The following is a 57671-nucleotide window of genomic DNA, read 5'->3' on the forward strand; positions in this document are numbered from 1 at the left end:
CTAAACAGCACCAAACCGTGCTGATCCTCTTGGTGATGTTGCCCTCCTGGACCTCGTTTCTTATCCGTGTTTATGCCTGGATGGGGATACTGAGTAACAATGGGGTGATCAATAATGTGCTGATGTGGCTTGGGGTGATCTCTGAGCCGATTCAGATGCTGAACACTAACTTTGCCGTCTATGTGGGTATTATCTATACCTATCTGCCCTTTATGATCTTGCCCCTGTACGCCAACTTGTCTCAGCTTGATGGTAGCCTGCTAGAGGCTGCAGCGGATCTGGGCTCACGTAGCCTGAATACCTTCTGGAAGGTCACTTTGCCTTTGTCTAAGGGCGGGGTGATAGCCGGTTCCATGTTGGTGTTTATTCCTGTGGTCGGGGAGTTTGTTATCCCTGAACTGTTGGGCGGTCCTGACTCGCTCATGATAGGTAAGGTGCTTTGGCAGGAGTTCTTCAACAATCGTGATTGGCCGGTTGCTTCGTCGCTCGCCATCGTGATGTTAGCGCTCTTGATCATTCCTATTACCTTATTCCATCGTTATCAGTCCAGAAGTATGGAGAAGACGATATGAGCAACAGATTACGTAAGATGAGTTTCTCCACTCTGATGCTGTGGGGTGGCATGGCTTTCCTCTATGCGCCCATGTTTATTCTGGTCTTCTACTCTTTTAACGAGTCTAAGCTGGTAACGGTATGGGGTGGTTTTTCGGCTAAATGGTATGGCGAACTGTTTCGTGACGAGCAGATCCTCGATGCGGTGGCAACCAGTTTGAAGGTGGCGTTTTTCGCTTCGACCATGGCCGTGATTTTGGGCACCATGGCGGCATTTGTGATGACACGTTTTGCTCGCTCCTGGGGCAAGATGACACTGTCAAACATGATCACCGCGCCGCTGGTAATGCCAGAAGTGATCACGGGTCTCTCTCTGTTGCTGCTGTTTGTGCATATGGCCGACCTACTGGGTTGGCCGGCAGAGCGAGGGATGTTGACCGTGTGGATTGCCCACTCCACCTTCTGTGCGGCTTATGTTGCCGTGGTGGTGTCATCTAGGCTACGCGAGCTGGACCTCTCTATCGAAGAGGCGGCGCAAGATCTGGGGGCTACGCCTCTCAAGACCTTCTTCCATATCACAGTGCCTATGATATCGCCTGCGCTGATCGCAGGGTGGCTGCTGTCATTTAGCTTATCGCTCGATGACTTAGTGATCGCCAGCTTTGCCTCTGGGCCGGGCGCGACGACACTGCCTATGGTGGTTTTCTCCTCGGTACGTATGGGGGTTTCGCCAAAAATCAACGCACTAGCGACCTTGATCATATTGATCGTTTCGCTTATCGCCTTTATCTCTTGGTATATGGCAAGACGCGCCGATAAACGCAGTCGTATGGCTAGCGACTAGGCTCGCCACTTTCGTGTTTCGCTCAAGATAACAGGTCGCCGCGCCGCGGCGCCTGTCAAATGCAACCCATTAATTATAACGATTCAGGGTGAATGATATGACCTGTACACCTCACGCAAATTCCTATTATGCGGCGTCAGCCAATAACAAACAGTTGCGGGACAAACTCAGCGACAACATAGAGACGGATGTCTGTATTATCGGCGCCGGTTACACCGGGCTTTCCTCGGCGATACATCTACTGGAGGCGGGCTTTAAGGTCACAGTACTGGAGGCCGCCAGAGTCGGTTTTGGCGCCTCTGGACGAAACGGTGGCCAGATAGTTAACAGCTTCAGTCGCGATATCGACACCATAGAAAAGGTGGTTGGGACTGAACAAGCCAAGCTGTTTGGTCAGATGGCCTTTGAAGGGGGGCGTATCCTCAAAGGGCTGGTAGCAAAATATAATATCCAGTGCGATCTGAAAGATGGCGGCGTGTTTGCGGCGCTGAACAAGAAGCAGATGGGCCACCTCGAGGCTCAAAAAGCCCTGTGGGAGAAGCATGGACACCTTGGTCACCTGGAGATGCTCGATGCTAACGCTATTCGCGGTGTGGTGGATACCGAGCGTTACGTGGGTGGCCTGCTAGACAAGAGTGGCGGCCACATTCACCCGCTTAATCTGGCGCTGGGTGAGGCCGATGCGGTGGAATCCTTAGGTGGTCAGATTTTTGAAGACTCAGCGGTTATTCGCGTCGATCAGGGCGATAGTCCTGTGGTGCATACTCAAGAGGGCTCTGTGAAGTGCAAGTTTGTTATCGTTGCCGGTAACGCCTATCTCAAGGGGCTGCTGCCAGAGTTACAAGCTAAGTCAATGCCTTGCGGTACTCAGGTGATCACCACTGAACCTTTGGGTGATGAGCTGGCGCATTCGCTTTTACCACAAGATTACTGTGTGGAAGATTGTAATTATCTGCTGGATTATTTTAGGCTTTCTGGCGACAAACGTCTCATCTATGGCGGTGGTGTGGTTTATGGTGCCCGGGATCCTGCCGATATCGAGGCGATTATCCGCCCTAAGATGCTGGCAACCTTCCCACAGCTTAAAGATGTGAAGATAGATTTTACCTGGACGGGTAACTTCCTGCTGACACTGTCGCGCCTGCCACAGGTTGGGCGTATCGGCGGTAATATCTATTACTCTCAGGGCTGCAGTGGCCATGGGGTGACTTATACCCATCTGGCGGGGCAGATTCTAGCAGAGACCATCAATGGTCAGGCTAAGCGTTTCGATGCCTTTGCGCAGCTACCTCACTATCCTTTCCCAGGTGGTCACTTGTTGCAGGTGCCCTTCTCGGCTATTGGTGCCTGGTACTACACTATGCGCGATAAATTAGGCGTTTAGCCTGAGTAATAAAAAGCCCGCATCTAGCGGGCTTTTTGTTGTCAGGTTAACCCTTTTCACGGGATTAGAGTGAAGGGCTGTCATTAATGTGAGCGGCACGGCGTGTGGTTTTCGGAGGACCTAATGCGCTTGGGGAGTCAGTATTTGCTTTAGATTGATGATGAAAGGGCATGTACCTGTGGGGTCAAGCTTGTGACAGCTGCTGGTATGCTTATCATAGTAAGCTATTGAACTCATCGAGGGGCAGCGGCTTACTAAACAGATAACCCTGTCCTTGCTCGCATTCCAGTTCGATCAGTTTCTCCAGCTGTTTGCTATTCTCTATGCCTTCGGCGATCAGTTTAAGCTTGAGGGACTTACCCAGACGAATTACGGCTCTGACGATATCCAGGCTCTGATCGTCTTCAAACATATCTTTGACGAAGGACTGATCTATCTTCAAGGTGTTGACTGGGAAAAACTTAAGGTAGCTTAGGCTTGAATAGCCTGTGCCAAAATCATCGATGGCGATAGTTAATCCTAAGGCGGAGAGAGTATTGAGTACGCTAAGGGCCTCGTCAAAATCATACATTAAGGCGCTTTCTGTCACCTCCAGTTCCAAGTAGCGACTTAATAGCCCTGTCTCTTCCAACACTTTGGCGACTTCATCACAGAAGTTGGGATTGGTAAATTGCTTAGCGGCAATATTTACTGCTACTTGCATAGGTCTCCCTCTGTCTTGCCAAGCTTTCGCGGCAACACAACTCTTTTTTAAGATGATCTCACCGAGCTGGTTGATAAGCCCGGTCTCTTCAGCCAGTGGGATAAAGTCGAGAGGGGAGATGAGCTTGCCGCTAGGATCGCGCAATCTGGCTAGGGCTTCGGCGCCAATGATCTCTTGGGTCTGTAAATCGACCTTAGGCTGTAAGTAGACCTCTATCGATTCAGTGTCGATGGCATTTCGCACTAGGGTGATCAGTTTGTGGCGCTTGAGTAGTTCACGCTCCAAATCTTCAGAAAAATAACAGAAGCGATTGCGGCCCAGATCTTTGGCGCGGTACATGGCGGCATCGACATGGGTCATTAATTCCTCAGGCCTGAGGGCATCTGAGGGGTAGATGCTAATACCGACACTGGCCGAGAGGGTATATTCCTGGCCCTCGATTCGAAATGGCGTATTGAGGCTATGGACAATGTCGGTGGCGATGGAATCGACCTGGCTGGTGGAGGTCAGAGAGGGCAGTAGCAGGATAAACTCATCCCCGCCTATTCTGCCTAAGGTGGCATTGGGATCGATTAAGGATTGCAGGCGTTTGGCCACCTGCTTTATCACCTGATCGCCATAGCTATGACCCAGCGAATCGTTAAGGTATTTAAAGTGGTCAATATCGATAAGCAGCAGCGCCACACTCATATTGTAGGAGTCGGCTACCGCACAGGCGTGATTTACCCTGTCATGGAGCAAGATACGATTGGGAAGATCCGTTAACTGGTCATGGTTGGCCAGATGGCTCATCTTGAGTGACATGGCCACAGATTCGCTACAGTCGTGAAACACCATGATACCGCCAGTGACATTGCCTTCGCTATCTGTGATAGGGGCGGCGGAATCCTCAATATGGAAGGTCGTGCCATCTAAGCTTGTTAGCTGGCAGTTGAGTGCCATGGCGACATTGCGTTTTTCTTTGATGGCTATGGTCACAGGGTTGGCGCCACGATACTTGGTCTTAGCGTCACACTGGTCCATCACCTGATCTATGTGCAGGCCAATAGCATCGCGACATACCCAGCCCGTTAGCCGCTCGGCGATGGGGTTCATAAAGGTGATTATTGAATCGCAGTCTGTAGCAATGACGGCATCACCAATGGCGTTAAGCATGATCTTAAAACGACGGTTTTCTATGTCGAGTTGGTTTTTGGCGCGTTTAATGGAACTGATGTCTGTCAGGGTCAAGAGTAGGCCAACAAGCTGCCCCTCATGCTTTCGTATCGTAAGATGTGCTTGGGCATCGGTGATCTCATGCTGGTTGTTTGGGAGGCTGACCTCAAATTGATGTTTCAGTTTGCCGCTGTTGATGCACGAGAGCATCTTCTCATAGAGGTTTTTGGGCAGCAGGCTTGAGGCGGGTTTGCCCAGAGCGTCATGAGGGGTAATTTCAAACCATTTGCCATTGTAGTCATTATGAAAACGATTATGCAGATCCTTTGACCAGTAGGAGATAAAGGAAGGGATCTGATTCACCAGTGCCTGCATATCCTGGCGTGCCTCTATGATGGCTTGTTCCTGGCGTTTTAGTAACAAGTGGTTTTTGATTCGTAATCGACAGTTATCGAGATTGATAGGCTTACTGATAAAGTCGATACCACCTAAACTGAGCGATTTATATTCGAAACTGCTCTCACTATGGGCGGTGACAAAGATCACCGCGCTATTGCAGGTTTTAGGATTGTTTTTGAGCCGCTTACACATCTCAAAGCCGTTTATCTGCGGCATTTCGATATCTAATAGTATGATGGCAGGCTGGTGTTGCTCGGCTTTGTCCAGCGCGTCCTGGCCGCCAGTACTGCAGATGATTTCGGCAAGATCGGTGAGGGCTTGCTCTAGGAGATGTAGATTTGGCCCCTCATCATCAACAACTAATATTTTTTGTCGGGTTGCTATGTCGGTGCCGAAAAGCATAGAAGAATTCCTTTTCAAATCTGCCGCCTATATCTATATTAGCTGACTATAATCAATTTACTTAGGAAATTTACCGCACAGCAGCAAAACGAGTATAAATACTACCTTAGGCTGATTTATAGACAGGGAGATGCCTATTATCTCACTGATTATATGCGGTATCTTTTAGCCCTTTAACTGGGACAAAAGTTAGCCTCATTATAGTAGCCCTCGGCTGAAGCATTGGATGATTAAAAGGAGTTAGTTCCATGGTGCGACAGATCTCTCGAATATCATCCCTGTTTGGCGCCCGTTCACTGCTCCCCCTCTCTTTAGTCGCCGTCTTAATGGTGGCGCTGATCATCATTGTCTTGTTTGAGTCCCGGTTAAATAGCAATGTCATCGGTGGTGTGCGCGCCAACTTGTCGGATATTAGCGAGCAGGTCAATAATCAAGCGCAAGGTAGGCTGACAAGTTATATCAATAGTTTACGGTTTTTATTTGAGACGCCGCCCATCTCAGGCCTGTCCAGGGCAAAGGCAAATCAAGGTGTCGATCCTGTGGATGGCACTCAATACGGCCAGTGGCGTCGCCGCCTCGAGACAATCTTTGTCGCCTTCTTACAAAATAATCGTGAATATGAGCAGTTGAGGGTGCTAAATGCCGAGGGGATGGAGCTGGTGAGGGTCGACAGGCACGCAGGAGGGGTACATGTGATACCTGATGCAAGCCTTCAGAATAAGCGCGATAGAGACTATTTTAAGGCGAGTCAGACACTGCAAAAAGGCGAGATCTATACGTCTCCTATCACCCTAAATAGAGAGTTTGGCAAGATTGATTACCCCTATCGACCTATGCTGCGTCTGGCAAAACCGATATTTGACGATGCGGGGCAGCGCTTTGGTTTCTTAATCGTCAATATAAACGCCTATAACCTGCTGGAAACGTTTGAAGCATTTGTGCCAACACCCTATGAACTGATTTTGACCGACAGCCAAGGGTATTTTTTACTACATCCCGATAGTGAGATGCGCTTTAGCCGTGACCTTAACCCCGAGCAGGTTTGGTCTAAGCATTATCAAGTGGCTAAGGCGTTATCACGTCAATTTGAACTCGTGGTAGACACTTATCATGAGGATAAGCTCTACTATGCTTTTAACCGAACCATTAGTTTATCAAATGATGCCCTGAGTGGGCGCCTAACGGCCACTTTGATGGCCCCTCGGAGCTATGTAAAGGAGCTGGCTATTGGCCGGCGCGTCAGTGTCTATTCTTTCATGTTGATCATCGGGGTGCTGTTTCTTTTTGTGGTGTCTATCTTGGGACGCAGTGCGCGAAACAGTATGGCGCTGGCTAAAGAGAAGGCGCAGTCCGCGGCGATTATTCATGGCTCTCAAGATGCCATCATAGGGGTGAGTAATAGTGGTCATATCAACAACTGGAACCGAGCGGCGGAGTTACTGTTTGGCTATGATGTTGATTATGCTAAAAGGCACTCTATCAACGAGTTGACGTTAGTGCCTGAGCATGATTTGAAGGACTTAGTTGCCAAGGCTAATCACGGCAATAACACCCTAACCTTTGATGCTAAATTGCCCATGAGTGAGGGGGAAAGTCGGGAGTTGTTTGTCTCTGTTTCGCCAATCATAGGGGAGAATAAGCAGGCGCTGGGGGTCGCGTTTATTTTTCGTGATGTCTCCATTGAGAAGCAGGCGGCCAGGAAGATCCGACAGGCCAATGCCGAGTTGGAAAAGAAAGTTGCCATTCGCACCCAAGAGTTGCAAAAGGCTAGCCATGTGAAGAGTACCTTTATCTCTAACATTAGTCATGAGATGAGAACACCGCTTAACGGTATTGTCGGCACCTTAAACTTGATGAGAAAGGAGCCGCTGAGCGAGCGTCAGAAGCGTTATCTGGAGATGGCTGAGGTTAGTGTTAATGGCCTCTCTAGCTTAATTAACGATGTTTTGGACCTCTCCAAGATTGAGGCTGGCAAACTTGATTTGGATATCAGTAGCTTTAACCCCATAAATTTGGTTGAAAGTATCTGTAGCAGTATGGCGGTAAAGGTTCAAGAGAAGGGCGTAGAGTTCATCATAGATGTGATTGACCTGCGCTGCCAGAGTGTAGTGAGCGATCCTCATAGGCTCTCGCAGATATTAACCAATCTGGTTAATAACGCGATCAAGTTTACTGACCGTGGCTATATCAAGGTAAAGGCCTATAGCCGACTCAAAGAGACGGGCGAGCTTGAGTTTATCTGTGAGGTGTCAGATACAGGTATAGGGATTGCCAAAGAGAATCAAGCTAAGCTCTTTAGTGCTTTTTCCCAGGCAACTTCCAGTATCGCCGCTCAGTACGGTGGCAGCGGACTCGGTTTATCTATCTGTAAGGAGTTGAGTGAACTCTTACATGGCAAAATGAGTTTCGAGTCGACGGTGGGGAAGGGAAGTTGCTTTACCTTTTCCATGCTACTTGGGCAGCAGGACTACCAGCTGATGGCCACGGAACCCGTGCTCCAAGATGTACCCTGCTGCGTGCTATTGGAGCATCCTGAGCAGCAGGCTTGTGTCGAGGCTGCAATCTCGCGGCTTGGCGGCACGCTGGTCTCCCAGGAGATCTTTAAAGAAAGCCTTAACCAACAGGGCACAGAGACGCACAACTTGCCTCAGGTGCTTATTCTTGAACAGTGCCACGCTTTGTTGATGGAACTCGATAGCCGATGGCCTGAGCTCGCCGAAAATCATGAAAGTCTCCCCCGGGTGTTGGCATTTCAAAAGAGTGCTGAGCAAAATAAGTCGCTGGATAATATCGTGCTCGAATACCTCAATAATCCGCTGCTTTTTTCCGAGTTAATGCAGAAATTTGGCGGTGGGAAAAGCTTGGTATTGATTGAGAAATATCAAAATGTGGATGAGCAGCGTAGCTTAGGCGAAGAGGAGATGAAGCGTCTTCAAGGCGCACGGGTGTTAGTGGTCGACGATAATGAGATCAATATCGAAGTGGCCATCGGGATCCTGTCTGACTTACCGCTTGAGTTTATTAAAGCCACCAATGGTCAGGAGGCCCTTGAGCAGCTCGCTCAATGCGGTGAGGGGCATCAGGTGGATTGCATCTTAATGGATTGTCAGATGCCGGTACTCAATGGCTATGACTGCACCAGGGCTATCCGCGCAGGAAAGGCCGGCGATCTGTTTATCAATATCCCCATCATCGCCATGACTGCCAGCGCCATGATGGGAGAGCGCGACAAGTGTATCAAGGCGGGGATGAATGATTACATCACTAAGCCTATTGAGGCTCAGCGCCTGTTTGAAAAGGTGTGTGACTGGCTTTTGTCCACCACAGGTGGGGAGGGGAAACCTCCTAAGCTGGTGGCATCTGAATTGCCAGATAAGGTGTCCAATAAGGATGAAGAGTATGTCTGGAATCGCAAGCAGGCGCTCAATCGCCTAATGAATAACGAAGTGCTGTTTGGCGAGATCTGTCAGATGTATTGTGAGAGTACACCGACACAATTGGATGAACTGGAAGCTGCCATTGATGCCAAGGCTTTTGAGCAGGTGAGACAGTTGAGTCACAGTCTTAAGGGGCTATCGAGTAGCATAGGCGCGATACAGTTGCAGGAGTTGTTTCTTAGCCTTGAAACGGAGGCGAAAATGAAAAACAGTGACAAGCTAAATCAACTGTTTAAGGGAGTGAACCCCTGTTATCAAGCCTTAATAAGCCGCTTGCAAGATGAACCTATATCCAACAACGAGGCGAAGAATGCGTCATTGTAGGCATCTGTACAATTTGGGAGTAAAGGATTTCGATGGAGTTAAATAATGATTTGTACCCATTAGTTTTTTCTCGAAAGGGACGCATACTGATCGTCGATGATATGCAGGTTAATATCATCATTTTACGGCAGCTGCTGAGCCAGACCAATGAAATTGCCACAGCGTTAAATGGCGAGGAGGCGTTAAGCCTGTGCCAAAGCTTTAAGCCGGATCTGATTCTGTTAGATATTGAGATGCCCGGAATGTCGGGCTTTGAGGTGTGCCAGCGCTTAAAAGCCGATCCCAATACTCAAGGAATTGCCGTAGTGTTTGTTTCGGCCCATCACGATGAAGAGCAGGAGATGCGCGGTTTTGAGTTAGGGGGCGTTGATTTTATTCACAAGCCGATCAATGGGGTGATCACCCAGGCGAGAGTGAATAATCAGCTGATGTTGAAACGCCAATCTGAGCTGTTGAAGTCTATGTTACAGCCGGAGAAGAGTGCTAAGGATCCGGATTAAAAAAGAGTGGCAAAAATGGGAAACAAAAAAGCCTGCATAGGATGCAGGCTTTTTTGTTTTAAATTGGTGGCCCCTCACAGACTTGAACTGTGGACCTAACGATTATGAGTCGTGTGCTCTAACCAACTGAGCTAAGGGGCCGACTTAGGATAGTCGTCACTATCGAAAGCGCAAAGAAGTATACGAGGTTTAAAAGCGCTTGTCACCACTGATTTGGCAAGAATTCTAAACTTTGAATTCAACTGCTTATCTGTTGTTCAATCAGCTTTCGCTGTTGGTTGAAAAATAGAAAAGCCAGCCCTAGGGCTGGCTTTCATCGAGAAAGAACTCAGGTCAATCTGGTTTATTCATCCAAGAAAGACTTAAGGATCTCTGAGCGAGAAGGATGACGTAACTTACGCAGTGCCTTAGCTTCAATCTGACGAATACGCTCACGGGTCACATCGAACTGCTTGCCCACTTCCTCTAGGGTGTGGTCTGTGTTCATGTCGATACCGAAACGCATACGCAGTACTTTAGCTTCGCGAGCCGTTAGGCCGGCAAGCACTTCGTGGGTCGCATTCTTCAGACTCTCACCTGTAGCGCTGTCTAATGGCAGCTCGAGGGTGGTATCCTCGATAAAATCACCTAAATGCGAATCTTCATCATCGCCGATAGGGGTTTCCATTGAGATAGGCTCTTTGGCAATCTTCAGCACCTTGCGAATCTTGTCTTCCGGCATCAACATACGCTCGGCCAGCTCTTCAGGTGAAGGCTCGCGTCCCATCTCTTGCAGCATCTGACGAGAGATACGGTTAAGTTTGTTGATGGTTTCGATCATATGAACCGGAATACGAATGGTTCTGGCCTGGTCGGCAATCGAACGCGTGATCGCCTGACGGATCCACCATGTCGCATAGGTCGAGAACTTGTAACCACGACGGTATTCAAACTTATCCACCGCCTTCATCAGGCCGATGTTACCTTCCTGGATCAGATCCAGGAATTGCAGACCACGGTTGGTGTACTTCTTGGCGATAGAAATAACCAGACGCAGGTTAGCCTCAACCATCTCTTTCTTAGCGCGGCGAGCCTTGGCTTCACCGATAGACATACGACGGTTGATATCTTTAATAGCCGCAATTGCCAGACCGGTTTCATTCTCGATAGCATCGAGTTTAGCACGGCAGCGTTGTACATCTTCTGCAACCATCTGCAGGCCTTCAGAATAAGGCTTCTTGGCCGCGATCTCGTCGTTGAACCATTCGATGCTGCTTTCGTTAGTGGTGTAAACCTTAACGAAGTTTTTCTTTGGCATCTTAGCTTGTTCAACACATAGCTTCATGATGAGACGCTCTTGAATACGCACCTTATCCATCATTTCACGCATGCTCTTAACTAAGCGGTCAAACTGCTTAGGTACCAGGCGGAACTCTTTGAAGATTTCACCAATCTGGAATAGGGCTGCGGTCGATTCAGGGTGCTCGCGTCCTTTCTGCTCAATCACTTTCAGGGCGTTTTCATGGGCCTGGCGTAGCTGAGTGAAACGCTCTCGCGCCTCTTCTGGATCCGGTCCCTTTGGCGAATCGTCTTCATCGCTATCGTCATCTTCGTCTTCGTCATCGTCTTCGTCGTCGAGATCGTCATCCGAAAGTTCCGAGCCGATGTGAGTGGCCGTTGGGGCAACATCTTCAGCGTTGGGGTCAACAAATCCAGAGATAATGTCTGATAGTCTGACTTCTTCAGCTTCATAGCGATCATATTGCTCAAGGATCATGGCGATCGCTTGAGGATATTCGGCTACAGAGGCTTGAACCGTGTTGATCCCTTCTTCAATTCGCTTGGCAATAACGATTTCGCCTTCGCGGGTCAGAAGTTCAACCGTACCCATTTCACGCATGTACATACGTACGGGATCTGTGGTACGCCCTAGCTCAGCTTCAACCGTAGCCAGTGCTGCGGCAGCTTCTTCGGCAGCATCTTCATCGGTGCTGTCTTCAGACATCATGATCTCATCGGCATCCGGCGCCTGCTCATAGACGCGAATACCCATGTCATTAATCATCTGGATAATATCTTCGATCTGATCTGAATCGACCATATCTGCAGGCAAGTGATCATTCACTTCTGCATAGGTTAAATAACCTTGCTCTTTACCTTTGGCAAGCAACAATTTAAGTTGCGACTGCGGAGTCTGCTCCATAGATATCATCCAAGTTGGGTAACTGTTACAACGACGGGCAACGAGTGCCGCACAAATCGTCAATTATAGCCGTGTGCACTGTGCTGTGCTAGTCCAAGTGTTTACTTTTGCGAGATAAATTATGCTCTAAGTTTGTCCTTGGATTACTGCTATGAGCTTTTTAAGTTGCATCCGCTCTTCTTTAGTATGGTGCTGTTTTAAGCTCAATTCCTGATAACGTTGCTCAATATATTGATTATTCAACCATATCAGGGCTTTTTTGAACTCTTGCTGAAGGTTTTCATCCGCCACTTGATGCTCCCATTGGGCTAGTTTTTTCAAGGTGGCGAGTTGTTCATCGCCCCTGAACTGTTCAAGTAGTTGTGCGCTGTTAACCTTCTCCGCGCGAGTTCTGTCGAGTAAGAGGGTGAGCAAATCTATGCCCGCCATCTTGATATGTTTTAGCGCTGGCTGCACCGGCAGGTTATTGCCTAGGTGCGGGTGCTGTACCAACAGGGCGATGGCTAATCGCAATGGGGTACCGCGTCCTTTGAGCGCTTTGTTTTGCAGAGGCTTTTTCGCATCAATGCGTTTGAAGCCCAGTTTTCGCTGCAATTCTTCCGCACTGTTCATGCCGAGTTTATAGGCCAGATTTTCCAGCAGTAAACTCTGCAGCACAGTGTCTTGTACTTTTTCAATCAGGCTCATGGCTTGTTTGGCCAGGGTGCCCTTATCTGTGCCATAGCGCGTGGCTAAGGTGTCAAACAGAAACTCGGGCAGCAGTTTTGCCTTTTCGATAAGCTGTTCAAAAGCTGGTTTGCCAATTTGGCGAACCAGTGAATCAGGGTCTTCACCTTCAGGTAAAAACATAAACTTGACCTGATCGCCTGGTTTGAGCAGTGGCAGGGCAGTTTCCAATGCGCGCCAAGCAGCTTCGGTGCCGGCCTTATCGCCGTCATAACAACAGACGACCTCTTTGGCGCTGCGTAGCAGCAGCTGAAATTGATCTGCTGTGGTCGAGGTGCCCAGTGATGCTACCGCATAGTCGACCCCAAATTGTGCCAGTGCTACGACGTCCATATAGCCTTCAACAATCAGGATCTGATTCGGCTCCCTGTGTCTCTGTTTGAGTTCATACAGGCCGTAGAGTTCATAGCCCTTATGAAATATGGGCGTTTCAGGCGAATTCAAGTACTTTGGCTTACCATCGCCCAAGACCCTGCCGCCAAATCCTATGACTCTGCCACGACGGTCTCGAATGGGGAACATAAGGCGATCACGAAATCTGTCGTAGCGTTTGCCACCCTCGTTTTCGATCACCATGCCCGCGGTCAGTAGCTTGTCCTGGGCATCCTGACTCTGGCGATAACGGCTGAGCAGGCCATCCCAACCCTCGGGGGCAAAACCGATATTAAAGTGTTCTATCACTTCGTTTGACAGGCCACGATGCTCGAGATAATCGAGCACTTTTTGTTTATCTGTATGTTGCTTAAGCTGATTTTGGAAAAAGCGACTTGCCTCTTCCATTAATTGGTAAAGATCTCGGCTTAAGCCTTCGTCACGGCGTTTACCCGTGCCTTTCTCTCTCGGTACATCCAGACCCAAACGGCCGGCCAACTCTTCAATGGCGTCGACAAAGTCCAGTCGCTCATATTCCATGACAAAATCGATGGCATTACCATGGGCGCCACAACCGAAGCAGTGGTAAAACTGTTTATCTCGACTAACAGTAAATGAGGGTGACTTTTCGCTATGAAAGGGGCAACAGGCAGAGTGATTTTTGCCCGCCTTTTTCAGGGGGACCTTAGCATCGATAAGATCGACTATATCGGTGCGAGCTACAAGCTCATTGATAAACTCACGAGGTATCGCCATTGCTGTATAAATGCCGCCTTTTCGCGAAATTAAACCGAAAGAGTAGAAACAAACAAGCCGTGCGTAGGCACGGCTCATTCATACATTGGACTTAAGGTTACTTGAGTTTTGCCTTGATCAGAGCGCCTATTGACGCCATATCAGCTCGCCCTTGTACCTTAGGTTTCAATGCTCCCATTACTTTGCCCATATCCGCCATGGATGATGCGCCTACCGCTTGGATAGTCTCATCAACTAGCGTGGCAACTTCCTCTTCAGAAAGCGGCTTAGGCAGGAAAGTCTCGAGGACTCGAATCTCTCCGGCTTCAGCTTGCGCTAGTTCGTCTCGGCCTGCCGCTTCATATTGAGCGATAGAGTCGCGACGTTGTTTTACCATTTTGGTTAAGACCGCTATGGCTTGCTCATCATTCAGCGTCTCGCGGCTATCCACTTCGATCTGTTTGATGGCAGCCAGTGCCATACGAATAGTCCCAAGGCGCACCTTATCTTTGGCGCGCATGGCTTCTTTCATCTGGTCTTTTAGCTGATCAACTAGGCTCATAAGAGATTAGTATAAACGTACGCGACGCGCGTTTTCACGAGAAAGCTTCTTAGCAAGACGCTTTACTGCAGCAGCTTTAGCGCGCTTACGTGCAGTAGTTGGCTTCTCGTAGAATTCACGAGCACGAACGTCGGCTAAGATACCAGCTTTTTCACAAGAGCGCTTGAAACGACGTAAAGCTACGTCAAATGGTTCATTTTCACGTACTTTAATAATTGGCATACGCCATCACCCCTTAGGTGTAGTTTGTATTGAGTTAATTTCTTAACCCAAGTTAATTTAAAAATGGTGCGGAATTCTATACCGACCGTCGACCTTTTGTAAACCCCTTTGTCGCGATCCTTTTTGGGATCTTTTGCAGAGGTACAGGTTAAAGTTTAGCATTCTCTGCTATTGATATCATGGTCGGTTTGCCTGAGGAGGTGTGTGATTGCCTGTACCTGTGGGGCTTTGCCGAGGTTTTACTTGATGTTAGAGGCAAAAACTAAGTCGATTGGTATTTCCGTCGGCGAGCAGGTAAAATTGTCCGCCACTTTATTCAGGTAGATTTGGAAAAATGCGAGTTATAGGTATAGAGACATCTTGTGATGAGACGGGTATCGCCGTGTATGACGACGAAAAAGGCCTGTTATCTCATACGCTTTACAGTCAAGTGAAACTACATGCCGACTACGGCGGTGTAGTGCCTGAGCTCGCGTCGCGCGATCATGTGCGTAAGATCATTCCCCTTATTAAGCAGGCGCTGAAAGACGCTGATTCAACTCAGGATGATATCGACGCCATTGCCTATACCAAAGGGCCCGGATTAGTGGGAGCACTACTTGTCGGCGCCTGTGTTGGCCGCTCATTGGCCTTTGCTTGGGGGAAACCCGCGGTGGGCGTACATCATATGGAAGGTCACTTGCTGGCGCCTATGCTGGAAGATGACGTACCTGAATTTCCTTTCTTGGCCCTGTTGGTCTCTGGTGGTCACTCTATGATGGTGGCTGTTGAGGGCATTGGGCGCTATGAGGTGCTGGGAGAGTCTGTGGATGATGCCGCAGGTGAAGCCTTCGATAAGACGGCTAAGCTGATGGGGCTCGATTATCCAGGTGGGCCGAGACTCTCTAAGCTTGCCGCTAAGGGCGAGCCCAACTGTTACCGCTTCCCGCGGCCGATGACAGATCGCCCTGGGTTGGACTTTAGTTTCTCTGGTCTGAAAACCTTTGCCGCTAATACCATCGCCGATGAGCCAGATGATGAGCAGACGCGCGCTAATATCGCCCGCGCTTTCGAAGAGGCCGTGGTCGATACCTTGGCCATTAAATGTAAGCGCGCCTTGAAACAGACGGGCTATAACCGTTTGGTGATTGCCGGTGGCGTGAGTGCGAATACCCGCCTGCGTGAGAGCCTGGCCGAGATGATGCAGTCTTTAGGCGGCAAGGTTTACTACCCAAGGGGCGAGTTTTGTACCGACAATGGCGCCATGATTGCCTATGCGGGCATGGCGCGCCTTAAGGCCGGACAGGTTGAGCCTTTGGCGGTTAAAGGGATGCCGCGCTGGCCGCTGGACTCCTTACCACCAGTATAAATGACATGAAAAAGGCGACTGTGAGGTCGCCTTTTTTCTCTTTGTATTTTGGCCTGTCACCAGCTATTTGCGCTTGGTGGGGACTGAAGTTATCTGCACTGAACTCAAGGGCACGGATTTGCGGCTGTCGATAGTCATTGGTGAGTATCAGTCTGAGTGATATCAGAGATCGACAAGGCCCTTTGGCTATTCGTCGCTGGCTCGTTTTTTACGCGACAGCTTAGATTCTTCGCCCTTACGCAGCCGATGGATATTTTCCCTGTGACGTATGACGATGAGCAAGGAGAGCATGGCGACGGGCAGGGTAAAGCGCTCGTCAAAATACCAGGTGTAGATTGGCGCCAGCAGGGCGGTAATAATCGCCGCCAGTGAAGAGTAGCGACAGATGAGTACCAATATGACCCAGGTCGCGATAAGGGCCAGCGACAGATCGGCGCCTATGGGGGCCATGGCACCGAACGCGGTGGCAACCCCTTTGCCACCCTTAAACTTAAAGAAGATAGGAAAGATATGGCCCAAGCAGGCCGCGATGGCGATTAAACCGAGAGAAACGGCATCTACACCGAGGCGAAAGGCTAAATAGGCAGGCGCAGCACCTTTGAGCATATCGAAGAATAACACCATGGCCGCGGCACTGGCGCCACCGATACGTAGTACATTAGTTGCCCCTGGGTTACCTGAGCCTTGGCTACGGGGGTCTGGTAATCCCCTGAGTCGACAAACTAGCACGGCACTGGATATCGACCCCGCCAGATAGGCAGTCAATATCAGCGCTAGAGTCAGCAGCGTTAAGCTCAAATTGGTTTCCTTATCCTTCTTAAGGTATTATCCCGCCCTAGTTATTGAGGCGACCGGCTAAACCTTGTATTTTACGCACAGGTTGATTGGGCTTATGTAGTGACAACGGGCTTGACGCGACCGTTTTCTTATCCCTGTTTCGTTGTCATTACAGTCGCTTATCCTACTTGGGTTTTTGGCTGTACGAAAGGGGAAATCACAGATATCTGTGTAATCACGCCATTATAACCATATTGGTCGTTGTAGCTTATTAGACCTCTTCTATTACCTAATTTTGTTGCCTATCGGGAGGCATTATGGACAAGGTGCTTATTTCACAGCTTAAAGTCGAAACCGTTATCGGTATTTATGAGTGGGAAAAGCAGATCCATCAGAACCTGCTGATCGATCTCGAAATGGCTTGGGACAACAGTTTAGCGGCGGCCAATGATGATTATCAGCATGCCCTGTGTTACGAGACTGTCTCTAACCGTCTGACCGCGCTAATTACCGAAAAGCCGATAGAACTGATTGAAACCGTGGCGCAGATTTGTGCCGACTGTGTGATGAAGGAGTTCGATGTGCCCTGGGTGAAGGTGAGGGTGATGAAACCCGGTGCAGTGCCCAGTGCTCAGGCGGTGGGTGTCGAGATAGAGCGAGGTCATCTGTAGACTCATGGCTCGTATTTTTATCAGTATCGGCAGTAATATTCATCCAGAGCGTTACTTTAACGCGGCCTTAAAGGCGCTGGCTGAGCATTTCGATAACCTGTGTCTCTCCAGCGTGTTTGAAAGTGAAGCAGTTGGCTTTGATGGTAGCAATTTTCTCAACATGGTAGTTGGCGCCGACACGCAACTTAGCATTGCTCAGGTGGTCGCTCTGTTTAAGCAGATAGAGTCAGACAATGGCCGCCTGCCAGGCGCGAAAAAGTTTAGCCCCCGTACCTTAGATTTGGATCTGCTGCTCTATGACGACTTGGTGACCGCATCGCCCATCGTGCTGCCAAGAGCTGAGATCACCACCAATGCCTTCGTGCTCTGGCCGCTGGCGGAGATTGCCCCTGAGAGGGTGCATCCGGTCGCACAGCTTTCCTACCAGACTCTGTGGGATAATTATGATAAGTCACAGCAGAAGCTCTGGCCTATCGAGTTTCAATGGTCCTATTAATTTCATTACCCGACCTAAACCTTAAAGGATAATCATGGATATTTTTCAGGTAATTGTTTTGGCCCTGATCCAAGGCCTGACTGAGTTTTTACCTATTTCGAGTTCGGCGCATCTTATTTTGCCGGCGCAGTTACTGGACTGGCAGGACCAAGGACTGACCTTTGACGTGGCAGTCAATACAGGTTCTCTGTTAGCCGTAGTGATCTACTTTCGCCGTGAGTTATTTTCCATGTTTACCGCCTGGACCGGCAGCCTAGTGTCACGGGAGCAGACCCAGGAGAGCAAGCTTGCCTGGTGGATCATCTTAGCCACCATACCGGCGGTGATTGTCGGCTTTACCGCCAAAGACTTTATCTCGACTCATCTGCGTAATATCGAGGTGATCGCCACCACGACCATAGTGTTTGGTTTGCTGCTGTGGTGGGCCGATAAGCTTAATCGTGAAGGATTTAACGAGTTTCAGGTGGGCTGGAAGAAGGCGCTGCTTATTGGTATCGCCCAGGCGATGGCATTGATCCCTGGAACCTCTCGCTCTGGGGCAACCATTACCGCGGCGCTGGCGTTGGGGCTAAGCCGTGAAGCAGCAGCGCGTTTCTCATTTTTGATGTCTGTGCCTGTGAGTCTGGGGGCGGCGATCTTAGTGGTTAAAGATCTGCTTTCCAGTCAGGAAGCGATAGATTATCAGGCGCTAATCATCGGGACTGTGCTCTCCTTTGTTGCGGCCTATCTTTGTATCCACTACTTTTTGAAGATCATCAGTCGTATGGGGATGACACCTTTTGTCATCTATCGTTTAGCCTTAGGCGCCGTATTGTGTGTCGTTATTTTTGCCTGATCGCCTAGGCCATAAGAGATCATCATGAAGAGTCATTATTTGTGCCCCCTTTGTCACAGCCCATTGCATGTTCATAAGGCATCCGAGGGACTGCACTGCGCCAACAAGCATCATTTCGATAAGGGAGAGCAAGGTTACTGGGTCTTTAGCCAAGCCAAGAAGCCGCATCTGGATAGTCGTCAGTTAATGCGCGCAAAACACTTCCTGTTGGAATCTGGCATTTTCACGCCGGTTGTTGAGGCGATGCAGCGTCAGTTGAGTGCGTTGACTCCGGCAGAGACAACCCTTAGTCATCTCGATTTCGATTGCGGCGAAGGCTATTACCTAAGGGCGCTGGCAGCTGTTTTCGAAGCCCTATCCCTCACGGTATCGCAAACCGGCATCGCAGAAGCGGAGAACGCCCTGTTTGTGGCGGCTAAGGCGCAATCGGGGGCTAGCCTGATCCAGAGTCAGTTAAAAAAACTCCCTTTTGAAGATGCCAGTTTCGACTTGGTGACCTTGATTGATAAGCCGCTTAAGGGTAAAGAACTGCTTAGAGTGTTAAAGCCGGGCGGGCATCTGATGTGGTTGTCGCCTGGGCCGCGGCATCTGTGGCAGATAAGAGAGTTTATCTACCCTAATTTAGTCGAGAAAGGCGGTGAGCCGCAGCAGCCCAGTGGTTTGACCTTAGTGGCAAGCGAACACATTCGCTTTAATTTGGACATTAACGGTGAGCAGGCGCTAACGCTACTTGAAATGACGCCTTATGCCTGGCGCGCAAACGATAAGGTCAAGCGGCAAATCGCCCAGCATGACTTTGCGCAGCTTGAGATCGATCTCTACCTCACCTTAGCGACTAAGGATGCCTAGTGGGGCGGGTGACATTAACCGCCACTAGAAAATCGCCACGGCTCGGGTTACTCTTTGAGCCAATCATTCACTTAACTTTTGGAAACCAGTATTGATGATGCGTAAATTGCTGTTGCTCATCTTGAGTCTCGCACCACTGCAGTTACTTGCCAATGTTTATTCCCTGCCAGCCGACGGTGGACGTCTTATCGGCGAGCTGCAAACCCATGTGGTGCAGAAGGGGGATTACTTCAAGACCATCGCCGATAAATACAATATTGGGATCTTAGAGTTGATGGAAACCAATCCTGGTGTGGACCCCTTTCTGCCGACACCAGGCACAGAACTGGTGATCCCTACTCAGATGTTGCTGCCGGATGTACCGCGTAAAGGGATAGTGATTAACTTGCCAGAGTTGCGCCTCTACTATTACCCCAAAAATGGTCGCGAGGTGCATGTCTTCCCTGTGGGCATAGGTCGTATCGGCCGTGAGACCCCCGAGATGACCACTAAGATCAAGGCGCGTATTCCAAATCCAAGCTGGACTCCGCCGGCGAGTCTGCGCGCCGAACATCTGCGCGAGCGCGGTGAGGTCTTACCGAGAGTGGTGCCAGCAGGTCCTGACAATCCGCTTGGAAAGTATGCGATGCAGCTTTCTTATGGTGATGGTAGCTATCTTATTCACGGTACTAATAAAGATTTTGGTATCGGCATGCGGGTAAGCGCCGGCTGTATCAGGCTGAATCCAGATGATATTGAGTGGTTATTCCACCAGTCTAAATATGGCGACAGTGTAAGAGTGATTAACCAAACGGTTAAGATCTCCTCAGAGCCAGATGGCCGTCAGATCATCGAGGTACATTCGCCGTTATCTGAGTCAGAAGATCAGCCGCGAGAGAAGGTGATTAGCCTGAGCAGTAAGATTGTGAAGTTTATTAGCCAAGAAGGGGTCGACAACACTAAGGCCAATGATGCCCTGTTGACTCAAAACGGTATTCCTATGGTAATTTCCGCACCATCGTTAACCGCATCGCAAGAGACTGATATTACGCCAGAAGGCTGATAGCCAGAGCTAAAATGATTTTATTAAGGCGTCCTCAGGGGCGCTTTTTTTATGTTTAGAAACGATATCGTTTACTGACATTGATGGCGCTGAAGAGATTTGAGATTCAGAAAGTAAAGCTGGAGAGATTCGAGAATTAGCGGTTTGAAGCAGAAGGGAAAATATATCGGCAACACAGAAGTGTTGCCGATACAGACAAATTACTTCTTGTAAGAAGAAGCGATGTTGTCGATGCGATCGTTAGCACGCTTAGCTTCAGCTTGTGCGTCCATAGCAGCAGCTTTTGCATCTTTAACGTCTGCAGAAAGAGCGCCTTGCTCAGACTTAAGAGAGCTAACTTCAGCTGACAATTGATCAACCTTGTTGCCTAGGTTCGCAACGCTTTCTTCTAGAGCAGTAGTGTTCGCGCAACCACCAAGAAGGGCAGTCATTGCTACGCCAGCAATCATCAGTACTTTTTTGTTCATTGGGAAATCCCTTTAAATAAGTTGGATTGAGTTGGAGCAGCCGAAAAGTACAACTGCAACTGGTTAATTATGTCATAGCTATTTTATTTTGCTATGAATTTCCACCCTAAGGCCGTAATACAATATCTCATGAGTATCCAAAATCAAGTTTGTCGAGCTTTTTTGCCTAAATTTTGGCTAGTCGTCACTAAATATTAACTTTCCTTTATCGTTACATTTGCTTTCTAGGGCAGGCTGGCCTTGTGCTCACTAATCAGAGTGACGCGGCGTTTTTGTAATTCGGCTTTGATTTCAGCACCTTTAAATCCGGCCTCTATGATGGGTTTGATCTCGACGCCCTGAGCGAGTGTAAAACAGTACCGAATATAGTCAGCTTGGGGGTATGGCATCTGCTCCAGCCCTGTGCGTCCTTTGATATCAGCTTCACAGGCCAGTAGCAGTTGCTCCAGTCGCTCAGGCTTACGCCACAGGTCTGCCTTGTCGAATAGCTTGACTAAGGTCTCAGGCCTTAGTTCGAAGGCTTTGTGGACATTCTGATGCTGATCGCTCACCAAGAGCGCCAGATCCCGGTAGTCGTTGGGGACGCGAATGCGCTCGCACAGGGCCCTGATGAGCGGCAGTCCCTTCTGTCCATGACCATGGTGCTTAGGAAGTTGATCCTTGGGTGACAAGGCCTTACCAAGATCATGCACTAAGGCCGCGAAACGCACGCGTTTATCTTGGCTGAGGTGCGCTGCCTGCTCCAGTACCATCAGGGTGTGAATGCCGGTATCTATTTCTGGATGCCACTTTTCGGGCTGGGGGATACCGAACAGCGCCTCTAGCTCGGGAAAAAGGATGCCCAGGGCGCCCGCCTCTCTGAGCACCTCGAAAAACACCTGAGGCGCTTCTGTACTCAGGGCTTTGTCCAGCTCCTGAAAAATTCGCTCCGCGGTCAGGGCTTCTAACTCACCACTCTTGGCTATTTCTTGCATCAAGGCCAGGGTTTCGGGAGCAACACTAAAGTCTAAAGAGTGAAAGCGGGCGGCGAAACGGGCCACTCGCAGTACTCGTAGAGGGTCTTCAACGAATGCCTGGGAGACATGTCTGAGTAGGCGCTTGTCGATGTCGGCCTGACCGTCGTAGGGGTCATACAGTTGGCCCTGCTCGTCCTGAGCGATGGCGTTAATGGTGAGATCCCGTCTGAGCAGATCTTCTTCTAAGGTAACATCCGGCGCTGCATAGACGCTAAAGCCGCCATAGCCTAGCCCTGTCTTACGCTCGGTGCGCGCCAGGGCATATTCCTGCTGGGTCTTAGGATGGAGAAAAACAGGGAAGTCTTTGCCCACCTGTTTATAGCCTTTGGCAAGCATCTCTTCTGGGGTCGCGCCTACCACCATGTAGTCACGATCTTTTATGGGAATGTTGAGTAACTGGTCGCGGACGGCGCCGCCAACTAAATAGGTCTTCACGTATCACCAAAGCGTCTCTTTAAATCTATGTGGTTAGCTTATCATGGCATGGCAGCTAAGCCTTACTGTTTCGCCTCTGCGTGGCCGCAATTATTTGGGGGGAAGTTTTGACAACGTCTCCCCTAGGGATTAATTTGAACCGTCATTATTATTTTAGGACTGAGGCTGCATGTACAAGGCGTTTTACGGACTAAGCGATAACCCGTTTTCGATCGCACCCAATCCTCACTATCTGTTCTTAAGTGACAGACATCGCGAGGCGTTGGCACACTTAACCTATGGATTGGGTGAAACAGGCGGATTTGTGTTGTTGACCGGCGAGGTGGGTACTGGCAAAACCACTGTCTCCCGCAGCCTGCTCAATCAACTGCCTGACAATACCGATACAGCCTTTATCCTCAATCCTTCACTGACCGAGCTTGAGCTGCTGGCCACCTTGTGTGATGAACTCGGGGTGCATTATGGCGAGTCGCCAACCCTGAAACAGCTGACCGATCAGTTAAGCCAGTTTTTACTCGCCAATCATGAGAAAGGGCGTAATACCGTGCTGATCATCGACGAGGCGCAGCACCTGCGCGCCGAGGTGTTAGAGCAGCTCAGGCTATTGACCAATCTGGAAACAGATACCAAGAAGCTGTTACAGGTGATCCTTATTGGGCAGCCCGAGCTGCAACAGCTGCTCAAGCGTCAGGAGCTGAGGCAGCTGGCTCAGCGTATTACCGCCCGTTATCATCTGTTACCTTTAACTCAGGATGAGATCGCCCTCTATGTGCAACACAGGTTGCAGGTGGCCGGCCGCCATGAACCACTGTTCCATCGCAGTGCCATTAAGGCGCTGCATCAATACAGTGGCGGTATTCCGCGGCTGATTAACCTACTGTGTGAGCGCGCCTTGATGGCGGGCTATGCTCAGTCTAAGGTGCCTATCGATGCCAATATGGTGAGAACCGCCGCCAGCGAAGTCTTGGGCGAGGAGATTAAGCCACGCAAGTTTTTCTGGCCAGCCACGGCGGCGACTCTGGTTGTGGCAACTTTTGCCGGGGCTTTTTACCTGTTTAACTTGCAGGGACAGGCGGGCAGCGTGCAGGCAAGTGAACCGTCTGCTGCCGCAAACACGACTCAGGAGCCGGTTAAGACTCAGGTGGCTAGTCAGGTCACTCGCCAGCAAAATGAAGCCAAGGATGCAGCCTTGAGTGCAGATCAACGCATACTGCGCCAGGCGATAGCCCAGAGCCGTGATATCGATACCGCCTACGCCAGTATTCTGGGGGTGTGGGATAAGGCGCCTTATGTTGGTTTGACCGCTTGTCAGTCAGCCAAGCAGCAGGGGCTAGATTGTTTCCAGCAGCAGGGCAACTGGCACTCCTTGGTGAGGCTCAATTATCCGGCAGTGGTCTATCTTCAAGATCAACAGGGTGAACCTTTCTATGGCACTGTGGTTGCCCGTCAGGGAGAGCAGTTGCTGTTGCAATTGGCGGAGCAGCAGTTATGGGTCGACAGAGACTGGTTTACCCGCCATTTTAGCGGCACCTTTGAGATCCTATGGCAGGCGCCGAGTTATCAACCTAAGGAGATAGGCCGCACAGCTTCAGCGGCGCAGATCCAGTGGCTGGAAAATGCCTTGGCGCAGATCCAACACAAGCCGCCTCGGCTGGTGGAATATTTCGATGCCGAGCTTGAGCAATCTCTGATGGAATTTCAGCGTCAGCACGGTCTGCGAGCCGATGCCATTGCGGGCAGCCAGACCTTAGTGCAACTGAATCTCTACCTCAGCGACAAAGGCCCTAGATTGCAAGAGGGATTGCAAGGCGAGGGACGTTACTAATGTCTATCTTACTCGATGCTGTGACACGGGCGAAACAGCAAGAGCAGCCGCTGGATCCTGTGATAACCCCTAGGGCTCAGTATCAGGCGATGCAGCCTAAATGGCCTTTGGCGCTAAAGTTTGGCCTGCTGGGTACGGCTCTGGGCGGCGCTGTTGCGCTGGCTTGGCTCTTTAGTAGCCAGGGTCCCTTCTCCTCATCACAGGGGGTTAAGCTGAGCAGTGAAAGTGCGCTGCAACCAGCTGCAATGCAGACTCAGGCAGCGCCTAAGCCTACGAGCGAATCCCAGAGCATGACTCAGCCTTTGCCAATAACGCAAAGTAGGTCGCCGAATCCTGGTGTTAAGCTGGCCGGTAAGGTGGCCCTGCCTGTGCCCCTTGAGCGCCCACTTGCTCAGCCGCCAATATCGAGCCGTCCAAGTGTGACTGCTCAAAGCTCTGCAGTGGAGCCTTCGGTTATCAGAGAAGCCGAGCCGGTTAATTCGCTGGCACAAGTCAGTGCTGAAGAACCCATTATGTTAGGGGCCAACACCAATCAGCGTGGCCGTGAGCTGCTTAATTCTCTTAAGGCCCAGGTTGATGAAGCCGCCGCCGATGTTGGACTCGAGGTTGAACCAGCGCCGCAGCAGGAGTCTGAAGTGATTAAGCCTCGTCAGGCGGTGAAAGACAGCAGCAAGTTGGTGGCAGCCTTTGAGGCGGCGCTTAAAGAGGTTGAGAAGGAAAACGCGATTGCCACCCCGGTGACTGAGCCCAAGCTCGACCCTATCCCTGCGGATAAACCTGATGACCTGCCTAAATATGGCCAATTGCCAGCAGGGGTTCAGCTGCAGGTGCCAGAGTTTAATATTCTGGCTCATGTGTATGCCAACGATCCTAATAATCGCTGGTTGAATGTGGATGGCGCCGAGTTGCAACAGGGTGACATGATTGGCGGTAAACTTAAGATTGTCGAGATACGGCCAAGAGATGTCGTGCTGGAAGTGGCCGGTACCGAGTTTAAGGTGCCTGCTATTTAGTGAGCTCCTATGCTGACATCACAGGGCCATTATGGTTGTGAGAATCCTAATAAAAAGGCGATGATATATTCATCGCCTTTTTTATGTCTTGCCTTAACGCTTGGGATCAACCAAAGAATTCATAGGCCAGTAGCAGGGTTAACCCATAACCACAGGTGTAACATAGCGCCAGTGCAGGGACATACTTGAGATAGGTGACAAAGGTTAGTTCTTTGACCTTACTCATGGCGATAATCCCTGCCGCGCTGCCAATCACCAGCAGTGAACCGCCGACACCCACAGAGTAGGTGAGCCCCAACCACTCTGGCGTGGTCAGTACAGGTTCGGCTTTCAGCAAGGCGGCGGTCAGCGGCACGTTATCTAAGATGGCCGAGCCGATACCTGCAACGAAGTTAGAGACGTTAGGATCAAACTTGGCGTAAACCTCGGTCAGCAGATGCAGAGTGCCTATCTCTTTGAGCATACCGACCAACAGCAAGATCCCCAGGAAAAAGAGCAGGGTATCAAACTCCACCTGACGGATATATTCGAGGATCTGTAGCTCCTCCTTGTTGCTGCGCTGCAGTGTGCCCATGAGGAACATCACCGATAGGCCAGACAGGAAGGTCAACACTGGTGGGATACCAAAGAAAATGTTAAGCACCATGGTCATTATGATGGTGATCAGGAAGATAAGGGCGATCAGCATATCAAGGCCAGTGTATTGACGCTTGATAGGAGTGGTGCTCACATGGCCTTCGGCTTTTAGTGAGAAGAGTACTGCCAGTAACATCACGCTGATCGCTGCCGGAATGAAAAGGATCAACAGCTGCGAGATATGCACATGGCCCCCAAGGAAGATCATCAATGTGGTCACATCGCCGGTGATCAAGGCGACACCGCCTGAGTTGACCGCGAAGATGATGAGTACCGACATGCGGCGTTTCATCTGGCTTTCTAGCTGGAAGGTGGTCAACAAGCCCAGTGAAACTAGGGTCGCGGTGACGTTATCACAGATGGCCGACAGCACCAGTGAGAAGAGGGCCACCTGAATCATCAGCATGCGTACCGAGACTTTCTGCGGGAACAATTTCTGCACCAGGATTTGAATCATTCCTTTGGCGTTGAGGTAGGCCACAAAAGTCATGGTGGACATCAGGAACAGCCAGAGGGTCGCGATTTCCAACAGGTTATGGTCGAGCTCCTCTGCCACCAGATGCTGGTGGCTGGGATCCCGCGCCGCAACAAATAGCGTGATCCAGGCAATACAGCCGAAAAAGAGAGTGGTTTTAGCCTTATTGATGTGAGTAACTTCTTCAAAAATAATGCTTAACAGCGCTAGCACAGCAAGGGTTATGAGGAAAATGTTGAGCATACATTTGTTCCGACAGCAGATATTAATCGCCGTCCGGATAAGGTGAGACGGTATGATTTATATCAAGGTTTAATTAAGGTTGTTGTGTTAGGCCGCGATCTGACCATAGGATGAGATAATACGCAAGCGTTACCTTAGTCTAATTTCGGCCAAAAATGCGATCTCGCTCACCCATAGGCTTATGAACTAGCGTAAAATTTTTCTATTCGCTCGATCTGTGGTGAAAGCTGCTAAATCGCTTGATCTGGCTTTATCGGTTTTGGGGTTTTCTGCTGGCAATGGCTTTTTGTGCAATAGTCTCTACTGGATATAAGGGGCTGCCTGGAATAAATTGTTTACGATAGGCCGTCAGCTAGCTGGATTGATGTTAGGGGGAGGAGCTTAGTTGAATGGCGGTTAACTAAAGCCATTTTAGGGTGAGTGATATCAGCTAAGGGGATGTTAGGTATTAAGGTATTAAGGTATTAAGGGGTTAAGTATTAAGGGCAGATTAAGTATTAAGGCTGACTGAGAGTGGGTCATTGGTTGCCAATATTTGTCTGTGCTAAAAACCTGACAATAAAAAAGGACGCCAGGGCGTCCTTTTCTGATTTCTTGCCAGAATTTCTGGTTTGAACTATTGACTATAACTACTTAGCCATGCGGGCGAAGACGCGATCGGCGGCGGCCAGAGTCTCTTCTAGCTCCTTCTCGCCGTGTGCCATAGAGAGGAAGCCTGCCTCATACGCGCTAGGCGCCAGGTAAACCCCTTCGTCCAGCATGCCGTGGTAGAAGATGCGGAAGGCTTCGGCATCACACTGGGTGACTTGGTCAAAACGGGTGACCTGCTCTAGCTCGGTAAAGAAGAAACCGAACATACCGCCCACATAGTTGATGCTAAGTGGAATACCATGCTTGTTCGCTGCAGCTTTAAAGCCCTCGGCGATACGCTTGGTTTTAGCTGCCAGCTCTTCATACAGACCTTCGGCGCACAGCTCTTCCATCTGCGCTAGACCTGCCGACATGGCGATAGGGTTACCCGACAATGTACCTGCCTGGTAGACAGGGCCGGTAGGGGCGATAAATTGCATCACCTCTTTACGGCCGCCGAAGGCACCTACAGGCATACCGCCGCCAATCACCTTACCAAGCGTTGTCAGGTCAGGAGTAATGCCGTAGTGGCCTTGTGCACCGCTCTTAGAGACGCGGAAACCTGTCATCACCTCATCGATGATCAGCAGGGCACCATACTGGTCACACAGTGCTCGCAGACCTTCCAGGAAGCCTGGGATAGGTGGGATACAGTTCATGTTGCCGGCAACTGGCTCAAGAATGATACAGGCGATCTCTTCTGGGTACTGTTCAAACAACGCCTTCACAGATTCCAGCTCGTTATATACGGCTGTCAGTGTGTGCTTGGCAAAATCTTCAGGGATACCTGGAGAGCTTGGTTGACCTAAGGTCAGCGCGCCAGAGCCAGCTTTCACCAACAGACAGTCGGCGTGGCCGTGGTAGCAGCCTTCAAACTTTAAGATCTTGTCGCGATTAGTAAAGCCGCGTGCCAAGCGAATAGCGCTCATGGTGGCTTCAGTACCTGAGCTGACCATACGGACCTGCTCCATCGAAGGTACCATCTCGATAACTTTCTCGGCCATCTGCACTTCAAGCTCGGTTGGTGCGCCGAAAGAGAGACCATTTTCTACCGCATCTAACACGGCTTGACGGATCTTTGGATGATTGTGACCCAAGATCATCGGCCCCCAAGAGCCAACATAGTCGATATAGGCCTTGCCGTCGGCATCATAGATGTAAGCGCCATCGGCCTTTTCGATGAAACGTGGTGAACCACCGACGCCGTTGAAGGCACGTACTGGTGAGTTAACGCCACCAGGGATAGTTTTCTTAGCCTGCTCAAATAGGGTTTCAGAACGGGTCATTCTAGATCCTTTAAAGTCGTCGCCAGATTAAAAATCGGCTTTTTGTGAATACCAATTTACCGGACATTCGTGTTGCTCTAGTTGCGAATCAACACCTAATGTCAGCGCAAACAGTGCCATGCGAATAAGCAATCCGTTGTCTGCCTGCCTAAAGATGGCCAAGTTTGGATGACTATTGAGGTCATTGTCCAGCTCGTTGGCCTGCTCTCGCGAGTCGCGGGGCAGCGGATGCATGATCACTGTATTTGATTTGCAATGCTGTGTGTAAATATTGTGGTTTAAGCGGAACTTACCACGATACTTGTTGGCCTCTTCCTGCGAAGGAAAACGCTCTTCTTGAATACGCGTCAGGTAGAGTATATCAGCCTGCACTAAATTGCCTTCAAGTTGATCTGTTATTGTGATCTTATGCCCAGCATTTTCAATGTCATTGATCACATAGTCTGGCATTGCCAGCTCTTTCGGTGAGATCAAAGTGAAGGTTACATCTTTGTACATACACAAGAGGCGCGACAATGAGTGTACCGTGCGACCAAATTTAAGGTCACCCACCATGGCAATGTGCATGCCGCTGATGCTGCGCCCGCCGGCGGCCAGCTCTTTCTGAATGGTGAAGAGATCCAGCAATGCCTGAGTCGGGTGTTCATTGGGGCCGTCGCCGCCGTTGATCACAGGGACCCGGCTGCCTTCAGCAAACTCACGTACCGAGTAGGCGTCAGGGTGACGCATAGCGATCACATCTGAGTAGCTAGATAGTACGCGGGCGGTGTCGTAAAGCGATTCACCCTTAGAGAGGGATGAAGTGGCTATGCCGACGGTTTCGTTGACCTTACCGCCAAGCAGATTAAAGGCACTGCCAAAGCTGACTCGGGTGCGGGTACTGGGTTCGAAAAACAGATTTCCCAGAATCGCGCCATCGAGCACTGTGGTACGTTTTTGCCTAAGGGCATAGGGGGTCATTCGGGTGGCAACACTAAAGATCTCTTGAACGGCATCTAGGTTGAGTTGGTTTACCGAGAGGATGTGTGAACCTTGAAACTGAGTCATCAGCCTTTATTTCCAATTTCGGGGGACTAAATGGCCTAAGTGCGTGGTCATTAAGCCCTAAGTTATGTAGGGTGGCTGAGGCGACACTATACCAGACATAGTAGGGCGGTGGAATAACCCGCAGGGCATATTTAACGGGGGAGTTGTCGATATCTTGGTCATCTCACAAATTGTTCTGTCCCATGGGATTATGGCCTGCTCCAGCCGCCGCATTTTTAGCTCAATTGGATGGCGGCATGGGAGAATTTGGGGCTTGGTTGAGGCATTGATTAAATCTGCCCTTGGTTGATCTCTTTTTGTAGCATCACCCAGCTTATCACCCCCACGACATTGTCTGGCCTGTCTTGATAGATAAACACCTCGCCGCGGCGCTCTTTTGAGAGAATATCGTAGACCTCTTTAAGGGTTGCTGTGTCGACTAGGCCCTCTATGGGGTGGCGAGTCAATGTGCTTACCTCGTCGCTTGCCTGTAGCTCAAGTTGCAGCATCTCCATCTTGCCCTGATTATTGCGCATCAATACCGAGCGCCCTTCGGCGCGTTTAAGCACCTCAAGCAGCAGCTCATCGTTGTCTTTAACGATGACGAAACGTTTGTCCATCACGGCGCGAACCCCCTTCTTTTGCAGGCCAAGCTTCACCGAGGAGATTTTATAGTCCAGCCCCATTAGCTCTATCTGTTTATAAAACAGTGATTTTGTGTTGAATGCCTGATGGGCAATCAAGAATGCCGGTATGGTCACGAACATAGAGGGTAAGATGATGGCGGCGTTATTGGTCAGCTCCAGTAGGGCGACCAGAGCGGCCAGAGGCGCGCTAAGGCAGACCCCCATCATGGCTGTCATGCCGATGACGGTATAGAGGCCGACATAGGGGGTGATGGTGGGAAATAACATGGCGCTGACCACAGCCAGTATGGCGCCAATAAGTGCGCCTATGCCAAACAATGGGCCTATGATGCCACCGGGGATCCCTAGGCCAATGGCGGCGATGGTGGCGATTATCTTGCCAAGCAACAAGCCAATGAGCAGCACAAGGCTGGGATGCTCGCTAATGGCATGGCTGATGGCCAGGTCGCCACTGCCGAGTGCCTGGGGCAGAAAGAAGCCGATAAGCGTGGTGATAAGTCCGGCGAGCAATAGCCGTAAGATAAGTGGATGTTGCTGCCCCATTGCGGTGACTTTCAGCAGGGTGTGATTAAACAGCGCCGCGATGCAGCCCAAAGTGATACCGCATAGGGCCAGTACAGGATACTGAGATAGGGGAATATGACTTACTCCTATCTGCTCATATTCGTGAATATTGCCAAACACCAACTGACTGGAGAGGGCGCCGCAGATGGCGGAGAGCATAATGGGGAAGAAGTAGTGCACCTTGTATTCCCGCAGGATCACCTCGAACACGAAGATCACCGCCGCCAGCGGGGCGTTGAAAGTCGCGGCAATACCGGCGGCGATGCCACTGGCACACATGATGCGCACGCTATTGTCGGGCAGCTTAAATTTTTCCGCCATCACGCTGGCACTCACCGCGCCCAAGTGAATCGCAGGCCCTTCGCGGCCTACCGAGAAGTTGGTGGCCAGGGCAAAGAGCGCCTGAAAGAACTGGCCGGGTGCCGATTGTAATGGGATCTTGCCGTAGTGCAGTTTCATTCGTTGCATCACATAGGCGATCCCCATGCGCTTGTAACGCTTAGATCCCAAAACGGCCACAAACCAGATTAAGATCGCGCCTAAAAGGGGTAATAGGACTCGCCAGTCGCCCCAGTTGTCAGTAAACTGCCACTCTTGGGTCTGGGTGAGCTGGTTAAGCCATTGCAGCAAGAGACGAAATAGGATGATCACTCCGGACGCCACCAGAGCAAAAGCAAGCGCCAGGCCGCATAGCTGAACACTGATCTTGGCCTGGGCCAATTTATCTTTGAGGTCGGTATTGAGGTATTTCTGGCATTGCTGTATTGCGCTATTTATTTTGAGCTGCACAGTAACCTTCCGGATCAGTCGTAAAGAGCTTCGCTGGGCGAATAAAAAATTATTATAAGGGGCTTGTACTTAATGCCAAATTATCATCGTTGGATCGATCGCATGCAAGTGCTCGAACGAAAAATTAGACCTTCGAGCGTTTATCTGTTTTGTTTAGTGATCGTGGCCTTTTTTATTGGTGTGTTGACCTGGGATCTTTGGTCATCACACAATGCCGTCAGGCCGGCGCAATCCAACGGGCGTGAGGCCGAGCTGCGTCAGGCGCTCAAAGAGCAGGCCGAGGTGCTGGCGTCGCGAAATCTGGAGCTTTCTCTCGAGCGCGAAGCCAACAGCAATATGCAGAAGATGTTTTTAGAGCAACATCAAAAACAGAAGGCGCTCGACAGAGAGTTGGCCTTCTACCGCAGCATCATGGCGCCGGAGCATCAGGCCGATGGTGTGGCCATTCATGGCTTGGAGATGACTCCTGGGCCACTGGCTAATCAGTATAGGGTCAAGTTAGTGCTTACTCAGCTGCAAAAGCGCAAGCAGGCACTGAAGGGGCAGGCAAAAATTGCTTTTATCGGTGTGCAACAAGGGAAGATGGTGACCTTGCCGCTTGCCTCACTGACCGATACTAAGTTCGCTTTTAGTTTTCGCTATTTCCAAACTCTGGAAGCCGAGATCACCCTACCTGCCGATTTTGAACTTTCGAGGGTTGAGGCTGAGGTGATAGTGCCGGCGAGCCGCTGGAGCAAAGGAGCTAAGGCGCAGCAGAGTTTCACCGCTCAGGAATTACTGGTTACCCCAGATAGCGAAACCGATGTAGGCACTCGCTCTGATGGTGAGCCAGATGCTCCCGAGGAGCCCCTAGCTGATGAGGCTTACGCCCCGGCCGAAGAGGGCGAAACGTCACAGATTTCAACCGATCCACGACTATTACTTGAACAAAACAGTCAGGTATCGGATAATTCCGCTCAGCAAACCGATGTAAGAGGTAGTAATGACTGAACAAGCTGAAGATACAATGCCAATTCGTTTTACCGACGCGGCAGCGGCCAAGGTTAAAACCTTATTGGAGGAAGAGCAAAACGACGCACTTAAGTTACGTGTTTACGTAACGGGCGGCGGATGTTCAGGTTTTCAGTATGGCTTTACATTCGATGAGAAGGTCAACGAAGGTGACTTTACCGTTGAGAAGCAAGGGGTTCAACTTGTGGTTGACCCAATGAGCCTACAATACTTAGTAGGCGGCGAAGTGGATTACACCTCGGGACTGGAAGGGTCGCGTTTCTTCGTTAAAAACCCGAATGCTACGACGACCTGTGGTTGTGGTGCCAGCTTCTCGGTATAAGCCCATCGCAGCTTAAGCACCGATAAGTGATAAATAAAAAGCCAGCAATGCTGGCTTTTTTTGTGCTTGTTTTTGGGACTTAGTTGAAAGCCGAGTGCCTTAGGCTACTTCATGATATTCATGCTGTTCTTAATATGACAGTAGGCCTTCACCTTTGGGGTAAAGGCTATCCAGACCTGCAGCAGAGCAAGCAGTATCAGTACAGTGAACACTAACCAATCTGGCAATTTGCCTTGCCACTCTCCCAGATGAAAAGTTGATGGACCTGCCACCAGGTTGTCTGGGTCATATAAGATCACCGGCAGCAGACTCACCAGGCCCAGCTGGATAAGGGTGTAGCCCCTGAGCATATAGAGCCCTGCTTTCTGACGGCCTAGAACGGCTATCACCATCAGCAGGGTGAGCATGCAAAACAGTACCCCTTGCTTAGCCATCAAACCACTGATGGAGGCGAGCGTTAGTAGCGCCAGCAGCGCCATTAAGCGCTTAGGTAACTTGGCCTTTGCAGGCTGTGCGCTGGCAGTTTGCTCTGTAGCGGCTTGAGAGGCGTCTATTTGGGCCTTTGTCTCTGTTATCTCTGGCGTCGACAACTTGTTCTCTCCCATGAGCTAATTGGTGAGCCTATTAGTGACGCGCCTTGGGCGTCAGGCGCTGCTCTAGTTCATAGGGTGGGATCACCACGCCAAGATCTTCCTGTACCGGGAAGACGGCGACAAACAGATCGTCATCTTGCATGCCTGGTACCCAGCGTTCCAGCCACTCGTCCAGCGCGATAGCCAAGGGAATACAGTCGGCCCAATCATCGACCGCCCACATTTTGGCTGTTTCTTCGCAGGGCCACATAGGGATGCAATCTTCGTCTTCTGTGGTCAGCATGACGCAGCCGTCGGCGTCTTGTAGGGTCCATAGGGTTTTGGTCTCCTTGGCCTGCTCGACGAGGTAGTCGTAACGCGCCTCTGGGGTCATCTGGCTGGCTTGTTGTGCACTCTTGGTCATTGTGGTCTCTTTCATCATTTAGTGGCTGGGCCGATTGGCCGCCATAATAGCAATCTGCGCCGCCCTAGGCTAACAGTTTTGTTGCCGGGTCGGGCGGTGCGCAGCGCCTTGGATAGTGTTAGCTGTCGTGATCAGTTACCGGGAAAGAGGCCGCCGAGGACTGTCTCGCGGCTGGCACCAGTGACGGCGGGCAGGTTACCGGGTAAGCCAAGCTTATGGCGCATCGCCAGCCAGGCGAAGGCGATCCCCTCGACCCATTGTGGAGCGATACCTAGGCTGGCAGTCGTATTAACCTGGTAGTTAGGCAGTAACTCACTTAGACGCTTGAGTAGCTCAGTGTTAAAGGCGCCGCCTCCGCAGACATAAAGCTCGGCCTTATCGGTGAGCTTAAGGCAGTCGTTGGCTATGCTGTGGCAGGTCAAATCGAGCAGGGAAGATTGAATATCCGCTTCATCCAGGTAACCAAAGTCGGCGGTTTGCTGCTCTAGCCATGCCTGGTTAAACAGCTCGCGTCCTGTGCTTTTTGGGGCGCTGAGTGAGAAATAGGAGTGAGACAGCATCTGCTTAAGCAGCTGCTCGTCTGTCTTGCCGCTAGCCGCCCAGGCACCGTCCTTATCGTAAGCCTCGCCCTGTACCTGTTTAATCCAGGTGTCGATCAGGGTATTGCCCGGACCATTATCAAACCCTATCACAGCGCTGGCATCGCCAGGTAGATAGGTGATATTAGAGATGCCGCCGATATTAAGGATCATTCGCTGATGGCCAGGCTTGGCAAACAGCTCCTGGTGAAAGGCGGGCACAAGAGGTGCGCCCTGACCACCGAGGGCGATATCTTTACGGCGAAAATCGGCGATAACATCTATGCCTGTGAGGGCGGCGATGGTGTTAGGGTCGCCAATTTGTAGGGTAAACCCCAGCTCCAGGTTAGGCATGTGACGCACCGTTTGGCCGTGACTGCCAATGGCGGTGATCTGATGTCTGTCTACGCCACTCTTGGCCAGCAAGCCTTCTACGGCCTGGGCAAACAGCTTGCCGACGCTGCGGTCCAGTATGCCCATACGGTTGATCTCATCTGAGCCCGACTGGCAAAGGCGTTGTAGGCCGCTGAGCAGATGACTGGGAAGGGGCTCAGTATAGGTATCGACCAGAGTGATCTTGTTATCGGTGAAGTCGACTAGCACGGCATCGACACCGTCCATGCTGGTGCCCGACATCAGACCGATATAGTAATGTTTGCTCATCAAGGTGTCCTGGGGTCTGTTGACCTAAAAAGAGAGACTAATGGGAGGCTAATTGCACTTGCTTGTTCTGTTCAAGTTTAGCCATCAATTGTTTGCTTAGGGCGAGGAAAGTAGATTTTTCCTTGTTATCGATGGGCAGTGATTGTGGCAGCTTGACCGTGCGTGGGTTGCGGTGCACGCCGTTGACGATAAATTCGTAATGCAGGTGGGCGCCAGTTACCCGGCCGGTAGCGCCCAGGGTGCCGATGATCTGCCCCTGTTTCACCGTCTGCCCTTGTTTCACCTTGCGCTGCTTGAGATGCAAGTATTTGGTGGTATAGGTTTCGTTATGCTTAATAAAGACATAGTTGCCATTGTACTGGTTATAACCTGACTTGGTGACTCGCCCCTTACCGGCGGCCTTGATCGGCGTTCCCACGGCGGCGACATAGTCTACCCCTCTATGGGCTTTTACCTGGCCTGTCACAGGATGCAGGCGGCGCGGGTTGAAGCTTGAGCTAACATACTTAAAGTCGACCGGTGAGCGCAGGAAGGCCTTACGCATGCTGCGTCCTTCCTCTGAGTAGTAGTTACCATCTTTGTAGCGCACCGCCGTATAGCGATCGCCCTGGTTGTAGAACTCGGCGGCTAAGATATTACCATTACGCAAAAACTCACCGTCGGCGTACTCCTCTTCAAACAAAATGGCGAAGTTGTCGCCTTGGCGTAGATCCAGGGCAAAGTCGATATCCCAGCCGAAGATGGTAGCCAGCTGCATGATCTGGTTCGGCGTTAATCCTGCGCCCACCCCAGCGTTCCAAAAGTTGCTGTTGATGGTGGCGCTGGCGAATTTGGTGCGCTGCTCTACCTGCTTCTTGATGATCTCTTCGCTGTAGCTCTTGGCATCTTTGCTGATCTTCAGGGTAGAGATAGGGTCTAAATGGTAGACCACTCGCTTGAGCTGACCCGCATCATCTTTGACGATAATGATTTCTTCACCAGGTAGTATCTTCAGTAGGTTCTTTTTGGCCTTGGGGAGTAAGGTTATCTCATAGACATCGCGGGCGCTCAGGCCGGCGCGTTTAAACAGCGCCGCCAGGGTATCGCCTCGGCGTACGGTAAACTCTTCGCTGCTCTCTCTTTCCGCTTCAGGGGCTGCGTCTGCAATGCTCACCTGAGTCAGGGCATTGTCATTGAGATCTAGGTTATCGCTCGCTTGGGTATCACGGGCTATTTCATCGGCGCTTGGAGGTTCTGGCGTGCGAAAGGCGAGCGGGACAGGGTAAGCATGAGACTTAGCGTCGCTGCCTGTGTCATCTTTGCTGGCGGGCGAGTTGTCGCGATCACCAAAGGTGATTTTACCCGATAGCGCAGTATTGGTTGAGCGGGAGGCTTCAGCATCTTCTGAGGGAATAAATATCACGCTTAGGGTGATGATCACTAAGGCACTCAATATGATTTGGTGCAATCTGGGTAATAGTTTTAAGAGTGTGATGATCTTTCCCATTGACTCCGATACCAATTTCTAACACTTAAGCCGATCCTGTTAGTGTACACTCTTTCATTTGTGCTGGCTAACAAGTAACATTAGTCCCCATTATTTACTTACCGGCTCTCAGGAGTAGCTGCCAAGATGGCTGATTTAGACCAAGCATTAGCAGAAATTAAACGTGGTACCGACGAGATCTTGCTCGAATCGGATCTGCTGGAAAAACTCAAAGAGGGACGTCCTCTGCGCATCAAGTTGGGGGCAGACCCTACTGCGCCAGATATCCATCTTGGCCATACGGTGATCCTTAATAAGATGCGTGCCTTCCAGGAGCTGGGGCATGAAGTGATCTTCCTGATCGGTGATTTCACCGGCATGGTAGGTGACCCGAGTGGTAAAAACAGCACGCGTCCACCGCTGACCCGCGAGCAGGTATTGGCGAATGCCGAAACCTATAAGGAGCAGGTCTATAAGATTTTGGACCCAGCCAAGACGCGTATCGAATTCAACTCAAGCTGGCTAGAGCCGCTGGGCGCTGCGGGCATGATACGTCTGGCGTCACAACAAACTGTGGCACGTATGATGGAGCGCGACGACTTTAAGAAGCGTTACGCCTCGGGACAGTCGATTGCTATCCACGAATTTATGTACCCACTACTACAGGGCTATGACTCGGTGGCGTTAGAGTCCGATGTCGAGCTGGGTGGTACGGATCAGAAGTTCAACCTGTTGATGGGCCGTGAGCTGCAAAAAGCCGCGGGTCAGAAGCCACAAACGGTTATCATGATGCCGCTACTGGAAGGTCTGGACGGCGTGAAGAAGATGTCTAAGTCTGCCAACAACTATATCGGTGTGAGTGAGCCTGCCGGTGAGATGTTTGGTAAGATCATGTCTATCTCTGACGACCTGATGTGGCGTTACTTCGAACTGCTCTCTTTCCGTCCACTGGAAGAGATTGCTCAGCTCAAGAGCGATGTCGAAAATGGCACTAACCCAAGAGATGTGAAGATCGCCCTGGCTAAAGAGATCATCGCCCGTTTCCACGATGAGGCGGCGGCAGAAGCGGCGCATCAGGAGTTCATCAATCGCTTCCAAAAAGGCGCGATTCCCGATGATATCCAAGAGATTGAGATTGTTGCCGGTGAGGGTATCGGTATCGCCAACGTGTTGAAAGACGCCGGTTTGGTGAGCTCGACCTCTGAAGCGATGCGTATGATCAAGCAAGGCGCCGCCAAGCTTGATGGCGAAAAGATTGAAGACAGCCGCCTAGTGCTAAATTCTGGCATGACAGGTGTGTTCCAGGTAGGTAAGCGCAAGTTTGCCAAGATCACCCTGGTTTAACCGCTTACCGGTTAATACTGAGAAGTATTAATGTAAAGAGGCCTGCAGATGCAGGCCTTTTTTTATGTATGCAGCAAAATGTATTCAGGAAAGCTCAAAACCGACTGGGGTGGTGGCGTCTACTGGGTGGCGAGCTGGTCTTGCATGGTCTGATAATCCATTAGATCTTCATGCTCTTTGACCCTGTGATTGGCCAGATCCAGCCTGACGGTGGTGACGCCAGGGATAGCCAGCTCGATCACCTTGCCCGGTTTGCCAAACAGACTACCCGGACCACGGTAATGGTAGTTACCTATCATCACCACCAAAGAGCCTGAGTTATACATATGTTCTATGTTGAAATCATATTCCAGTACGCCGCGATGGGCGCGTTCGAAAAACTCGATAATATCGCGCTGCCCTGTGTAGGTTTTGCTGGCAGTGCGGTCTTTAAAGATGCTCTCGCGATTATAGAAAGAGGCCAGGGTGCGATAGTCGTGATCGGTCAGCGCTTGGATATATTTGATCGCCATCTGTTGCTCGGCGGGCATATCGCCGGGTGCCGCCTGGGATGCCAGGGGCAATATCATCAGAATGCTAACTAAAAACTGCTTGATCATCTTATGTTTTCTTTAAGTCGAACGCCGGAAGTCGTAGGTGCCACTTGATGGCGGCCAGTCGTATGACTAACGCGCTTATCATGGCGACGGCCAAGGCCACCTTATCTGCCAAGCCCCAGGCGATGGCACAGGTATAGCTGATCCCACCAAAAATCGAGGCAGTCGCATAGATTTCGGTGCGTAATATCATGGGAACCTGGCGACAGAGTATGTCACGAATAATGCCGCCTCCCACGCCAGTTATCAAGCCCATTACCACGGCAATCATACCGCTGAGGCCAAGATTGAGTGCTTTTTCTGCACCGATCACGGTAAAAAGCGCCAGACCTAAGGCATCGGCTACCGGCAGTGTGTATTGCGGCACCTTCTTGGGTTTACGAATAAAGATCAGTGTCAGCAGTACGGTTGCCAGGATCACTATGATGTAGTTAGGGTCGCGGATCCAAAATACCGGTGTGGTTCCCAGCAGGGCATCGCGTATGCTGCCGCCGCCGATGGCGGTGACCGAGGCCAGTACTATGACTCCGAAAGGGTCCATACGGTGACGTCCTGCCGCTAGCGCGCCAGAGAGGGCAAAGACTGCGGTGCCGCACAGGTCGAAAAAGTAGATCCACTCCTTCATTGATCTAGCTCTTGCAGGTGATAGTTCAGGGCATCGACCGAGATACGGATCTCAATCACAGACAGTACCAGAGAATAGAGCAGCAGTAGCAGGCTTGAGCCGAAGATGATAGACCCTGTTTTATTAAAACCGATATAGATGAAGATCATACACAAAACACAAAGGGCGAAGCTGGAAACGCCCGCCTCCTGCATGCGGCGAATGATGACGATGCGCCTGCGCAGGTTTTTCAGCTGACCAGAGTGTACTGGCTTTCCCTCGGCGCTCAGACTGCGGATTAAGGCCGCTAGTGAGAAAAATCGGTTGGTATAGGCTAGCAATAACAATGAGATAGCCGGAAATAGCAGCGCCGGTGTGGTCAGTGAAATATGGAGGTTATCAAACAAAGTCGTTATGCCTATAGGGTCATGATGTTGCGGCCAGAAGAGAATAATACCAAGCGGTTGAAGCTTGTCTAGTCAAAAGCACGGGCCGCGATACCTGAGATGTAGCGATTATGCGTGTGCCAGCAGCCTCAAGATAGCCCAGAGGCAGGGGAGTAAAAGCAGCGAGAGTATCCAGATGCCTTTGCTGAGCCGGGCCAGTTTTAGGGCGGCGCTGATGGTGTGGGGGGTTGGCTTGGAACCTGTACCTATGCGCATAAGCGCCACCTTTTGACCGGCAAACTTTTGTGGGCCGCCAAGCTCTGTATTAAGCACCTTAGCCGCCAAGGCGCAGGTAGGCAGGTAATTGTTGACCGGCTGTGGGCTCTTAGGTGGTCTTAACAGCTGCATCAGGGCGCCAGGGCCTCCCTGGATAGCCAAGGTGAAGTTCCAGGCCTGAGTGGGCAGCCAATAGATTAAAGAGCTCAGCAGATAGGCTGGGCGGCCAAACTCACGATACTCAGGATTGAGCGCCGGCCAGGTGTACTCCAGCTGTTTGATCATTCTCGCCCCCAGGACTAAAGGCGCGCCGCCGATGGCGAAAAAGAGTATGGTGGCGACCGTGCCATAGATGGAGGTGGTAAGCAGTTTTTCGATAACTGTCTTACAGAGTCCAACCTCGGAAAGCTCGCGGGTGTCACGATAAACCCAGTGACTCAGCAGCTGGCGCGCTTGCTGTTTATCCTGACGGCTGAGCGCCTGAGCGGTTTCTTCGGCCACCTTATGAAACTGCTCATCGCACAGACAGAGATAAAGAAACACGCACTCGAAGAACCAGGGAAAAGCAGCAAGCTCCAGCAGAAAGCTTAAGATGAGCCAGAAGGGCACAACTAATAGCAGTATAGAGAGGCTGCCCGCCAGTCGCTGCTGACCCGCATCGCGGTCGCTCCGAGCTACCTTGGCCGACAGGCTTTTGGCCAGGTGAGAAAACCAGTAGAAGGCCTGGTATTCCCGGGGAAGCGGCGCAAGTAGCGCCATCACTATTGCCACCAACAAGATGACAGCCCCTTGGTAAAAGGGGCTGTCCGTCAGTAACTGCTGAATAAGATCCTGCATCTTGCGGTGTCAGCCTTAAGGCGTAATGTTTAAAGCTGTTTTAGCAGGGCGATCACCATCAGCGCCGAGTGATGACCCGCCTTGACCAGATAGCTGTCAAAGTCGACCGGTGAGTCGTTGTTGGCGTTGTCTGACAGTGAGCGGATCACAACGAAGGGTACCTTGAACTGGTGACAAACTTGAGCAATCGCAGCGCCTTCCATCTCACAGGCGGCCATGGTGGGGAAGTTTTTCAACATCACCTTAGTGCGCTCAGGATCGCAGATGAAGCTGTCGCCGGTGCAGATAAGGCCTTCAATTGCCTTCACCTCACCCAGGCTTGCCACGGCTTGCTTAGCGGCATCAACCAGCTTGGCATCGGGAATAAAGGCGGCGGGTTGCTGCGCCATCTGGCCAATTTCATAGCCAAAGGCGGTGACATCCACGTCATGGTGGCGCACCTCTGAGGAGATAACGATGTCGCCGATGGCCAGACTGTCGACGAAGCCGCCAGCAGAACCTGTGTTGATCACGTAATCTGGGGCATATTTCTCAATCAGCAGGGTAGTGGCGACACTGGCGGTGACCTTACCTATGCCAGAGCGGGTGACGATTACCTCTTTGCCCTCAAGCTGTCCAGCAACAAATTCTATGCCGGCGATGGTTTGGGTCTGAGTGTCTGTCATAGACGCGATAAGATGAGCGACTTCTGGCTCCATGGCGCCGATAATACCAATTTTCATTGAATGCCCTTTATGGTGGAGGTGGATCTGGCCGCGCCCGTGGCGCAGCTTGTCATAGATAATGGCCGCTAATATAGCAATAAAGTGGTGTTGTGGCGAGATAGGGGGACTCACGCCGAGACATCAGGCGTTATTTTGAATTGCTTGCAGCAATTCGTTTTCGCTTCTTTAGCATCTACCGTAAATAGTATTTGAAGATTTAATTATAACCATGACTTCATGGTTTACCTAATGCCTGCGGCAGGTGCAGTGCATGGATGCACCAATGTCGTGATCACAGGGATGTGAATAAACGACCTCATGTGCAGATACGCCTGTGAGACGCCGTGAATACATTCCCTGTAGGCTCTACCGAAACATCCCTGTTTCGGAAGCTCACCGGCGTATCTACACCAGGTCATCCATCTCTTCGATTTAGCCGCATCTGGTATCCAATACCTGTCAAAGCTATATCATTCTTGGATAGGTATGAGTTTGCGAAGAAACATTAATACCTTAAATTCAGGTTCTGAAATCTGTCGAATTAACGCTCGGAAAAGCCTGAAACGTAGCGAGTAGGATGCTTGCGCTTGTTAACTGTCACTCTGTTCACGGTGCGTTTCAACTAAAAATACTGCCAATGTTGATGCGGCTCCAACCGCGAGCTTTGCATGACGCGAGCTCAATCCTTTAGCATTTCCTTCTTTACCATGGCCTGTTCCGTATTTATTTCTTAGTTCAGCTACTCCACTCGCAACCGTTGCTAAATTGCTCAAAAGCTTTCTAATAGAGTCAGCAGCTTTAGCTTCATCCGGGATATCACTTGGTGTAAGTTTTAGCTCCTTAACAGTTCTTTCACAAGTTTTGGCGCGTCATCAGAATTTCCCACAGCGATATTTCTTTCCGCGAGAATCGTTTTACAACAACTTTCTATCAATTCTTTGGCTGTACCAATAGCTAAGCTAGGATCATTATTAACCGCAGCCTCCATGCGAGTAATCTGTTGAGCAACATATACTAAGTCTGTACCACTAAGAACTTCTTTAGCTGATGACATTCCCGGCATTGAAGCCGTGCCGACATTTCTTCCTATGTAAATGGGCTTCCCTGAAATACGTGTTTTTTCCGCCAGCTCAAAGCCGTCATTTCGTAAGAACTCGTTATATAGCTGTACTAATCGTTGCGACTCAGTTGCATCTGACCGAACGATTGGGTGAACTGTTTCAGCTAGAAACCTAAGTAATATTTCGTCATCTCCATTCATGAGCTGAAATCGAGAGTCGTGAAAAATCCAATGATCTTCCCAGTCATAGTTATTGACTCTATGCTGCCAAATATCTCCGGCTGCATCTGGAAATCTTTGATCCGTTGAGCTGATCTCCTGAAGATTGTAAATACGTGCCAAAAACTCAGGCTCTTCAAGTGAGCCCGCCCAATCTATTTTCTCTACGATAATTGCATCGAAGAGGTCTCTTCTCGTTATTTGAGTAATCTTCATAGTTCGATCGCAACAGTTAAGGCTTATTAGCGAGAATGTCGGAAATGTAAATCGTCATCACCTCATGCATCTCGTAATAAAAACCTTTAAGTGTATGAAATTTATACCAATAATATAGTTGCATAACAAGGAGAATGTGAGCTGGTCCAAAAAAAGGCGAGCAATCTAAAGAGTGCTGATTTAGTTTTCCTAAACGTTATCAAGAGCGGCCAAATCGAAGAGACGTTAGATACCGGGTGTAGATGCATCTGCGGACGTCGATGGCAGGGATGCCATCGTCGAGCCTCCACGGATGGATTCACGGCGTGTAGCAGATGTATCTGCACATAAGCCTGCTGCAAGCAATTAATTACCATGAAGGTGAGGTTTTCAACAATCCACCCAATACTCAAACTGGTAGACGCTGCAACCCGAAAGTATTACCACATTCCCCCGCCGGGCAGGCGTTAGGTTGCATTGAAGGTGCGGCCTTCAATAATCCATCAAATAACAACAGAGCCAGACACTACAATTTTAAACTAATCCAACATTCCCCGCCGGGCAGGCGCTAGGTAGCCATGAAGGTGTGACCTTCAACACCCCACCAAATACCAACATAGCCAGAAGCAACAAAAGCCAAAAAACCAGCCTGGTTTTCCCCAGGCAAAAAAAAGCGCTTTAACTCTCACTCAAAGTTAAAGCGCCAATCACAAGCCAAACGGTTGAAGTTTAGATTCTCAAGTTAACGAACCTAAGCTTCGAAGGTGTTTAAGATCCCTAATGCTGCATCACGGCCTTCGGCGATGGCTGTGACCACAAGATCTGAGCCGCGAACCATGTCGCCACCGGCGAACACTTTAGGGTTGCTGGTCTGGAACGGATTGTCGGCGACCTTAGGGGCGACCACGCGCTCCCACTGATCCAGCTCAATACCATAGTCGGCAAACCACTTGGCAGGGCTCGGCTGGAAGCCGAATGCGATGATGATGGCATCGGCCTCGATGAGCTGCTCGCTGCCTGCAATCGGCTCAGGGCGTCGACGCCCCGACTCGTCAGGCTCACCCAGAGCGGTCTCGACACATTCGATACCGCTGACAACACCATCATGAGTCTTGATAGCCGTCGGCTGGCGGTTGAACAGGAAGTTGACCCCCTCTTCACGAGCATTTTGCACCTCGCGGCGCGAACCTGGCATGTTGGCTTCGTCGCGGCGATAGACACAGGTCACCTCGCTGGCGCCTTGTCTAACGGCTGTGCGTACACAGTCCATGGCGGTGTCGCCACCACCGAGTACCACCACCTTCTGACCGGCCAGGCTCAGATAAGGGGCTTCATCGTCTGTGGTGCCCATGACGTTGTGGGTGTTGCCAATCAGATAGGGCAGGGCCTGGTAGACACCCTGGGCATCTTCGTTTTCCAGTCCGGCCTTCATCGGGGTGTAGGTGCCCATGCCGAGGAAGACGGCATCATATTCGTCCAGCAGGGTATCGAAGCCGATATCCTCGCCTACGGTAACGCCGAGTCTGAACTCTATCCCCATCCCTTCGAGGACGGTGCGGCGGGTCGCCATAACAGATTTATCCAGCTTGAAGGCGGGAATACCATAGGTGAGCAGGCCGCCTATCTGAGGATGCTTGTCGAACACCACCGCCTTGACGCCGTTGCGGGCGAGGATGTCGGCGCAGCCAAGGCCAGCTGGGCCCGCGCCTATGATGGCGACGCGCTCCTTACGTTCGACCACCTTGCTCATATCCGGGCGCCAGCCCTGAGCGATAGCGGTGTCGGTAATGTATTTCTCTACGTTGCCTATGGTGACGGCGCCAAACTCGTCGTTGAGGGTACAGGCACCTTCACACAGTCTGTCCTGGGGACAGACGCGGCCACAGATCTCCGGCAGTGTGTTGGTCTCATGGACCAACTCAGCCGCCTCGAGAATGCGTCCTTGTTTGGCCAGTTGCAGCCAGTTGGGGATATAGTTGTGCAGCGGACATTTCCACTCACAGTAGGGGTTACCACAGTCTAGGCATCGGTCAGCCTGCTCTTTCACTTGAGGCTGTGCAAAGGGCTGATAGATCTCGATAAACTGCGTTGCGCGTTTCTTGGCGTCGTGTTTGGTCGGATCCTTACGGCCTACTTCAATAAATTGAAAATCGTTACTCATGGCCATTACCCCGCTACCACTGCTAATGCAGGTTCAGATTGTTCCAGACGCAAGAGATCATCGAGCGCCACATTCTTAGGCTTGATCAGGACGAAACAATCGATCCAGTTTTCAAAATCGTTTAACAACATCTTGGCGTGCTCACTGCCGGTCTCGGCTACATGCTCTTCAATCAATCCTTTTAGATGCTGTTGCTGTATCGGCGCCGTCACCTTCTGCATATCCACCATCTCAGTATTGAGGCGGCGGTTGAAGTGGCCGAAGCGGTCGAATACATAGGCGAAGCCGCCTGTCATACCTGCGCCGAAGTTAACGCCTGTCTTGCCCAGCACTACGACGATGCCGCCAGTCATATACTCACAGCCGTTATCGCCCAGTCCTTCGACCACGGCGATGGCGCCTGAGTTACGCACGGCGAAACGCTCGCCTGCCTGACCGGCTGCAAACAGCTTACCGCCGCTGGCGCCGTAGAGGCAGGTGTTGCCCAGGATCACGCTCTTCTCGCTCTGGAACATGCTGCCCACTGGCGGATAGAGGGTGATCTTGCCGCCCGACATGCCTTTACCCACATAATCGTTGGCATCGCCGCAGAGGTTCAGGGACAGACCTGGTGCATTCCATACGCCAAAGCTCTGACCCGCGCTGCCGCTAAAGTTAAGCTGTATCGGTGCCTTGGCACCCTGACGGCCAACCTTGGTGGCGATATAACCAGACAGGGCAGCGCCCACTGAGCGGTCTGTATTGTTGATCTCAAAGCGTGCCTCTAAGGCTTCGCCCTGATCTACTGCCTGCTGACAATGGCTCAGAATTTTCTGGTTAAGTTCGCCCTTGTCATCGGTTGGGTTGATCTCACGCCAGGTGAGGGCGCAGCCTTCTGGTACTTCCGGCTTATAGAGAATGGTCGACAGATCCAGCTGCTGCTGTTTATCTGTAGTGCCTTCTAAGGCCGATAGCCAGTCGCTGCGACCGACCAGTTGTTCAAACTCGGTAACGCCCAGTGCCGCCATCCACTCACGGATCTCGCGGGCCATAAACTCGAAGTAGGTCATCACGCGCTCGGGCAGGCCGTGGTAATGATTGTCTCTGAGTTGCTTATTCTGGGTCGCGACACCTGTGGCGCAGTTGTTGAGGTGACAGATACGCAGGTATTTACAGCCAAGGGCGATCATAGGCACGGTACCGAAGCCGAAGCTCTCGGCGCCTAGCAGGGCCGCCTTGATCACGTCGGTGCCAGTCTTAAGGCCACCGTCCACCTGCAGGCGGATCTTATGGCGCAGTCCGTTAGCCACCAGTGATTGGTGTACTTCGGCTAGACCCAGCTCCCACGGGCTACCGGCATATTTCACCGAGGTGATAGGGCTAGCGCCCGTACCGCCGTCGTAACCTGAGATGGTGATCATGTCGGCATAGGCCTTGGCCACGCCGGTGGCAATGGTGCCCACGCCGGGCTCAGATACCAGCTTGACCGAGATCATCGCCTTAGGATTGATCTGCTTAAGGTCGAAGATCAGCTGAGCCAAGTCTTCAATAGAGTAGATATCATGGTGTGGCGGCGGTGAGATCAGGGTGACGCCTGGGCGTGCGTTACGCAGCGCGGCGATCTCTACGCTCACCTTGTCGCCAGGCAGCTGACCGCCTTCACCGGGCTTAGCGCCTTGGGCGACCTTGATCTGCAGTACCTCGGCGTTTACCAGATAGTGCGCCGTGACGCCGAAGCGGCCCGAGGCGATCTGCTTGATGGCCGAATTACGCTCAGAATTAAAGCGACGCGGATCTTCCCCGCCTTCGCCCGAGTTTGAGCGACCGCCGAGGCGGTTCATGGCAACAGCCAGTGCCTCGTGAGCCTCTGGGCTGAGGGCGCCGATACTCATGGCGGCGCTGTCAAATCTTGGGTAAAGGGTCTCGGCGGCTTCAACCTTATCAAGTTCGACAGCCTTATTGTCAGCCTTAACGGTGAAGAGATCCCTCAGGGTTGCCACGGGTCTGTCGTCCACCAATTCTGTGAAGCGCTTGTAGACGCCATAGTCCTGGTCTCGTAGGCTCTGCTGCAGGGTGTTAACCACATCCGGGTTGAAGCAGTGGTACTCACCGCCTTCAACATACTTCAGCAGACCGCCCTGAGGTAGCGGCTGATGGGCCTGGAAGGCCAGCTTCTGCAGCGCCTGTTGATCTTTCTCTAGTAGGGCAAAGTTCGCGCCCTCGATGCGGCTGACCACACCCTTGAAGCAGAGTTCGACCACATCTGATGAGAGGCCGATGGCTTCAAACTGCTGGCTACAACGGTAAGAGGCAACGGTACTGATCCCCATCTTGGACATGATCTTACGTAGCCCCTTGTCGATGCCCTGACGGAAGTTGAGCATCAGCTGCTGGGTTTCGCGTACGCCATGACGGCTGGCCAGCGCAGAGATACTCTCGTAGGCCAGGTAAGGGTAGATGGCGGTAGCACCAAAGCCCAGCAGCACGGCGAAGTGGTGCGGGTCTCTGGCCGAGGCGGTCTCGACTATGATGTTGGTGTCACATCTTAGGCTCTTATCGACGAGCACCTGCTGCACGGCGCCCACGGCCATGGCGGCGGGGATCACTTGCTTGCGCTTGTCGGTGGCTCGGTCGGACAGGATCAGCAGAGTGGTACCGGTGCGCGCCAGGCGCTCGGCTTCGTCGCAGACGCGGCGAATCGCCGCCTCTAGCCCTTCGCTGAGATCGTAATTGAGATCCACCGTATTAGCGCGGTAGTAGGTCGAATCCAGCGCCAGCAGCTGATTGAAATCGCTGTAGAGCAGGATAGGCGAGTTAAACATCACTCGGTAGGCGTGGCCCGTGGTCTCATTAAACAGGTTCTGTTCGCGGCCGACACATGTGGCCAGCGACATCACATGTTTCTCCCGTAGGGGATCGATAGGAGGGTTGGTTACCTGAGCGAATTTCTGGCGGAAGTAGTCGTACAGAGTACGAGACTTTTTCGACAGCACCGCCATAGGCGTATCGTCGCCCATGGATCCTGTGGCTTCTTCGCCTTTCTCGGCCAGCACCCAGATCACTTGCTCTAACTCTTCGCGAGAGTAGCCAAATTGCTTCTGGTATTGCACTAAGGTGTCAGCAGAGAACTCGCATACGCCCTGGGCCTCGCTAGGCATCTGCTCGGCGGGGATCAGGGTTTGACTGTTCTTGGCCATCCACTCTTTATAGGGGTGGCGGCGTTTAAGATCGTTATCAATCTCGAACGAGGAGTAGAGCTGACCGTTAAGGGTGTCGAGCACCAATAGCTCACCTGGGCCAACACGGCCTTTTTCGAGTACCTCGTCCGGTCCATAGTCCCAGATGCCGATCTCTGAAGCCAGGGTCAGGATTCTGTCTTTGGTGATCACATAGCGTGACGGACGCAGGCCATTACGGTCCACCGCGCAGGCCACATGGCGACCATTGGTCATCACGATCCCCGCTGGACCATCCCAAGGCTCCATATGCATGGAGTTGAAGTCGTAGAAGGCCTTTAACTCATCATCCATCTCTGGGTTACTCTGCCATGCAGGCGGAATAAGCAAACGCATGGCGCGGTACAGATCCATACCGCCGGCAAGTAGCATCTCCAGCATGTTATCCAGCGATGAGGAGTCAGAACCGCTTTCATTCACAAAGGGAGCGGCTTGCTGCAGATCCGGGAGTAGCGGTGCATTAAACTTGTAGGCACGTGCGCGGGCCCACTGGCGGTTGCCCGTGATAGTGTTGATCTCACCATTGTGGGCGAGATAGCGAAACGGCTGCGCCAAAGGCCACTTGGGCGAAGTGTTGGTTGAGAAACGCTGGTGGAATAAGCAGATAGAGCTTTGCAGGCGAATATCGGCCAGATCCGGATAGAAGGCTGGCAGATCGGCGGGCATCATTAGCCCTTTATAGACGATCACCTGGCCGGAGAGACTGGCGACATAGAAGTCTTTACAGTCTGTCATCTGTTGTTCGAGACGGCGACGCGCCATATAGAGGCGACGCTCGAGATCTTTCTCTCGCCAACCGATAGGGGCATTAATCAATACTTGCCAGATCTTAGGTTGGCTGGCCTGACCGATAGGGCCAAGCACCTCAGGATTAACCGGGACTTCACGCCAACCGGCTACGCTTAAGGTTTCTTTTTCTAACTCACGCTCAAGGGTGCGCTTGGTATAGTCTGCTACCGCCTCATCTTGGCTTAAAAACAGCATGCCCACGGCAAACTTGCGGCTCAGGTGCCAGTCGTTTTCATTGGCGACGGCTTCGAAGAATTTAATGGGGAGTTGCATAAGCAGGCCGCAACCATCGCCGGTACGGCCATCGGCAGCAATACCACCACGGTGTTTCATGCGATCCAGGCCATGAATGGCAGTACGTACAATTCTATGGCTGGCTTCGCCATCCATTTGGGCGATTAAGCCAAAACCACAGTTATCCCGTTCAAAACTGGGGTGATACAAGCTCATATAAAAACTCCCTAATACTAACCAATACTTCGTCGGGGAAATTCATGCGATTGATGTGCACCCGAACCATCCAAATTAACTTTTGCCCAGCAAAAGGTCAATTCAAATTTATGCATAAAATGTGACTGGTAAGGCGTGTTTTATACGCTTTCAAATTTAACCTTACGTTAACGTAAACTGTTTTTGGTGCGCTATAACATTATGAATAAAAAGAATTTTGATTTAAGTCTCAAAAGCCTTTTACCAAAATGTAACAAATGGGGTTATTGTCTTTTAATCTAAAAAAATGATTTTTATTGCAGATACAGTGAATTTTTTAACAAATCTAAGACCAATGTATTAGCCAGAGTGTGCAGCGGGGCTAAGTTTAGCTTCAGTTTGTGATGTGGGGCACGGGTTAAGGGGCTAAACATTGATGTAGCGCCAAGAACTCCTTTTTAGGGCCAGTTACAATCCCTGCCTTTTATTTTTCGAGAGAGAACCCCGTGGGACTGGATAGTCACGTCAATACCTTTGGTCTGCATTGCAAAGCCAAATATGGCCAGCGCCTAAAGAAGCTGACCTTAGATGCTAAATTTACCTGTCCAAACCGAGACGGCAGTCTGGGGCGAGGTGGCTGTACCTTCTGTAACGTGGCTTCTTTTAGTCATGAGCATGGCACTGTCGACTCCATTGCGGTGCAACTGGCGAAGGGACGCGAGCGTGCTCAAGGCAAGACCACAAAGTTTATCGCTTACTTTCAGGCTTATACCAGTACCTATGATGAGTATCGATTACTTAAGCAGCGCTATGATGAGGCGGTGGCGGATAAAGATATTGTCGGCTTGTGTGTCGGTACGCGTCCCGACTGCGTCAGTGATGAAGTGATTGAGTTACTGGCGGGCTATCAGGCGCGCGGCCTTGAGGTCTGGCTGGAACTTGGGTTGCAAAGTGCCAATATAGAGACGCTAAAGCGAATCAACCGTGGTCATGGGTTTGAGGAGTATAGAGACACAGTGACGCGGGCTAGAAAGGCGGGGTTAAAGGTCTGTACCCACCTTATTTTGGGGCTACCCGGTGAAACGCATGAGAATTTTTTAGCCAGCCACCAAGCGGTACTCGCCGCGGGTGTCGATGGATTAAAAATTCATCCATTACATATTGTCGAAGGCAGTACCATGGCTAAGGCTTGGCGCGCTGGGCGGATGACATTATTGTCCCAGCAAGCCTATGCCGACAGTGTCGGAGAGTTGATACGCCATACGCCTAAAGAGGTGATTTTTCATCGTGTTACTGCTTATGCTAAGAAGCCTATCTTGTTGGCACCCGATTGGTGCGCCTATCGGTGGGAGGGGTTAGTTGCGATAGTGAAGAACCTCGAATCTCTCGGGGGACAAGGGTATTATTTGACCCGATAAGCTAAGTGATCAATTTTCAATTTAGGGGCTAAAAAAGTGAATAATTGGGCAACTAATTTAATATGTGGTTAATGAAAGGTTAAATAAGAGCCTATTTAACTTGCATATGCTTCAATTAGTTGCGCCCACCATTCTAGGCGCTATTATGGGGTAAATTTTATTCTTGTCCCGTCAGCATTTTTTCGAGAGGTGCCTTAATATGGCAACAGCCGAGTTAGAATCAATATTGGATCTCAATACCCTTGAGCAGTACTGCAGCGCTATTGGTGCAGGTACCTTGCTTAAGAGTGTTGTCTTGTTTGAGCAGTTGATGCCTGAGTATGTTGGCAACCTGGTGAATGCTAAAGAAGCACAAGACAAAGATACCTTATGTTCTGAAGCGCACAAATTTAAGGGCGCAGCCGGTTCTGTTGGCTTAAAGCGTATCCAGCAGTATGCTCAGTTATTACAACATGGCGAAGCGCCAGAGTGGGCGGCCGAGCACGCTAATTGGTTACAGGTGATTGTCGATAATGCTAGCAACGACTTGGCTGAGCTTAAAGCTTACTTAGAGTCGAAAGCCTAAGCCCTAAGCCCTAAGCGCTAAGCTTAAGCAACTGAGTTTACCAACGCCCCTGATGAGTGATCATCGGGGGCGTTTTAGTTTGTGCGTTAATTAGCCGCTTTTGGGTAGCGCTTCACACTTCTGGCATAAGAGTGGGTTAATCCTAATGGTGCTTGTGCTAGAGTTAGATAGAGTATTTGAATGTAAATGGAAGCTGGTAATCGATTTTATGAAACAACTGCCAAGTCTAAAGAACCTTTACTACCTGGTGAACCTTTATCAGGAACAGAATTTTAATCGCGCGGCCAAGCTGTGCCATGTCAGCCAGTCTACCCTGTCGAGTGGCATTCAAAATCTGGAAGAGCAACTCGGCCATCAATTGATCGAGCGGGATCATAAATCTTTTATCTTTACCGCCATTGGCGAAGAGGTGGTTCAGCGTTCACGCAAGCTACTGACCGATGTCGATGATCTGGTGGAACTGGTCAAGCACCAGGGGCAACCCATGACAGGTGATATTCGTCTGGGCTGCATCCCTACCATAGCGCCGTTTCTGCTAAGCCGGGTGGTGAAACATTGTCAGCAGGAATATCCAGAGCTGACCCTGTTTTTAAAAGAAGATACCACAGAGCGGTTACTTGATGCGCTAGGGAAGGGCGAGCTGGATCTTTTACTGTTAGCGTTACCGGTCGATACCAGCGGATACCACAGCATGAAAGTGGGCATAGATCCCTTTAAGCTGGTGATGCATAAGGAGCTGAGCAGCGAGGTACAACAGCCGATAGATTATAAAGCGCTGCCCGATGAGAGTATTTTCCTGCTGCAATCTGAGCACTGTATTACCGGTCATGCCATCAGTGCCTGTCGTCTGGCCGACAGTGATAAGATCAACCCCTTTGCCGCTACGAGTCTGCATACCTTAGTGCAGATGGTAAACAGCAAGTTAGGCACCACTTTCTTGCCACAGATGGCGATAGATGCAGGGATTTTGAACGACACAGATCTGATCGCATTGACCCCACCTGGTGAGGCGCCCTATCGAGACATAGGTTTAGTGTGGCGCCAGACTTCCAGCCGTATCATGACCTTTAGAACCTTGGGCAAGGCGATTCAAAGTTTGTTGGAGCAGGCGGAAAGCTAAGGGCTGTTGATCTTTGTTGTTTGTTTTTGCGAAAGTTTGTAGGTGATTTGTATTTAGCAGAGTCGGTGACCTGTAGTGAGCGACATAAACCGGCGATAATGCAGTAGCAAAGGCCTACAAGCGTTGCCCCATAAATACTGCGTAAGGGTATTCTTCTAAACGCACCCTGTTGATTATGAAATGGCCTGCAAAGCTGTTAGAGATCGTTTCAGACAATTTCTTAGGTGCTCGTTCTTAGGTGCTTGCAATTCACATATTACAAATATGCATCATTACTCATGTTTCGAGACTCATGCCTCGAGACTCATGCCTCGAGACTCATGCCTCGAGCAAAACGGGTTTAGATTGAACAAAAATGAAATCTGAAAGGAAAACAGGTCCTAATTATTGCTACCCTTGGGGGAAACGCCATATACCTCGATAGAGTGTTGTTTCCCCTTGAGCTTAATCGGCCCGAGATTGGCGAAGTCGTAGTGACTTTTACTGGTATCTATGAGGGCTTGCAAGGAGCCTGAGATCAACATGCGTTGACCCATAGGGTTACACTGATCTTGCAATCTTGCCAGGGTGTTGAGCACGTCGCTAAAGAAGCTAATCTCTTGCTTTTGCACACCCACGACTGCCGCGACCACTTGCCCACAGTGAGCTGCGGCCTTAAATTTAGGCACAAAACCATACTGCTCTTCGAAATATTTGCGCTGCCAGTTGAGTTGCTGACTGAATTCATAGTAAATGTTGAAGCTGCGATCTTCTATGATGCCGTTTTCCAGTGGCCAGTGTATCAACACAGCATCGCCCATGTAGCGATAGATCTCGGCATCATTATTCACCACGGTATCCGACAGTAGGCTAAAACAGTCCTGGATCAGACGACTGAAGCGGTAATCTCCCAGAGACTCGGCATGGGTGGTCGAGGCTACCATGTCCAGATAGAGAAACAGACGCTGCTCATATCTGGGTCTGTGATATTTCCCCAAGCCAATATTGAGTAGGATTCGAGGGCCAACCAGCAGTGCCATCTGCTCGATAAAGGCAAGACCCACACGTACCGCGACAAGATAGATGATAAGTGCCTGAAATGCGGGACTGTATAGAATATGGGCGGTCAGCATCTGTCTGAGGGTCGACATATGGTTTTCGATGGCCCACATGTTAAGGAATTGGGTCATATAGGCCAGCGTTGTGGCCCCAAGCAGAAGGAAGAGTCCCTTAAAGATCACCGAAAACAGATAGGGCAGGCGGTTGATGGCGCTATAGTCTGCGATGAGATTCGACATCCAATGCAGGCTACCAAAGATGATCCCCATGTAGATTGCCAGCGTCGCGAGATCGGCAGTCCCTACCGCCCATTGCGGTAGCTCTGGTGTTTGGGCATAGCGGAAAAAGACGAACGCCGCCATGGCGATAGCCCAAGCGAAAATGGCAAATATGAGCTTCTTTGCTTGAATGCGTGCTCTCACGGTGACAGATAATTCCTAAATGCTGCACAAATCTCAGGATGCGCTAGTGTATAGAAAACACCCCTACAATTTCCAGTGATATTTGTGATCTAGGTCAAATGAAGTCTAGATGTGCCAAAAAAGCGACAATTTTATGTTTCTAAATTGTTAAGTTACCGTGTTTGTTGTTTTTTCTTAGCGTTTGCTGATGTAAATTTAGCCAGCCTGCCCATTGCTTATAAGTCTAGTTGAGGATCAACACACTCGGTTTTGGCGTTGATTAAGGACAGATATAACGGTTAAGGATCTGCTGAGTAAAAGGGATCTTGAGGTAGAAGCCTCTGGGATTGGTCAGTTTTATTTGGCCATTGCTGGCGATACTTTGAGTGAGGGCTCGGCTGTTAGCCCCCTTGGGTCTTAGCTGTAGTACTTCGCCGTGGCGGGCTGTGATCTGCTCTACCTTGCCTAGCGCGATTAGCTCCATTATCTCCTCCCAGTCCTGGCGGATCTGCGACAGCTCCTCTTCGTTTGGGGTCCAGAGGATAGGCGTACCTATGCGTCTTTCGCTTACGGCTTTATGGCGAATTCCTTCTACCGGTATCCACAGCACCCGCTGTAGCTTATGAAAGACCAGACTGTCTTGCCATCTGAGGCCGCTGATGTTCACAAGTGGCGCCACAGTGACATAGGTGGTTTCAAGAGGTTTACCTGACGCATCCACAGGAATCGTTTTCAGCTCTACGCCAAGGTGCAAGAAATCTTGTTCAGGTTTTGAGCCTGCGGTAGCACCCAGCTCAAGCTCAATGAGTTGGCCTATCCAGCCTTTATCACGTTTGAGATTGTCGGGCACAGCAATGGCGTGTAGTTCGGCCAGTTGGCCTAAGGTAAGGCCTGCCATATCTTGGGCCCGAGACATGAGTTCGTCGACGGAGGCCGGTGGTAAGGATCTGCTTTTCATAGGGAGGATTCTACCCGAGTTATACACTTTAGCAATCACGGTTAAAATTTGCCCGAAATTTTTGGGCTGAGTTAATCACAGCTGAAGCTTTGCTTAAGTTAATGAAATTTAACTATTAACTCTTATTTGATCTTGATAACTTCTGGTCGCTTATCGAGTTACTCCGTGATTTCCCCACTCTTTCCAACATACTTATCCACAGAATTATTGGATAACTGTGAGTGTTGATCGGCAAGATGAACAAAAAGGCTCATGTCAAGGGGATTTAGCGGGCTGTTTAGCGCCGCAATATCACATAATTGCTTTTATCTGTGAATAACCTTAAATAACTGCAAGTGTCTTTTTATTCCATTCACCCTTTGGGTGTTTTTTGTGCGATCGCAGTTTGTGAACAAATGATCCTATGGTTTTTACAAAAACTTTCTATTTTTATTCAGTATTTTAGCTTTGTATTTTGTCAGCCTCAAATGAAGGCTTTTGATCTTCATTTAGGCTAAATTGACAATTTTAACTGAGTTTCAAACAGAGATATCCACAGATTTTGTGGATATCCTCGGTTGATATCGAGAGTGTCTGTTGATAAAAGCAAAAAAATTGGTTTTTTATCCAATCAATATCTGTTAACGGGGAATTGCCGCCGACGCCGCTTTGTGAAACAATCGATTCATTAGAATATTTCAATTTGGAGTCCATGTGATTGATAGTGACGGCTTTCGTGCAAATGTAGGCATCATTATCTGTAATCGCTTTGGGCAGGTGATGTGGGCCAGACGCTTTGGTCAACATTCCTGGCAATTTCCGCAAGGTGGCGTGGATGAAGGCGAAAGTGCCGAACAAGCCATGTATCGGGAGTTGTATGAAGAGGTTGGGTTAAAGCCTGAGCATGTACAGGTGTTAACCTCAACTCGTTCCTGGTTGCGTTATAGATTACCAAAACGGTTAATTAGGCAAGACAGTAAACCCTTATGTATCGGTCAGAAGCAGAAGTGGTTTTTATTACAATTAAAGAGTCAGGAGTCGGCTATCGATCTGGCGGCCACGGGGCATCCTGAGTTTGATGATTGGCGGTGGGTCAGTTACTGGTATCCTGTCAGGCAGGTGGTATCCTTTAAACGTGATGTTTACCGCAAGGTGATGAAAGAGTTTGCGCCGACGACGTTAGCGTTTCAGGCGCAGGAAAATACCCATAGTGGCAGAAGGCGAGGTCGCCGCAGGTAAGATTAAGATGGAGAGATAGGCTGTGTTAAAAACGCTCAGGGATATTACTCAGGCCGTAGCCGCAGCCGAAGATCTTCAATCTGCCTTATCGCTACTCGTTAGCCAAACTAAATCGGCAATGGAAACCCAATGCTGCTCTATCTATATCTTAGAGGAGCAGGAGTTGGTGCTTTCTGCGACCGATGGTCTGGACCCCAGGGCCGTTGGCCGAGTCAAGATGCCCATGAGCCAAGGCTTGGTCGGACTAGTGGCCGAGCGCGAAGAACCCGTTAACCTGGCCGATGCCCAGCAACACCCCAGATTCAAGTTGTTTACCGAAGTCGACGAGGAAGATTTTCGTGCCTTTCTCGCCGTTCCCATCATCTTTCAAAAATTGATCTTAGGCGTGCTGGTTGTGCAGCAGGCCGATGCCCGCCAGTTTAGTGAGGCCGAAGAGGCCTTCCTGATGACCCTGGCTGCCCAGTTAGCGGTAGCCGTGCGTGAGCAGCGTAAGAAGGCCGAGGTGAAATCGGCGCCAGATAAGTGTCTTTATACCGGGACTTCAGCGGCCAGTGGCGTGGTGATTGCCCATGCTATGGTGCTAGGTGGTGAAATAGCCTTAGATCAACAGCAGCATCAGACCCAGGATATCGAAACTGAGCTACAGGCATTGAGTCAGGCGTTAGATGCTTGTCGCAATACCCTAAGTGCCCTGTCGCAACGTTTCGATGGCGAGAATGAGAAAGAGGTGCAATCTATCTTCTCGGCGTTGCTTTTACTGCTTGATGATACCAGCTTAGGCGGTGAGTATGTGCGGGAGATCCAAGCGGGCTGGACGGCGATCTCTGCGGTGAGCCGTGTGTCGCTGCGCTACATCGACCACTTCCTTAAGATGCAAGACCCCTATATGCAAGAGCGCGCCACCGACATTCGTGACTTAGGTCAGCGTGTTCTGCGTGAATTGATTGAGCCGCAAAAGATGCAGCTGGAACTCGATGTGCCGGTGATCTTGGTGACTAAGGAAGCCACGGCGACCATGTTGGCGGAATTTCCCCAGCATAAGCTCGTAGGGATTGTCACTGAGCAGGGGGGCGTAAACTCCCATGCCGCGATTTTGGCGCGCGCCTTTGGTGTTCCGGCGGTGATTGGGGTAGAGGGGATCCTTAATGCGGGGATTGATGGTAAGCAGTTAATTCTCAACGCCAATCGGGGGCAGGTGCTCATCTCGCCAACGCCGACTCTGATTAGTGAATATCGCAGTCTGATTTCGGCCGAGAAGGCGTTGCAAAAGCGGTATGCGGCTGAGCTTTCACAACCCGCCACAACTCTCGATGAGCGCCGTATTCATCTCTATCTTAACGCCGGACTGTTGAGCAGCTTGGCTTCGGAAATAGCCGAAGGGGCTGATGGTATTGGCCTGTATCGTACCGAGATCCCATTTATGTTGCAGACTCGCTTTCCCAGTGAGGCTGAGCAGGTCGAGGTGTATCGCCAGGTATTAGATGCGGCGGTTGGCCGACCGGTGGTGATGCGTACCTTAGATGTCGGTGGTGAT

The 57671-nt window shown here is 50.7% G+C and carries 46 protein-coding genes, 1 tRNA gene and 1 pseudogene (2 of these 48 cut by a window edge); 21 read left to right on the forward strand and 27 right to left on the reverse strand.

Going from position 1 to position 57671, the window contains the following annotated elements; genetic code table 11:
• The 3 genes from L2712_RS02430 to L2712_RS02440 all read left to right on the forward strand — a co-directional run.
• Positions 1-572, forward strand: partial view of an ABC transporter permease subunit gene (locus tag L2712_RS02430; protein ID WP_033540125.1) — the 3' portion only. It extends 337 nt beyond the left edge of the window; the window shows 572 of its 909 coding nt (coding positions 338-909); its start codon lies off the left edge, out of view; the stop codon is at positions 570-572.
• Positions 569-1396, forward strand: coding sequence for an ABC transporter permease subunit (locus L2712_RS02435; RefSeq protein ID WP_033540124.1), 828 nt, complete (start codon positions 569-571; stop codon positions 1394-1396). Before L2712_RS02430 ends, L2712_RS02435 begins: the two co-directional genes overlap by 4 nt.
• A 97-nt stretch (positions 1397-1493) precedes the next feature.
• Positions 1494-2780, forward strand: a complete 1287-nt coding sequence (locus L2712_RS02440) for an NAD(P)/FAD-dependent oxidoreductase (protein ID WP_033540123.1) — start codon at positions 1494-1496, stop codon at positions 2778-2780.
• 214 nt (positions 2781-2994) lie between these two features.
• Here the strand turns inward: L2712_RS02440 and L2712_RS02445 are convergent, their stop codons facing one another.
• On the reverse strand, positions 2995-5439 hold the full coding sequence (locus tag L2712_RS02445; protein WP_248976791.1) for an EAL domain-containing protein: 2445 nt from the start codon (positions 5437-5439) through the stop codon (positions 2995-2997).
• Positions 5440-5687: 248 nt separating this feature from the next.
• Here L2712_RS02445 and L2712_RS02450 point away from each other — a divergent pair, with 248 nt between their 5' ends.
• Both L2712_RS02450 and L2712_RS02455 read left to right on the forward strand, forming a co-directional pair.
• On the forward strand, positions 5688-9200 hold the full coding sequence (locus L2712_RS02450; protein ID WP_248976792.1) for an ATP-binding protein: 3513 nt from the start codon (positions 5688-5690) through the stop codon (positions 9198-9200).
• A gap of 32 nt (positions 9201-9232) precedes the next feature.
• The gene (locus L2712_RS02455; protein WP_248976793.1) at positions 9233-9700 is read left to right on the forward strand and encodes a response regulator; all 468 of its coding nucleotides are present in this window, start codon (positions 9233-9235) and stop codon (positions 9698-9700) included.
• Positions 9701-9764: 64 nt separating this feature from the next.
• Here L2712_RS02455 and L2712_RS02460 read toward each other — a convergent pair.
• From L2712_RS02460 to rpsU, 5 genes are all read right to left on the reverse strand, one after another.
• Positions 9765-9841: transfer RNA gene (locus L2712_RS02460), tRNA-Ile, on the reverse strand.
• Positions 9842-10043: 202 nt separating this feature from the next.
• A complete protein-coding gene (rpoD, locus tag L2712_RS02465; protein WP_248976794.1) occupies positions 10044-11882 on the reverse strand; it encodes an RNA polymerase sigma factor RpoD in 1839 nt (612 codons plus the stop codon).
• Between the two features lie 126 nt (positions 11883-12008).
• Positions 12009-13736, reverse strand: a complete 1728-nt coding sequence (gene dnaG / locus L2712_RS02470) for a DNA primase (protein ID WP_033540120.1) — start codon at positions 13734-13736, stop codon at positions 12009-12011.
• A 97-nt stretch (positions 13737-13833) separates the two neighbouring features.
• On the reverse strand, positions 13834-14277 hold the full coding sequence (locus tag L2712_RS02475) for a GatB/YqeY domain-containing protein (protein ID WP_033540119.1): 444 nt from the start codon (positions 14275-14277) through the stop codon (positions 13834-13836).
• Positions 14278-14283: 6 nt separating this feature from the next.
• On the reverse strand, positions 14284-14499 hold the full coding sequence (gene rpsU / locus L2712_RS02480) for a 30S ribosomal protein S21 (protein WP_006080725.1): 216 nt from the start codon (positions 14497-14499) through the stop codon (positions 14284-14286).
• Positions 14500-14833: 334 nt separating this feature from the next.
• Here rpsU and tsaD point away from each other — a divergent pair, with 334 nt between their 5' ends.
• On the forward strand, positions 14834-15847 hold the full coding sequence (gene tsaD, locus L2712_RS02485) for a tRNA (adenosine(37)-N6)-threonylcarbamoyltransferase complex transferase subunit TsaD (protein WP_088905245.1): 1014 nt from the start codon (positions 14834-14836) through the stop codon (positions 15845-15847).
• Between the two features lie 186 nt (positions 15848-16033).
• On the opposite strand, the gene plsY is transcribed toward tsaD, so the two are convergent.
• Positions 16034-16645, reverse strand: a complete 612-nt coding sequence (plsY, locus tag L2712_RS02490; RefSeq protein WP_248976795.1) for a glycerol-3-phosphate 1-O-acyltransferase PlsY — start codon at positions 16643-16645, stop codon at positions 16034-16036.
• A 296-nt stretch (positions 16646-16941) separates the two neighbouring features.
• Here plsY and folB point away from each other — a divergent pair, with 296 nt between their 5' ends.
• From folB to L2712_RS02515, 5 genes are all read left to right on the forward strand, one after another.
• Positions 16942-17295, forward strand: coding sequence for a dihydroneopterin aldolase (folB, locus tag L2712_RS02495; RefSeq protein WP_088905243.1), 354 nt, complete (start codon positions 16942-16944; stop codon positions 17293-17295).
• A 4-nt stretch (positions 17296-17299) separates the two neighbouring features.
• On the forward strand, positions 17300-17791 hold the full coding sequence (folK, locus tag L2712_RS02500) for a 2-amino-4-hydroxy-6-hydroxymethyldihydropteridine diphosphokinase (RefSeq protein ID WP_033540115.1): 492 nt from the start codon (positions 17300-17302) through the stop codon (positions 17789-17791).
• Between the two features lie 34 nt (positions 17792-17825).
• The gene (locus tag L2712_RS02505) at positions 17826-18626 is read left to right on the forward strand and encodes an undecaprenyl-diphosphate phosphatase (RefSeq protein WP_033540114.1); all 801 of its coding nucleotides are present in this window, start codon (positions 17826-17828) and stop codon (positions 18624-18626) included.
• Positions 18627-18650: 24 nt separating this feature from the next.
• On the forward strand, positions 18651-19475 hold the full coding sequence (locus tag L2712_RS02510; RefSeq protein WP_248976796.1) for a methyltransferase domain-containing protein: 825 nt from the start codon (positions 18651-18653) through the stop codon (positions 19473-19475).
• A gap of 94 nt (positions 19476-19569) precedes the next feature.
• The gene (locus L2712_RS02515; protein WP_033540112.1) at positions 19570-20517 is read left to right on the forward strand and encodes a L,D-transpeptidase family protein; all 948 of its coding nucleotides are present in this window, start codon (positions 19570-19572) and stop codon (positions 20515-20517) included.
• A 200-nt stretch (positions 20518-20717) separates the two neighbouring features.
• Here L2712_RS02515 and L2712_RS02520 read toward each other — a convergent pair whose 3' ends face one another.
• Together L2712_RS02520 and L2712_RS02525 are read right to left on the reverse strand one after the other, a co-directional pair.
• Positions 20718-20984, reverse strand: a complete 267-nt coding sequence (locus L2712_RS02520) for an Lpp/OprI family alanine-zipper lipoprotein (protein ID WP_028762277.1) — start codon at positions 20982-20984, stop codon at positions 20718-20720.
• A gap of 224 nt (positions 20985-21208) precedes the next feature.
• Entirely contained in the window at positions 21209-22435 is a 1227-nt protein-coding gene (locus L2712_RS02525) for a multifunctional CCA addition/repair protein (RefSeq protein WP_248976797.1), read from the reverse strand.
• Positions 22436-22604: 169 nt separating this feature from the next.
• Between L2712_RS02525 and L2712_RS02530 the strand changes: the two genes are divergently transcribed.
• Entirely contained in the window at positions 22605-24260 is a 1656-nt protein-coding gene (locus L2712_RS02530) for an ExeA family protein (RefSeq protein ID WP_248976798.1), read from the forward strand.
• Entirely contained in the window at positions 24260-25273 is a 1014-nt protein-coding gene (locus L2712_RS02535) for a general secretion pathway protein GspB (protein ID WP_248976799.1), read from the forward strand. Before L2712_RS02530 ends, L2712_RS02535 begins: the two co-directional genes overlap by 1 nt.
• A 106-nt stretch (positions 25274-25379) precedes the next feature.
• Here L2712_RS02535 and nhaD read toward each other — a convergent pair whose 3' ends face one another.
• The 4 genes from nhaD to L2712_RS02555 all read right to left on the reverse strand — a co-directional run bounded on the left by nhaD (position 25380) and on the right by L2712_RS02555 (position 31569).
• Positions 25380-26627: a sodium:proton antiporter NhaD gene (gene nhaD / locus L2712_RS02540; RefSeq protein ID WP_033540096.1), complete on the reverse strand. Its 1248-nt coding sequence runs from the start codon at positions 26625-26627 to the stop codon at positions 25380-25382.
• 629 nt (positions 26628-27256) lie between these two features.
• A complete protein-coding gene (gene hemL / locus L2712_RS02545; RefSeq protein ID WP_248976800.1) occupies positions 27257-28543 on the reverse strand; it encodes a glutamate-1-semialdehyde 2,1-aminomutase in 1287 nt (428 codons plus the stop codon).
• A gap of 27 nt (positions 28544-28570) precedes the next feature.
• Positions 28571-29590, reverse strand: a complete 1020-nt coding sequence (locus L2712_RS02550; protein WP_033540094.1) for an aspartate carbamoyltransferase — start codon at positions 29588-29590, stop codon at positions 28571-28573.
• 269 nt (positions 29591-29859) lie between these two features.
• Positions 29860-31569 carry a chloride channel protein gene (locus tag L2712_RS02555; protein WP_033540093.1) on the reverse strand — a complete coding sequence of 570 codons (1710 nt, stop codon included), beginning with the start codon at positions 31567-31569 and terminating at the stop codon, positions 29860-29862.
• A gap of 72 nt (positions 31570-31641) precedes the next feature.
• Here L2712_RS02555 and L2712_RS02560 point away from each other — a divergent pair, with 72 nt between their 5' ends.
• Complete coding sequence (locus L2712_RS02560; protein ID WP_248976801.1) at positions 31642-32559, forward strand: DUF6776 family protein; 918 nt, start codon at positions 31642-31644, stop codon at positions 32557-32559.
• Positions 32552-32902 (forward strand): iron-sulfur cluster insertion protein ErpA, encoded by a 351-nt coding sequence (erpA, locus tag L2712_RS02565; RefSeq protein WP_011864821.1) that lies wholly within the window; start codon positions 32552-32554, stop codon positions 32900-32902. The genes L2712_RS02560 and erpA overlap by 8 nt, the downstream gene beginning before the upstream one ends.
• A 104-nt stretch (positions 32903-33006) precedes the next feature.
• Here erpA and L2712_RS02570 read toward each other — a convergent pair whose 3' ends face one another.
• The 4 genes from L2712_RS02570 to L2712_RS02585 form a co-directional block, all read right to left on the reverse strand.
• Positions 33007-33507, reverse strand: coding sequence for a hypothetical protein (locus L2712_RS02570; RefSeq protein ID WP_248976802.1), 501 nt, complete (start codon positions 33505-33507; stop codon positions 33007-33009).
• A 19-nt stretch (positions 33508-33526) separates the two neighbouring features.
• Positions 33527-33898 carry a DUF2750 domain-containing protein gene (locus L2712_RS02575; RefSeq protein ID WP_408640497.1) on the reverse strand — a complete coding sequence of 124 codons (372 nt, stop codon included), beginning with the start codon at positions 33896-33898 and terminating at the stop codon, positions 33527-33529.
• A 131-nt stretch (positions 33899-34029) separates the two neighbouring features.
• Complete coding sequence (locus tag L2712_RS02580; RefSeq protein WP_033540090.1) at positions 34030-35139, reverse strand: anhydro-N-acetylmuramic acid kinase; 1110 nt, start codon at positions 35137-35139, stop codon at positions 34030-34032.
• A gap of 37 nt (positions 35140-35176) precedes the next feature.
• A complete protein-coding gene (locus tag L2712_RS02585; RefSeq protein WP_248976803.1) occupies positions 35177-36625 on the reverse strand; it encodes a peptidoglycan DD-metalloendopeptidase family protein in 1449 nt (482 codons plus the stop codon).
• Between the two features lie 126 nt (positions 36626-36751).
• Here L2712_RS02585 and tyrS point away from each other — a divergent pair, with 126 nt between their 5' ends.
• Positions 36752-37948: a tyrosine--tRNA ligase gene (gene tyrS / locus L2712_RS02590; protein ID WP_033540088.1), complete on the forward strand. Its 1197-nt coding sequence runs from the start codon at positions 36752-36754 to the stop codon at positions 37946-37948.
• A gap of 119 nt (positions 37949-38067) precedes the next feature.
• Here the strand turns inward: tyrS and L2712_RS02595 are convergent, their stop codons facing one another.
• The 8 genes and pseudogenes from L2712_RS02595 to gltB form a co-directional block, all read right to left on the reverse strand.
• On the reverse strand, positions 38068-38547 hold the full coding sequence (locus L2712_RS02595) for a nuclear transport factor 2 family protein (RefSeq protein WP_033540087.1): 480 nt from the start codon (positions 38545-38547) through the stop codon (positions 38068-38070).
• A gap of 1 nt (position 38548) precedes the next feature.
• Positions 38549-39169 (reverse strand): trimeric intracellular cation channel family protein, encoded by a 621-nt coding sequence (locus L2712_RS02600; RefSeq protein WP_033540086.1) that lies wholly within the window; start codon positions 39167-39169, stop codon positions 38549-38551.
• Positions 39166-39555, reverse strand: a complete 390-nt coding sequence (locus L2712_RS02605; RefSeq protein WP_033540085.1) for a DUF2721 domain-containing protein — start codon at positions 39553-39555, stop codon at positions 39166-39168. The genes L2712_RS02600 and L2712_RS02605 overlap by 4 nt, the downstream gene beginning before the upstream one ends.
• A 108-nt stretch (positions 39556-39663) precedes the next feature.
• Positions 39664-40647, reverse strand: coding sequence for a cobalamin biosynthesis protein CobD/CbiB (locus L2712_RS02610; protein ID WP_248976804.1), 984 nt, complete (start codon positions 40645-40647; stop codon positions 39664-39666).
• Between the two features lie 29 nt (positions 40648-40676).
• On the reverse strand, positions 40677-41369 hold the full coding sequence (gene mtnN / locus L2712_RS02615) for a 5'-methylthioadenosine/S-adenosylhomocysteine nucleosidase (protein WP_033540084.1): 693 nt from the start codon (positions 41367-41369) through the stop codon (positions 40677-40679).
• Positions 41370-41941: 572 nt separating this feature from the next.
• A pseudogene (locus L2712_RS02620) lies at positions 41942-42846 on the reverse strand (abortive infection family protein).
• A 730-nt stretch (positions 42847-43576) separates the two neighbouring features.
• Positions 43577-44986 (reverse strand): FAD-dependent oxidoreductase, encoded by a 1410-nt coding sequence (locus L2712_RS02625; RefSeq protein WP_033539858.1) that lies wholly within the window; start codon positions 44984-44986, stop codon positions 43577-43579.
• 5 nt (positions 44987-44991) lie between these two features.
• Positions 44992-49440: a glutamate synthase large subunit gene (gltB, locus tag L2712_RS02630; protein ID WP_248976806.1), complete on the reverse strand. Its 4449-nt coding sequence runs from the start codon at positions 49438-49440 to the stop codon at positions 44992-44994.
• 485 nt (positions 49441-49925) lie between these two features.
• On the opposite strand from gltB, the gene mnmL reads away from it, so the two are divergent.
• The 3 genes from mnmL to oxyR all read left to right on the forward strand — a co-directional run bounded on the left by mnmL (position 49926) and on the right by oxyR (position 52522).
• Entirely contained in the window at positions 49926-50837 is a 912-nt protein-coding gene (gene mnmL / locus L2712_RS02635) for a tRNA modification radical SAM protein MnmL/YtqA (RefSeq protein ID WP_248976807.1), read from the forward strand.
• Positions 50838-51036: 199 nt separating this feature from the next.
• Positions 51037-51402 (forward strand): Hpt domain-containing protein, encoded by a 366-nt coding sequence (locus tag L2712_RS02640; protein WP_033539764.1) that lies wholly within the window; start codon positions 51037-51039, stop codon positions 51400-51402.
• A gap of 208 nt (positions 51403-51610) precedes the next feature.
• Entirely contained in the window at positions 51611-52522 is a 912-nt protein-coding gene (gene oxyR / locus L2712_RS02645; protein WP_248976808.1) for a hydrogen peroxide-inducible genes transcriptional activator OxyR, read from the forward strand.
• A gap of 380 nt (positions 52523-52902) precedes the next feature.
• On the opposite strand, the gene L2712_RS02650 is transcribed toward oxyR, so the two are convergent.
• Both L2712_RS02650 and mutH read right to left on the reverse strand, forming a co-directional pair.
• Complete coding sequence (locus tag L2712_RS02650) at positions 52903-53982, reverse strand: adenylate/guanylate cyclase domain-containing protein (RefSeq protein WP_033539765.1); 1080 nt, start codon at positions 53980-53982, stop codon at positions 52903-52905.
• 259 nt (positions 53983-54241) lie between these two features.
• Positions 54242-54919, reverse strand: a complete 678-nt coding sequence (mutH, locus tag L2712_RS02655) for a DNA mismatch repair endonuclease MutH (RefSeq protein ID WP_248976809.1) — start codon at positions 54917-54919, stop codon at positions 54242-54244.
• A 693-nt stretch (positions 54920-55612) separates the two neighbouring features.
• Here mutH and rppH point away from each other — a divergent pair.
• Entirely contained in the window at positions 55613-56137 is a 525-nt protein-coding gene (gene rppH / locus L2712_RS02660; protein ID WP_033539767.1) for an RNA pyrophosphohydrolase, read from the forward strand.
• Positions 56138-56159: 22 nt separating this feature from the next.
• On the forward strand, positions 56160-57671 hold the 5' portion of the coding sequence (gene ptsP / locus L2712_RS02665; RefSeq protein WP_248976810.1) for a phosphoenolpyruvate--protein phosphotransferase. It continues 720 nt past the right edge of the window; only the first 1512 of its 2232 coding nucleotides appear in the window; the start codon lies at positions 56160-56162; its stop codon lies off the right edge, out of view.

Source organism: Shewanella marisflavi (assembly GCF_023283925.1).
Taxonomy (GTDB): Bacteria; Pseudomonadota; Gammaproteobacteria; order Enterobacterales; family Shewanellaceae; genus Shewanella; species Shewanella marisflavi.

What these genes read in the sequence shown, in the direction of transcription:
- L2712_RS02520 (WP_028762277.1), bottom strand. Translation starts at nt 20,984, where the DNA reads ATGAACAAAAAAGTACTGATGATTGCTGGCGTAGCAATGACTGCCCTT.
- L2712_RS02570 (WP_248976802.1), bottom strand. Translation starts at nt 33,507, where the DNA reads ATGGGAGAGAACAAGTTGTCGACGCCAGAGATAACAGAGACAAAGGCC.
- folB (WP_088905243.1), top strand. Translation starts at nt 16,942, where the DNA reads ATGGACAAGGTGCTTATTTCACAGCTTAAAGTCGAAACCGTTATCGGT.
- L2712_RS02475 (WP_033540119.1), bottom strand. Translation starts at nt 14,277, where the DNA reads ATGAGCCTAGTTGATCAGCTAAAAGACCAGATGAAAGAAGCCATGCGC.
- L2712_RS02440 (WP_033540123.1), top strand. Translation starts at nt 1,494, where the DNA reads ATGACCTGTACACCTCACGCAAATTCCTATTATGCGGCGTCAGCCAAT.
- L2712_RS02455 (WP_248976793.1), top strand. Translation starts at nt 9,233, where the DNA reads ATGGAGTTAAATAATGATTTGTACCCATTAGTTTTTTCTCGAAAGGGA.
- erpA (WP_011864821.1), top strand. Translation starts at nt 32,552, where the DNA reads ATGACTGAACAAGCTGAAGATACAATGCCAATTCGTTTTACCGACGCG.
- tsaD (WP_088905245.1), top strand. Translation starts at nt 14,834, where the DNA reads ATGCGAGTTATAGGTATAGAGACATCTTGTGATGAGACGGGTATCGCC.
- gltB (WP_248976806.1), bottom strand. Translation starts at nt 49,440, where the DNA reads ATGAGCTTGTATCACCCCAGTTTTGAACGGGATAACTGTGGTTTTGGC.
- L2712_RS02580 (WP_033540090.1), bottom strand. Translation starts at nt 35,139, where the DNA reads ATGAGCAAACATTACTATATCGGTCTGATGTCGGGCACCAGCATGGAC.
- L2712_RS02505 (WP_033540114.1), top strand. Translation starts at nt 17,826, where the DNA reads ATGGATATTTTTCAGGTAATTGTTTTGGCCCTGATCCAAGGCCTGACT.
- mtnN (WP_033540084.1), bottom strand. Translation starts at nt 41,369, where the DNA reads ATGAAAATTGGTATTATCGGCGCCATGGAGCCAGAAGTCGCTCATCTT.
- tyrS (WP_033540088.1), top strand. Translation starts at nt 36,752, where the DNA reads ATGGCTGATTTAGACCAAGCATTAGCAGAAATTAAACGTGGTACCGAC.
- L2712_RS02535 (WP_248976799.1), top strand. Translation starts at nt 24,260, where the DNA reads ATGTCTATCTTACTCGATGCTGTGACACGGGCGAAACAGCAAGAGCAG.
- rpsU (WP_006080725.1), bottom strand. Translation starts at nt 14,499, where the DNA reads ATGCCAATTATTAAAGTACGTGAAAATGAACCATTTGACGTAGCTTTA.
- oxyR (WP_248976808.1), top strand. Translation starts at nt 51,611, where the DNA reads ATGAAACAACTGCCAAGTCTAAAGAACCTTTACTACCTGGTGAACCTT.
- rpoD (WP_248976794.1), bottom strand. Translation starts at nt 11,882, where the DNA reads ATGGAGCAGACTCCGCAGTCGCAACTTAAATTGTTGCTTGCCAAAGGT.
- L2712_RS02625 (WP_033539858.1), bottom strand. Translation starts at nt 44,986, where the DNA reads ATGAGTAACGATTTTCAATTTATTGAAGTAGGCCGTAAGGATCCGACC.
- mutH (WP_248976809.1), bottom strand. Translation starts at nt 54,919, where the DNA reads ATGAAAAGCAGATCCTTACCACCGGCCTCCGTCGACGAACTCATGTCT.
- L2712_RS02610 (WP_248976804.1), bottom strand. Translation starts at nt 40,647, where the DNA reads ATGCAGGATCTTATTCAGCAGTTACTGACGGACAGCCCCTTTTACCAA.
- L2712_RS02550 (WP_033540094.1), bottom strand. Translation starts at nt 29,590, where the DNA reads ATGACTCAGTTTCAAGGTTCACACATCCTCTCGGTAAACCAACTCAAC.
- L2712_RS02435 (WP_033540124.1), top strand. Translation starts at nt 569, where the DNA reads ATGAGCAACAGATTACGTAAGATGAGTTTCTCCACTCTGATGCTGTGG.
- folK (WP_033540115.1), top strand. Translation starts at nt 17,300, where the DNA reads ATGGCTCGTATTTTTATCAGTATCGGCAGTAATATTCATCCAGAGCGT.
- L2712_RS02530 (WP_248976798.1), top strand. Translation starts at nt 22,605, where the DNA reads ATGTACAAGGCGTTTTACGGACTAAGCGATAACCCGTTTTCGATCGCA.
- L2712_RS02560 (WP_248976801.1), top strand. Translation starts at nt 31,642, where the DNA reads ATGCCAAATTATCATCGTTGGATCGATCGCATGCAAGTGCTCGAACGA.
- L2712_RS02515 (WP_033540112.1), top strand. Translation starts at nt 19,570, where the DNA reads ATGATGCGTAAATTGCTGTTGCTCATCTTGAGTCTCGCACCACTGCAG.
- L2712_RS02450 (WP_248976792.1), top strand. Translation starts at nt 5,688, where the DNA reads ATGGTGCGACAGATCTCTCGAATATCATCCCTGTTTGGCGCCCGTTCA.
- nhaD (WP_033540096.1), bottom strand. Translation starts at nt 26,627, where the DNA reads ATGCTCAACATTTTCCTCATAACCCTTGCTGTGCTAGCGCTGTTAAGC.
- hemL (WP_248976800.1), bottom strand. Translation starts at nt 28,543, where the DNA reads ATGACCCGTTCTGAAACCCTATTTGAGCAGGCTAAGAAAACTATCCCT.
- L2712_RS02585 (WP_248976803.1), bottom strand. Translation starts at nt 36,625, where the DNA reads ATGGGAAAGATCATCACACTCTTAAAACTATTACCCAGATTGCACCAA.
- L2712_RS02510 (WP_248976796.1), top strand. Translation starts at nt 18,651, where the DNA reads ATGAAGAGTCATTATTTGTGCCCCCTTTGTCACAGCCCATTGCATGTT.
- dnaG (WP_033540120.1), bottom strand. Translation starts at nt 13,736, where the DNA reads ATGGCGATACCTCGTGAGTTTATCAATGAGCTTGTAGCTCGCACCGAT.
- L2712_RS02640 (WP_033539764.1), top strand. Translation starts at nt 51,037, where the DNA reads ATGGCAACAGCCGAGTTAGAATCAATATTGGATCTCAATACCCTTGAG.
- L2712_RS02445 (WP_248976791.1), bottom strand. Translation starts at nt 5,439, where the DNA reads ATGCTTTTCGGCACCGACATAGCAACCCGACAAAAAATATTAGTTGTT.
- L2712_RS02600 (WP_033540086.1), bottom strand. Translation starts at nt 39,169, where the DNA reads ATGAAGGAGTGGATCTACTTTTTCGACCTGTGCGGCACCGCAGTCTTT.
- L2712_RS02595 (WP_033540087.1), bottom strand. Translation starts at nt 38,547, where the DNA reads ATGATCAAGCAGTTTTTAGTTAGCATTCTGATGATATTGCCCCTGGCA.
- L2712_RS02575 (WP_408640497.1), bottom strand. Translation starts at nt 33,898, where the DNA reads ATGACCAAGAGTGCACAACAAGCCAGCCAGATGACCCCAGAGGCGCGT.